Origin of the sequence: Klebsiella sp. K5-306 (assembly GCF_051835185.1) — a bacterium.
Taxonomy (GTDB): Bacteria; Pseudomonadota; Gammaproteobacteria; order Enterobacterales; family Enterobacteriaceae; genus Klebsiella; species Klebsiella oxytoca.
The window spans coordinates 1-57671 of record NZ_JAIFJY010000014.1; the positions used below are offsets into that span (position 1 = coordinate 1).

Here is a 57671-nt window from a genome sequence, read left to right on the forward strand (position 1 = left end):
TTTCGTCGCTGTTGATGTAGCAGTTCTGGCTGTTGTGCACCCAGGCATCGCCGGTCAGCACGTTGCCCAGCTCATCTTTCGGGCTGACGTCCCACAGGGCTGACCAGGAGCCGACGTCGCTCCAGTCGGCATCCAGCCCCACCACCACCGCATCGGCGGTCTTTTCCATCACCGCATAGTCAACGGATTCGTCGGGACAGGTGCTGAACACCTCATGGGGGATGCTGATAAAGTCGCTGCCGCTGTCGGCGGCGCGGACCGCAGCCGTGCAGACTTCGAGAATATCCGGGCGGAATTTTGCCAGTTCGGAGAGATACTTTTTCGCCCGGAACATGAACATGCCGCTGTTCCAGTAATATTCTCCGGAGGCCAGATAGGCCTGCGCACGCTCCAGGTCCGGCTTCTCGACAAAGCGGGCGACCTGATAAGGCGTGTGCTCCCCTTCCCCCAGCGCATTGCCGCGCTGGATATAGCCGTAGCCGGTTTCGGGGGTGTTCGGAACGATACCGAAGGTGACCAGATGGTCAGCCTGCGCATACTGCTCCGCGACGCGAATGGCGTCGTGGAAGACCTGCTGATTATTGATGATATGGTCCGCTGCCAGGACAAGCATCAGCGGGTCATCGCCATTCTGCGTGGCCTGCAGCGCCGCAAGGGCGATGGCCGGAGCCGTGTTGCGGCCCACCGGCTCAAGGATGATATTTTTCGACAGTTTACCAAGCTGTCTCAGCTGTTCGGCCACCAGGAAGCGGTGCTCTTCATTGCAGATAACCATAGGCTCATGGGTATCCAGGCCGGAGAGGCGCGAGATGGTTTCCTGCAACATGGAGTTCTGCCCGTACAGTCGGAGAAACTGTTTTGGATAGAGTTCGCGGGACATCGGCCACAGGCGGCTACCGGTGCCACCCGCCATAATCACAGGAAGTAACATGATAAAATCCTTAAATAAATAATCATTTTGTTTACTATCAATCAACGGCACACGTTTGGCTTCAGGCTGGATTTTGCGCACGCTACCGCCCTTGGCTTTCGCTACCAAATTGCGTCGGGCCTTATTGTTGTACCCACTCTCTTACGGCGTTAATGCAGTAGCTGCGTTAGCGCCAGGTGAGTCGTTCCCCAGACAGGCTAAGCACTTCGGCGCTTAACGATCTGCCTGAGAGCTTAATCATTCTAAAAACAGAGATATGTTGGCGAACATATCTCTGTTTTCATCCGTAATCGCACCATCACACGCGCAAAAAACGCAGAGTACTTTCGCCGTTTCCGTAAGGGCTATCCATCAGGACTTTCTCATTTAGTAAGGATAGAACACTGCCGCTGTCGGCAGACGCATTGGCGGAAAGAGATGCTTTGCAGGCGTAGAGAGAAGCGAGAGAAATACGCTGAATGGCGATGTTAACGGCAGCGCTGCGGGAGAAAGCCAGAACACTCTGGATACCAGTGGAGGCTGAGCAGAACGGATTGACTCTCTTTTTTAGCATTACGCTCACGATATGTTCCAGAAGATGGGATGGGTGGTTCATATCTCGACAACACATACACCATACAAACGAATTATCTGCGAAGTATACGCGTTGGCCTAAAAGAATAAAAATGAAAAAGCTCAATGAAAAATAAATTCAACAGATGAACTTCAGGCCTGGCTTTTTTCCACCCTCACTCAGATGCTTAAGAAATAAAAATAAAATCAACAACTTAAAAACCAATTCGAATTTTAGCTTGGTTTTTCCGAATGATCATGCATGAAACGTAAGCAAATTCATAAATCACGACAATATGAATTCAACTTATTTCATCTCGAAAAAAAGATCACATTGTGAACAGAGAAATCATTACCAGACATAAAGACCACAGAGTTATTATTTGCCAGCTAAGCTAACTGCATGATAATAATTATTATTTACGCCATTCTCTGGCGGGGAAGGCTCTTATGAAATGCTTCTCTCAAGCTTTTGCTGGCGACAACTTAACCGCTAACGGTAAAGCAGGTGATCCCTACAGCAAGCCAGTGTAAAATCGGCAATTATATATAGCGGGGCAAAGTGAACCCGGAGGATAAATATGAAGTTTTTAGTGACTGGAGCCGCAGGATTCATCGGTTTTCATGCGTGCAAACGCCTTCTGCAGGCGGGTCATGAGGTTGTCGGACTCGACAACATGAACGATTACTATGATGTCAATCTGAAGCAGGCCCGGCTGGATTTGCTGCAATCCCCCCTGTTCAGTTTCCATAAAATCGATCTGGCGGATCGTGAAGGTATTGCCCAACTTTTTGCTCATGAGAAATTTAACCGGGTAATCCACCTTGCTGCCCAGGCCGGCGTTCGCTACTCGCTGGAAAATCCGTTCGCTTATGCTGATTCCAATCTGATTGGTTATCTGAACATTCTTGAAGGCTGCCGACATAATCACGTTGAGCATTTGCTGTATGCTTCATCGAGCTCGGTTTATGGTTTAAACCGCAAGATGCCATTCTCAACCGACGATTCGGTTGACCATCCGGTTTCTCTGTACGCCGCGACGAAGAAAGCAAATGAGCTGATGGCGCACACCTACTCTCACCTTTATGGTATTCCGACCACCGGATTGCGATTCTTTACGGTCTATGGCCCGTGGGGCCGTCCGGACATGGCGCTGTTCAAGTTCACAAAAGCCATGCTGGAAGGAAAGAGTATTGATGTCTACAACTACGGCAAGATGAAGCGCGACTTCACCTACATCGATGATATCGTCGAGGCGATTGTACGGATGCAGGATATTATCCCGCAGCCCAATCCTGAATGGACCGTTGAGACAGGTTCCCCGGCTGACAGCTCTGCGCCCTATCGTGTGTATAACATCGGGAACAGCTCACCGGTTGAGCTGATGGATTACATCACTGCGCTGGAAGAAGCGCTGGGTATGGTCGCGGAAAAGAATATGATGCCTATTCAGCCAGGCGATGTGCTTGAGACCAGCGCGGATACAAAGCCGCTGTATGATATGGTGGGGTTCAGACCGCAAACAACGGTCAGTCAGGGGGTGAAGAACTTCGTTGACTGGTATAAGGCATATTATAAGGTGTAATGCCCCCGGGCAATGCGCATGCCATTAAGCCGCAGCGGCACCCCGCTGCGGCTTTTCTGTTTGGTAGACCATGTTGAGCAATCTTACGATTCTGTCGGTAACAGAGCATGCTGGGTAAAGTGGCGCGGAACAGCCCATACCGTACATTAACGAGACCTGAATCTGGTAAAAAAAAATATCACCAGAAGCCGAATACAGCCCTTCCCTTACGCTATCTGAAGAGCATTAGCTTAGACAGATTATCATCCCCAGAGGGTCTGGCTGGCATTTAAGTCTGTTACAGATCGTTTATTCATAGCAGAAGCGATAAAAAAGATTTATTCACTTTCCTGTAAAAAAGCCACAACCTCCATATAGGAATTTTCTTAATTCCAGGATATGTTAAGCATCTCAGGGCGGACTTTGTCAAAAGTATTAGTTCGCAAGCAAATGGATTTATCACATTCCTTTCATTCTGGTACGAATTATGGCAAACATAATTTTCTTAGCAGTTGCTGCCATCCTGTTGATTGTTTCTGTATATTTTCTGATTTCTTATATTAAGGACCAGAAAAAAACCAAGCTGACTTTTAACAAGCGAAAGTGGTGAAAAGAAAACTTAATATAATTATAATACTGGCATAGGAAATAATAATATAAAATACTGCTAGCCGTGGAGATACGTTCCGTCTCTACAGCTGGCGCTGGAAGCTATTTTATAAAAGTTACTAGAATCGGAAACAACATCCCAGACATCAGGATTTTATGCCCACGGCTAACTCATGCCTACTATACCTCCCCCCCTGAACGATCCCGAAGCGTCGGTTTAAACTGGAATCTAAATCTCATCGCATTCCAGGGCAGGATGCTGTACATCGGCAGGAACTTATAAACAACAAAAGCCTGCAAGCAGGCTCTGTTTTACCTTCCGGCGCTTATCTCCAGCGTCTACATCTCAGTGACGGTAGCTCTTCACAAGGTGAATTTAACATATCCGACCTCAATGATTGCGACAAGATGAACAATTGAAGAATTTAAGCGGGGTCACGTTTTTTAAGGGGATATGGTTTGGGTGAAGGAACGGTGAGACTGGCAAGAGAAATGCGTAATCATTTAGAGGGGGAGGAAAGCGGTGGCCGGCAGCTGCTGCTCCCGGCCAGAAGACAGATTAGTCACTGCCAAATAAATCGCGGGTATATACCTTATCAGCAACATCCGACAGCTCTTCAGCCATACGGTTAGAGACAATCACATCAGCTTCTTGTTTGAACGCCTCAAAATCGCGAACTACGCGGGAATTGAAGAATTCATCTTCCTGCATAACCGGTTCATAGATAATAACCGGAATACCTTTAGCCTTAATACGCTTCATGATGCCCTGAATTGAGGAAGCGCGGAAGTTATCAGAACCACTCTTCATGATCAGGCGATAGATCCCAACGACCTTAGGCTTACGCGCCAGGATGGAGTCAGCAACGAAATCTTTACGCGTGCGGTTAGCGTCAACGATGGCGCCAATAATGTTATTCGGTACAGATTCGTAGTTCGCAAGCAGCTGCTTGGTATCTTTCGGCAGGCAGTAACCACCGTAGCCAAAGGACGGGTTGTTATAGTGGTTACCAATACGCGGGTCGAGGCACACACCTTCGATAATCTGCTTACTGTTCAGGCCCTGGCTCTCAGCGTAGCTATCCAGTTCATTGAAATAAGCCACGCGCAGCGCCAGATAGGTATTGGCAAATAATTTGATTGCTTCAGCTTCGGTAGAATCAGTAAACAGCGTCGGGATATCCTGCTTGATCGCCCCTTCTTTCAGGAGGTTAGCAAAACGTTCCGCGCGTTCCGAACGCTCGCCAATAACGATACGCGACGGGTGCAGGTTGTCATAGAGCGCACGGCCTTCACGAAGGAACTCTGGAGAGAAAATAACATTATCAATGCCCAGGCGCTCTTTAATATCACGAGTGAAACCAACGGGGATGGTTGATTTAATGATCATGACCGCATCAGGGTTAATCTCGGTAACATCGCGAATAACGGCTTCAACGGTCGACGTATTGAAGTAGTTTGTTTTCGGATCATAGTCAGTCGGCGTGGCGATAATGACATAATCTGCATTGCGATAAGCATCATGCTTGTCAGTTGTTGCGCGAAAATTCAACGGTTTTTCCGCCAGGTATTCCTGAATCTCCTTATCGACAATCGGAGAAATCTTTTGGTTAATCATATCAACTTTGGATTGAATGATATCCAGCGCCACCACTTCGTGGTTTTGCGCAATCAGGATGCCATTCGATAAACCGACATAACCGGTACCGGAAATAGTAATTTTCATTCGATCACACTTTAATCAGTTAACTGGACGGCGGCAAATTAGCCACCCTGGTAATCAACACTTGTGGCGGTTTTACTCTCAGAAAGATGGGAAGTCAAGAAAGAGCCATAAGGTTATGCATAATTCCACACATCAATCCTATGGCTCTAAACAGAATAATTTCTATTTAAGTAAAGCTAATATTTCTTCTGTTTTAGCCTTCATTAATTCATCATCAGCTTTTGACTCGACGTTGAGGCGCACTACCGGCTCGGTGTTCGAGCTGCGCAGGTTAAAACGCCACTCCGGATATTCAATACTGATGCCGTCTGTGGTGTCCACGTTGACGGCATCCGGTTCATAGCGCTCACGGATGCGCGCTATTGCCGCCGCCGCATTCTCCAGCTTGCGGTTTATTTCCCCCGACGCCGGGAACGCCGCCTGCCGGTCCGCCACCAGCGCCTTCAGCGGGCTGTTCTTCAGACACAGCAGCTCCGCCACCAGCAGCCACGGGATCATCCCGCTGTCGCAGTAGGCGAAATCGCGGAAATAGTGGTGTGCGCTCATCTCCCCGCCGTAAATCGCATCTTCCTGACGCATCCGCTCTTTAATGAACGCGTGCCCGGTCTTCGACATCACCGGCGTGCCGCCGCTGCGGGTCACCATATCCACCGTATTCCACGTCAGCCGCGGGTCGTGAATAATCCGGGCACCCGGCTGCTTCTGCAGGAACGCTTCCGCCAGCAGGCCAACAATATAATAGCCTTCGATAAATTCTGCATCGTTATCAAACATAAAGCAGCGGTCGAAGTCACCGTCAAAGGCGATACCCATGTCCGCGCCGTGCTCGCGCACCGCATCCGCGGTGTCCTGCCGGCACTCCGGCAGCAGCGGGTTCGGGATACCGTTCGGGAAGTGGCCGTCCGGCTGGTGATGCACCTTGATAAAGGTCACCGGCACGCCTGCCGCCACAAAACGTTTCTCCACTTCATCAATCACGTGACCGGCTGCGCCGTTGCCGGAGTTCACCACCAGCTTCAGCGGACGGGTGAAGCTGGCCAGGTTCACGTAGCCCATAAGGTGATCCACGTACTCCTGCAGCACCGATATCTGTCGCAGGGTGCCGCGACGGGACGCATCCACCGGCGCAAACTGGTTCTCTTCCGCCAGGCGCTGGATATCGCGCAGCCCGGTGTCGCCGCTGATGGGCTTCGCGTTTTCACGCACCAGCTTCATGCCGTTGTAGTTCATCGGGTTATGGCTGGCCGTCACCTCTATCCCGCCGTCCACGCCCAGGTGGAAGGTGGCGAAGTAAATCTCTTCGGTCCCGCTCAGACCAATATCCAGCACGTCCGTTCCCGCATCCATCAGGCCTCTGGCCAGCGCCAGCTTCAGCGACTCGCTGGTCAGACGCACATCGCCACCCACCACGATCGTTTTCGGCTTCAGAAATTCACCGTAGGCGCGTCCGATACGGTAGGCGATATCTTCGTTTAATTCTTCGCCCAGTTCGCCGCGGATATCGTAAGCTTTAAAACAATTTAATTTTGCCATCTATTTAATCCTTAAATACAAATTAGCAACGACCATACTGGTCTTTAATACGGATAATATCGTCTTCGCCCAGGTAGGAGCCGGACTGGATCTCCAGCACTTCCAGCGGGATACGTCCCGGGTTCTCGAGGCAGTGCTCGGCACCAATGGGAATAAAGGTCGACTGATTTTCAGTCAGCAGGAACTGCTTGCCGTTGACCGTTATCTGCCCCGTCCCGGCGAGGATCACCCAGTGCTCGGCGCGGTGGTGGTGCATCTGCATGGAGAACGCCCCGCCCGGCTTGACGGTGATACGGTTAACGTTGAACCGCGGCGTCTGGACCACCACATCGCTGCGGCCCCACGGACGGTAGATTTCGCGGTGTCGTTTGTATTCGCTGCGCTGGTTGGCCTTCAGGTACTCCACGACCTTTTTCACGTCCTGGGCGCGGTTTTTATTCATCACCAGCACCGCATCCTTGGTGCTGACGATCACCAGGTCCTCAACGCCGATAGCCGCCACCAGCTTTTCGTCGCTGTTGATGTAGCAGTTCTGGCTGTTGTGCACCCAGGCATCGCCGGTCAGCACGTTGCCCAGCTCATCTTTCGGGCTGACGTCCCACAGGGCTGACCAGGAGCCGACGTCGCTCCAGTCGGCATCCAGCCCCACCACCACCGCATCGGCGGTCTTTTCCATCACCGCATAGTCAACGGATTCGTCGGGACAGGTGCTGAACACCTCATGCGGGATGCTGATAAAGTCGCTGCCGCTGTCGGCGGCGCGGACCGCAGCCGTGCAGACTTCGAGAATATCCGGGCGGAATTTTGCCAGTTCGGAGAGATACTTTTTCGCCCGGAACATGAACATGCCGCTGTTCCAGTAATATTCTCCGGAGGCCAGATAGGCCTGCGCACGCTCCAGGTCCGGCTTCTCGACAAAGCGGGCGACCTGATAAGGCGTGTGCTCCCCTTCCCCCAGCGCATTGCCGCGCTGGATATAGCCGTAGCCGGTTTCGGGGGTGTTCGGAACGATACCGAAGGTGACCAGATGGTCAGCCTGCGCATACTGCTCCGCGACGCGAATGGCGTCGTGGAAGACCTGCTGATTATTGATGATATGGTCCGCTGCCAGGACAAGCATCAGCGGGTCATCGCCATTCTGCGTGGCCTGCAGCGCCGCGAGGGCGATGGCCGGTGCCGTGTTGCGGCCCACCGGCTCGAGGATGATATTTTTTGACAGTTTACCGAGCTGCCTCAGCTGTTCAGCCACCAGAAAGCGGTGCTCTTCATTGCAGATAACCATAGGCTCATGGGTATCCAGACCGGAGAGACGCGAGATGGTTTCCTGCAACATGGAGTTCTGCCCGTACAGTCGGAGAAACTGTTTTGGATAGAGTTCACGGGACATCGGCCACAGGCGGCTACCGGTGCCACCCGCCATAATCACAGGAAGTAACATGATAAAATCCTTAATAAAATGAAATATTAAATATGACGTTATGGAAGTAATGACTTCTTCTTTTGCAAATTTTGACAAAATTGCAAAAGAAGAAAGATTAAAAACATTTCGGATGGAATATAAATCTTATATTTTCTAATAAAAACTGAAATTAGATTCCGTGTTACCCCATTAAAAAACAACCTGGCTCTTGCCAGGCTGTTTTATCACGAATTAATCAAGCCATTCAGTATGGAATACGCCTTCTTTATCAGTACGCTTATATGTATGCGCGCCGAAATAATCACGCTGAGCCTGAATCAGGTTAGCAGGCAGAACAGCGGAACGATAGCTATCGTAGTAAGCAATAGCCGCAGAGAAGGTTGGAACCGGAATACCATTCTGCACTGCGTAAGCAACCACATCACGCAGCGCTTGTTGATAATCATCGGCGATCTGCTTGAAGTAAGGCGCCAGCAGCAGGTTGGCAATACCCGCATTCTGCTCATAGGCATCAGTGATCTTTTGCAGGAACTGAGCACGGATGATGCAGCCTGCACGGAAGATTTTAGCAATCTCGCCGTAGTTCAGATCCCAGTGGTATTCATCAGACGCAGCACGGAGCTGGGAGAAACCTTGAGCGTAAGAGACGATTTTGCCCAGATAGAGAGCGCGACGAACTTTCTCAATGAACTCAGCTTTATCACCAGCAGTCTTCGCTTGCGGCCCGGTAAGAACTTTAGAAGCAGCAACACGCTGGTCTTTCAGGGAGGAGATATAGCGAGCAAAGACTGACTCAGTGATAAGCGATAGCGGTTCGCCCAGATCCAGAGAACTCTGACTGGTCCATTTACCGGTACCTTTGTTTGCTGCTTCATCAAGGATCACGTCAACCAGGTATTTACCCTCTTCATCCTTTTTGGTGAAGATGTCTTTGGTGATGTCAATCAGATAGCTGCTCAGCTCACCTTCATTCCACTCAGTGAAAGTTTGCGCAAGCTCTTCATTAGAAAGCGCCAGGCCACCTTTCAGTAAAGCGTAGGCTTCAGCGATCAGCTGCATATCACCGTATTCAATACCGTTGTGAACCATTTTGACATAATGACCAGCACCATCCGCACCGATATAGGTTACGCACGGCTCACCGTCTTCTGCAACTGCAGCAATCTGCTTGAGAATTGGAGCAACCAGCTCATAAGCTTCTTTCTGACCACCAGGCATGATAGAAGGACCTTTAAGCGCGCCCTCTTCACCGCCGGACACACCGGTGCCAATGAAGTTAAAGCCTTCTGCAGAAAGTTCGCGATTGCGACGAATAGTATCCTGGAAGAAGGTGTTACCACCATCAATGATGATGTCACCCTTATCCAGGTAAGGCTTCAGAGAGTCGATGGCACTGTCAGTGCCTGCACCCGCCTTCACCATTAACAGGATACGGCGCGGAGTCTCGAGTGATTCAACAAACTCTTGCACAGTATAATGAGGGACCAGTTTCTTGCCTGGATTCTCGGCAATCACTTCTTCGGTCTTTTCACGGGAGCGGTTGAAAACGGAGACGGTATAACCACGGCTCTCGATGTTGAGCGCAAGGTTACGCCCCATCACTGCCATACCGACAACCCCGATCTGTTGCTTGGACATTACATACTCCTGTCAGGTGTGGTCACTGCGACTGTTCGCAGCTTAAATGTGATGAATATGTTAGCGCAAAATGATTGAAGAGCATAGGTTGAAATTGTGTTACTCATTAATAGGGATAACATAATGAACAATTGTAAGGTTTCAACAATTATATATCGTAACGTTTGACTTTATACAATGAATCCAATTCTTTTTAAGAAGTATTTAGCGACTTTATAAATAAAAACGTTATACTTAGCTATAAATACTAACGAATCAGTGTTTCCTTTAAGAACTTTGGCAAGTGACTCATTAGTGGATTGGCTTAAAGTGATATTAGATTGCTTTAATATTGAAAAAATATGTACAATATTCTGTCTAATTCTTACATTAAGATATTTTTCACATAACCCGGTTGAATTATTTTTTAGTTCCACCAAAGTATTTATACTCTCAAGATAACCTATGATATTTTTCTCTGAACGAGAAGTTTGCATTATAGAGCCTGCTCGCACTCGTCGCTTGAAATACTTCTTATTAGTTATAACTGTTAAGGAAGCCTTAAGAAATAAACGGGGAGTAAATTCCTCATCCTCGTGAATAATTCTTTTAAAGAATAAATTATTATCGCTTTGAAGGCTTTTTTTGAAAATGTAAAGCCAAGCATTAGGAAAAAAAGTTCCATTTTGAGATAGTTTTACAAAAGCATTACAACCAGTATCATATACGCCTTCGATTGTACGTTTATACACAGGCAGTTTATCTTTTTGAATGTTTGCATCTGATGTACTTTCATCAGAAAATGATTCAGCAGAAAATGCAAATACATCGATGCATGGATTTTCTTTATAGATTTTAATGAAATCGCTTATTAGATCCGGCATTAATAAATCATCTGAATCGAAATAATAGATAAACTCGCCGGATGCCAACATTGTGCCTTCATTACGTGCTTGTCCCAACCCCTGATTAATTGTATGAATAATTTTTACAAAAGGGATTTGGCCATAATTAGCGTCAATGATATCGCCAGAACCATCAGTAGAGCCGTCATCAACGATAATAACTTCAAAGGGTTTAACCTTTTGATTTATAACAGAGTCAATTGCTTGTAAAACATAATCCTTTACATTGTATACGGGGATGATGACCGAAACAGTGGGAATATTGATGCTGTTCATACTTTAACTAACTCGCAATTAGGAACGGTATGCGTCCAAGCATCGTAATATGTAGAGTTTTTCCCATAGGAATTATCGAGAAGTTTAGTTGGCATATCAAGAAGGCAACATAAAATATGGCCATGCATCCTTGAAGTAACGACAATCTTATGAGAAAGGAAGTATTCATTGACACGTTTTACAAGCTGATCAGTATAATTCCCCCAGAGCTGGGACGTAGGGATAATGTATCTTCCAGCGATATTATTTATGCGTTCAGCTTTGACAAGAGCTCTCATTATAAAACGATCCTTATTCGAGCAAATATCTTCCCAATCCTCATACATAGAAGATTCAGGAGCATCACTAAGGCCTGATAGATCGGTTTTCTCAATATCTTTGCGTAACATCCATAGCGTATCGCGAGCAACTTGAGTCTTATTTTGCCTAGGGAAAATTTGCCATAATGAGTGAGCCATGTCTGGACACATAATAACATTATCGCAAAACTTCTCTTTAAGCAATTTTTCGCTGTTAAGATCACGACAAAAGATAGTCAAATTTTTATGTTTACGTATTATTTTTGCTGAATCGTTCAAAGCTTGCTGATCTTTAAAATGTACCGTCTGAGGCAGGTAAACGATTTTATTATTTGGAAACGCCTTGACTACTTCTTCACGTAAAATTTGATGTTTTGGATATAAATCCCCAAAATTTCCACCTCCATGCAGAAGTATAATAACATCTTCTGGTAGGCTCCTTAAAGACTGGACGTATTTTAAACTACCTTTATCAGTACGTCTAGCCAATACTTGATATTTCTTTTCTCGAAAAAACTGTTCAGTACCTTTATAAATTAACAAATCTCCGACATTGAGATGTAATGGGATATCTAAATAAATAACACGACTCCCTGATGGAACAACTTTCTCTATAACGTCTAATTTCTTCTTCAAAGCAATCATAGGATGCATATTATTTACGCTCTAATAAATTTTCTAATTTTAGGGTTTTTAACAATATAACACTTCATTTCGGAAACAAATTGATTATTGCTGAAAATCAATGTCATACTAAATGTCACTATACCAACGATAATTTGTATAACTAATGTTATTAGCGGAGAACCGGATAAACTAAATAATCCTGCCAACCATGCAGTTAGCATAGTAGGCAACGTCATTTTTAAGGGAAGAAGTATACTCATGATGTATTCACGATAACTACTTCCTAAAACCGGCTTAATAAGTATAAAATAACTTAAGCAGGTGTTTATCACTTGCACCAATAAAAAACCTAACGCGGCACCAGTTCCCCCTCCAAATTTTGCGCCTAACCAAATCATAGGAATAAAAAGAAAGAATTTAAATACGTTAAATTTAAAACTAACATCAACTCGAGCTTTTGCCATCAGCAAAGCACCAATAGGATTTCCAATAGAGCGTAAAAGCCCAACGACACATAAAACTTGTAAAATGGGTGTAATGAATATCCATTTTTCACCGAATAGAGTAAGGACAAAATTATTGGAAACAACTAACAATCCCAACAATGCCGGAAAGTTAATCAAACCGACAAATGACAAAAGTTTATAAAAATTAGTTTTTAATTTTTCATTATCATTTTGTATTTTTGAAAATGCTGGAAAAAGAACTCTTGTCAGTATTGGATTAAGGCGAGACGGTGGAACTACAGCTACATTGCTAGCAAGATTATATCCCCCTGCAATTATAGCTCCCAGAGAACGCGATAGAACGATAGTAGCAATATTTGAATTAAGTTGATTAATCAACGCATCTGCTGTTAAAAAAGCACCAAATTTTAGATTAGATGATATCCCTTGTAATTTAAAGCTGAAGGATGGCTTGTATATTTTTCTACCAACAATAGAAAACATAAGAGTACGAGATAATGACATACAGAGGTATCCCCATATCGCCGTTATCGCGAATGGGTATACATAAGCTGAAGTTAAAGTCACAGTAAAACCAATGATCAAAGACAAAGTTTCTATGATCCCCACTTTCGTAAAATCAAGCTCCTTTTGCATAAGCGCTCTAAACTGCTGTCCATGCGGAATGATTAAAAATGCAAAAGCAAGTGTTTGAATCAATTCTTTGACATCAGGTTGATTAAATAGCAAAGAGATCTGTCTACTAAATAAGAAAACGACAGCAAATACAAAAATACCTAATGAGACGTTTATCCAATATAAGGTTGTTAACTCTGAATTCGATATTTCTTTTTTCTGTATTATTGAATTAGATATTCCGAAATCAGAAATTGTATCTGCAACCATAATAATCAGCAATGATATAGTGAGTATACCAAATTGGTGTGGCGCAAGAATATGGGCTAACAAAGTTATTTGGAGAAATGATATAGCGATACTTGCAATTGTCGTAATAGCAGACCATTTTGCGCCTCTAACAGTCTTCTCTTTTAAGCTCATAAATATTTAACTCAATGATAGGAATCGTTTTAAGAAGTGAAAGAAATTTACCCCAAGTACTGAAAGAAAAATGAGAAAGTATGTAGTCTGAAGTAATTTTAAAAAAAATATTTAGCAAGTTTATTATTTTTATAATCTTGAATTCATTCAATTTTAACCCAGCCTACTTGTGGACTTTTATAGATATATTGAGTTATCCCTTCATCAGTGGAAATTTCAGTGGTCATGCCCCGCTGATAAACATCATTTGAAGGCTGCGACCATGAAACCAATTTTTCAATGTAACAATTTCTTGTGGTAAATAAAGGTCTACCTATATAACTAAAACTGCCAATCGAAACGTTTTCAAAATAAACGCGTGAATTACTCTTTAAATTGACCTCTCTAATATTACCACCTCTGATACTTAAAGGAGTGATATCAACACCAGATACCAGACCTTTGAAAGTACAGTCTGAGAAAATGACTGGGTTAGATAGATTTAAATGATCATAGTTTGCAGTAGGCGAATCGCTGATCTCGGCTGATTTGGCAAATGTGCAGTTTGCAAAAAAAATATTGGTCATCTTTTCCCCTAATAATACAGAGGAAATATTGCAACCATTCAATAAAATATTTTCAGCATCTTTCGCTAAAGATAAATTTTTAATGTTGCCACCAATAATTCTTATATTTGATTTAGCCAAAAAAGATTTTTTAACTTTAAAATTACTAAAACTAGAATCTCTAACTCCTTTACCAGAGAAAAATTGATATACAGCAAAATTTTCAAATGCTGAATTACGACCGAAATTAGATACAACATGACTGGTGTTAAATTGACCATCTCTCATCGAGGATTGATCAAGATTTATTACTACAGAACTAAAAACCTGACTCGTGGCAACTTTATCGGAAACATTGTCATATATCATCTGATTAATTGTTGAGTTTCCAATTTGAATAGAGACATTTACATACTTTAAACCTGAGATTAAGGGCTTCGTGCCATCATCGTCTGTCTGAATTAAGGTTCTCTCGGCGTGGATAGTATTAATAACTGAACGTATGCACTTAATTTCTAAACATTTATGGTAGGCCCTTTCGCTCTGTATCCTTCCAATAAATAAACAATTCGAAGTATCACCACCCGGCTCTATCCGTAGTTGAAAATTCTTAACATTTCCACAACGTTCAGCCGAAATACTTTGGATTGTTGAGTCCCAAGTCGCAGAAATATGAATTCCAGTACCGTTAAAATTAATTGCTCTAATGCTATCTATAGTCAAAAAGTTACCCTTAATGAATACACCATTAAGGGTAGCATCACGGTTTTCGGAGATAATTAATAATACTCCAACTATAGAGGTATATATCGCTCGGCCATTTTTGACATTACTGCCTGGTACACCAATATATACAACATAACCGTTTTCGTCTTTAAATGAATTAGGATTTACTATTAATCGTCCTGTCCAGTCAACAATAATCTGTTTAATATTTGTAAAATCTAGTGCACGAGTAATCCTCCATGGCCCACCTCTCAAATCAACAGCTTTATTATTTTGTTCCGCAAATTTAATTACCCTCAAAATAATTTCTGTGTGATCTATATCAGCATTATTTGACACTGCGCCAAAATCAATCGGCGATACAGAAACACGGTTAGCTAGATAAGTTTTACTATTTGTTAAATCTTTTTCATTTGAGAGAGTTGCGCCGTTATCTATTTTAGCCCTCGATGTGCCAGGCATCAAAAAAGATAAAGTACCTAGCGGGGCTATAAAGTTAAAAAGTTGTCGTCTTGATATGCCCATTTTCCCCTCTCGATATTAATCGATAAAATCATTTTCTTTACCAGCTTAACTACTCTTCTTAAAAGCATAATACAACCCTAAATACAACCAAGGATAAATCATATAAAGCTGAGCACCGAAAATAAAAGGCACACAAAAAAGCAGAAGGAAATATATTCCTATTTTGTCCAACTTAAAATATTTTTTTATTGCAAAAATAAATATCAATAAACCGATTACACCATTTTCTACTAATAAATTAAAAAAGCCTCCCAATCCAGTTAGATCCCATCCTGTCACGACAGGAAAAGAGCCACGATAATTCACATTATTACGGACTAAGGAATATGCACCTAATCCCACACCTAAAAATGGATTATCCTGTAAAATTCTTGGACCAATATCCGTGGCAGCAATCCTACCCATTACTAATGATGAATCATTTTCTCTGCCCTTAATTTCTTCATCAATGTTCTGTATATCTTGATAATAATTGTTAGCAATCTTATAAGTGGCACCAACCCCAATTAAAACTACTATTAAAATCGTCATAAAAAAACGAAATATATTCTTGGGATTCAAAAAGCCACTTAAAAATCTATTATTTTGGAAAAGTATAAAAAATAAAAAAACAAAGAAAGCAACAAAGCCAGCTTTAGACTGCGTTAATAACAGTGCAATAAGAAAGAAAGTTGTAATTATTTTTCTTTTATAAAATGTTAGTTCGAGAAAAATCAAAGTTGCTATGTAAAGCCCATATGGGCCACCTTCGACGTAAAACCCTCTCAATCTAAAAGTACTACCATACGATACCAGTGAAGTTTTCAAGACAATATCAATGGCATAAAGAAGGAGTATAATGATCGTGAGAAATACATTATAAGTGAGAAACTTTTTAACAATATAATCAAAGTCTAATCTTTTATTTTTTATCAAATTGAACGGTATTAACGCTACTATTAAGCATAATATAAGTTCTACGTAACGCACCAGAGAAATACTATACTTGCTTTTCAAGGTAGAAAAGTACTCATAATGAATTGAACTAATCATACCTTTGAATATTGATAGCAAAAGAAGAATAGTAAATGCAAGTAAAAACCATAGCATTTTTTTCTCAACACGCCTTATAAAGAATGGAAAAAAAATTATTGCCAGAAGCTCCCAAAACTTCACAGGGCCGATCGTAATGTCTGTTAATTGACAAGAAAGTGCGATAATGAATATAAGTAATTTTACGGATGTATAGTTTCTAGTGTTAATGGTTTCGTATTCAATAGCTTTTATTGCCTCATTCATAATACTATCTCTATATAAAGCATAAATTATTTATTTCTGGAATCTTCAAATAACTTGTATTTTTCAGAGATATAAGCTGAGATTTCGTTTTGGAATCTTGGCACAGAAAATTTTTCAGCATTCAATCTACATTCCATATATGAGATTCTATCTTGATTAAGTTCAAATTTGTTTACAGCATCAATAATAGATGAGATTTCTTGTCTCTCAAAAAGTATCCCTGTTACATTACTTTTGACCGTTTCAAGTGCCCCACCTTTACCAAAGGCAATAACTGGAGTTCCACAGGCTTGAGCCTCTACAGGGGTAATGCCAAAATCTTCTTCAGCAGCGAAAACAAAAGCTTTCGCTTGCCTCATATGTTCTTGCATTACTGAATTAGGCTGATATCCTAAAATTTCAATATTTTTTGTAGCTTTAGACTTGATTTTATCCATTTCAGAACCATCACCAATAACAACTAGCTTTTTATCAGGCATATGGCTAAAGGCTTCGACAATAAGATCCATTCGCTTATAGGGAACCATTCTGGAGGCTGTAAAATAATAATCATCTTTGCATTCACATAATGAAAAGCGCTCCACATCAACAGGTGGATATATCACATCAGCTTCCCGTCCATAAACTTTTTTTATTCTTCGCGCAATAAATTTGGAGTTTGCAATAAAATGATCAACTCCATTGGAAGTACGATGATCCCATATCCTAATTTTGTGCAATAGCCATTTTGCTAATAATCCTTTAACTCCAGAATCCATTCCAGCCTCTTTCAAATACTGATGTTGTAAATCCCAAGCATATCGTATAGGAGAATGAACATAGCTAATATGGAGTTGATCAGGCCCCGTCAAAACTCCTTTGGATACAGCATGACTGCTGGACAAAACTATGTCATGTTTGGAAACATCAAGTTGTTCAATTGCTAATGGCATTAACGGTAGATATTTTTGATATTTTTTCTTAGCAAAAGGCATATTCTGTATAAATGTTGTGGTTGCCCTTTTACCATTAAATAATTGTCGATCGCTTTCTGATAAATAATCAACTACTGAATATAAGCTAGCGTTAGGATATAATTCTATAAACTCTTTTATTACTTTCTCTGAGCCCGCATAAGTCACAAGCCAATCCGCGACAATTCCAACATTTAAATCCTTGCTCATGAATAACCTCAATACATTGATAATGAAGGGTCGCTTCATATCATTTTAACCAGAAATATACATCATAAGTATAATAAAACATACATCAATTACGACATGTGAGTCTAATATTGCCATTATATGTTTTACAACTAGTAAAGAATACTATGATTAAGTATATGTTTTTTAAATCATTTAATACGTCGGAGATGATTATCAACTTTTCGTGCAACTTCTTCCCACGTAAACTTTCTTGCCTGCATTAATCCTTTATTTACAAGTTGCTGCCGACAATTATTATCTAAAATAATCTGATTTATAGCATCCGCAATTTCATTTATATTTTCTGGGTCAACCAATAACGCAGCATCACCTGCCACCTCACCCAAAGAAGTTGTCCTTGACGTTACCACTGGGATACCACTTGCCATGGCTTCTATCACTGGTAATCCAAACCCTTCATAAAAAGAAACAAATACTAAAGCTGCTGCTCCTCTGTATAAAAGCGGTAGTTCATCATCCTTTAAATACCCAGTGAAATGGACGGATTCCGTCAAGCCATGATGTTCTATAAAATCTGAAATAGTTTCATTTGGAGATCCAGTAAACACCAGTTTATATTCATTATATAACCCGGACTTCTTGAACGCTAAAATAGTATTATATTCATTTTTATGTGTTTTCCGATTACTCACGCACAGCAAGTATTTAAACCCGAAATTTTTCTTCTCACCTTCCGGTGTAAAGCATTCAGCAACACCGTTACCAACGTTGATTATTTTTGATGGATCTTGCCCTGACCACTGTACTATTCTTGATTTAGAGAATTCTGAAACAGTAAAAATGAATTTCGATTTTGAACAACCGCGCTTAATGATGAAATTATAAAAAGCTTTTTTAAAAAAACTTGAGTTATCTTGGCGATCTAAATGGTTTAAATCATGTATAGTAAATACGTATGGTTCTAATGAAAAAAGAGGTGGTAAAAATCCTGGGAAGAAAACAACACTGTTTTTTTTCTTTATTAACCTAAGCGCTGTTTTTATAGGATCAAAAGGTGAATAAGGCTTGCCAGAAAAACCAGGCGTCTCATAACGATTAATTCTATTGATTTCCTTTGCAAAAGTCCCTATTCCACCAGTCCCTTCCCATCTCATATCCATTAATATTCTACGCATTTATCCTCCATCTTTAAAAATATACTTATTGTTCTTTTAATACCTTACTATAAAGGCTTAAATATTCATCAGTTATTTTGCTTTTATCAAATGGATTTGACACTTCATGAATGGTACCTTTAAATAATAAATTAATACTTTCTGCATTAAAATCTCTGATATCTTTAACCCATGGGAATTTTTCGGATATCTCTTTAATTCCGCCTGTTAAATTGGCGAACACTGGAATCCCACTAACAGCGGCTTCTGCAACAACACGACCGAAAGGTTCGTTCCATTTTGTAGGAAGGAGAAGCACATCCACTTCAGAAAAAAGTTCATCAATAGGTATAAATCCTTTTAACACAATGCCACAATTAATTGCATCCTTCCTCAAAACATCAGAATTACTAGTGGATGCAAAATCGCCTGCTGCAACAAAGTTAAAATTATTTTTATACTTGACTGCATACTCAATAAAGACATCAAATCCTTTTTCGGTTGTTAATCTGCCCAAAAAGCCAATAGTTAGCTTATTGCAAGCTTTTTTTCTAATATTTACTTTTTCTATTGGATTATATATATGTGTATGCGTTGCTTTACCCGCAAAACCATTTTCCTTATGTAAATCACTAATGTATTTACTGATGCCAACCATTGCATCTATTTTTTGGCTCTTCTTCTTTTTATACCATGAGTATGACTTAACGAAGCTATTATTTATGTCCATATTCGCTCCATTTTTAAAAAGTGTAGAGTTAGGATGGAATAAGTAATAATCACGCGTTGTATGGATCAATGGAGATTTAATATCTTCAGCTATATCCCAGATACCAACTGAAAAGCCAGCAAGGTTATTTGTATGTATAATATCTGGGTTGTCATTTGAGATTTCTTTTTGAACCATTTCAACGATAGGATTTTTTAAATAATCTCTTACATGCCAAATCGCTTTTTTTATCTTAGTATGATTTGTTTTATCAAACGGCCAATAAATGTTACGGAGAGGGAAGGATACCACCTCTACTCCGTTATGATTGAAACGTTCTATTTCCTTTTTATTATTTAAAGTTATTACCTTAACTGTAATGCCTCTGGCGACTAAACCTTCTGCAAGTAACTGCACAGAAACTTCCGCCCCACCAAACTTATAAGGATAATATAACGAGTTGACGATAATTATTTTCATGGTAGCACTCCTTAAAACATTAATATGCGCCATCTTTTTTTATAACCACACCAATTGTTTTAAAGAGAATTGCAATATCGTTCCACATTGACCAATTCTTTACATACCAAGCATCCAGATAGACCCTTGTTTCATAATCAACGTCACTTCTACCACTAACTTGCCACAATCCTGTCATGCCCGGTTTGCTTAATAAATAATAATCGACCTCTTCATTATATCTTTCCAATTCAGCTGTAATTATAGGACGAGGCCCAACTAAACTCATTTCTCCTTTGAGAACATTAAATAATTGAGGTAATTCATCTAAACTTGTTTTTCGCAAAAAATGACCTATTTTTGTAATACGAGGATCATTCTTCAATTTAAATGTTTCATCCCATTCTGCTTTTGCATCAGGATTATTAGCCAACAATTCTTCTAAAACCTCTTTAGAGTTTGTGACCATAGAGCGAAACTTCAGACATTTAAATGGCTTACCATCTTTACCAATTCTTTCATGTCCATAAATTGCCGCCCCTCCGTCTTGCTTAACTTTTTTACTAATATACAGCAGAAGTGGTGATATTATTATTATAATTAGCGTTGCACCAATAACATCAAAAAGCCGTTTGATTATTCGTGAAGACCATTTAGCTAAGTTTTGCTGTACTCGGAAAATCATTACTTCGTGGCTAAAAATGAATGACATATCAGTGCTATCTAATGGCATTCCTCGTAAGGTTGGTATTACTGAAACATATCGATACCCTTTAATCATGAAGTTGCGTAACCACGCATTTCTGATATCACTTTGTGCTGATTCAACAGCAACTATAAACTGCGTTTTTTTATCAATTGTACTTAGCCAATTTTGATCATTAATAATAACTGGCACACCATCAATATTACTCTCCAGTGTGTCATGCGCTTCTGTAGAGATAAACCCTACAATTTCAAGCCCAAGATTACCTTCACTATTTATTGCTTTGTACGCTTCTTTTGCATTAGAACCACTACCTATAATCCATGTTGGCCTTCGCCATAATCCAAAGAAATTTAAAATATGCTTAGTAATCATACGTGAAACTGGTACTAGTATAATTATTAACAACCAAGTCAGTATCCACAAATAACGTGATATTGACCAAGTTGTAAATGCTACAACTGCAATTTCAATCACAGCAAATATTACTAAAGTTCTTAATATTTCCTTAAGCTCAAACCAAAATGTTTTTCGATAAAAATAATGTCGTAACCTAATTGAATACCAACCAACGCAACAGATAGCGAGTAGCCAATGTAAAACTGTCCACTCTTCAATTTGTGCAGAGCTATATAAATCAACGCTCTGATTTGTTGTCAAAATAGCTAATGCTATATAAAGCGATATTGTAAAACTTAACAAATCTGAAAAGGCAAGAGCGGCGCTGACGATAAAGTTTCTCGCAAGAAGTGTCATACCTTCCTCTCTGTTCGAAGAATCATACTTTAAACCTATAATGTTTAAGCCAATAAATATTTTATTGGCTTAATTTTCTATGATTTAGTCTTTTTTGTCAGAATATGAATAGCCATAATGGTTATATCCATATCCATAATAACTACTGGCTTTCTTCACAACACCATTCAAAATACATCCTTTGACATGTATTCCACTTTGCTCAAATCGTTTCATACTAACTTCTATTTCTTTTGCTGTATTTAATTCGAAACGAGCGACTAAAAGTGTTGTCCCGACATAACCTCCAATAATTGCAGCATCAGTAACCGCTAAAATTGGTGGTGTATCAACAATAACCAAATCATAATTTTTCGCGGCCCAACTCAGCAACTCCTGAAAACGATGATGCATTAATAATTCTGCGGGGTTTGGCGGCACTATTCCTCTAGATATATAGTCGAATCCAATGGCTGGTATTTTTTTGACTACCTGGGTGATTTGTGACATACCAGATAAATACTCAGACAAACCATTTTCATTATTCGTCGAAAATAATTTATGGGTATAACCTGTCCTCATATCTGCATCAATAAATAATACAGTTTTATCAGCCTGAGAAATAATCTTCGCAAGATTAGAACTTACGAAAGTTTTACCTGCGTTGGGACTTGCACCTGATATCATCAGAATATTATTCTGTGCTTCAAGCATTGCAAAATGCAAACTTGTTCTTAATCCTCTAATAGCCTCAATTGCTAAATCAGCAGGATTTTCAATAGCAAGAAGTCCCTGAATTTTTTCCTGCTTTTTCCCGCGCCAATCTTTTTTCTGGCTTATGTTTTTCGTGAATGTTTCAGAGACAGGTATACTAGCATATACATTTATGCCTAACTCCTCGAGCTGTTCTGGTGATTCAATCCCACGCCGTAAAAACACCCTAAACATCACAATAATCGCAGAAATAAATATCCCTACAATGATACCGATTAGGACCACCAAAGCTTTCTTCGGCTTAATTGGATCTGGTTGGCTTACTGCACTATCTATAATCCGTACATTACCTATTGCGCTCGATTTCGAGATACTTAGTTCTTGCTGTCGGTTGAGTAGTTGCATATATACAGCTCGACCTGAATCTACATCTCTACTTAAACGTAAAACCTCCTGCTGAGTTTCAGGCATTGAGGTAACTCTTTTATTAAGTTTTACCTTTTCATCCTGTAAAACTTTTCGTTTTTCCATCAATGCTTTATAAGTTGGATGCTCTTTAGTATATAACTGCGATACCTCAGATTCCCTGAATGTTAATTCGTTTAACTGGTTATCAACATTTACAATCTGATCAAGTACAGATTTTGCTTCTAAGGATAGATCAACTGAATCATTTTGTCTTCTATAAGCATTTAACTTATCCTCTGCTATGTCTAAATCATTACGTACTTGAGGTAGTTGCTGATTAAGAAAATCTAAACTCTTTGCATCTTGGGCTGCTTGCCTGGATATATTCTGCGCTAAGTAATTATTACTAATGCTATCAATGATAGCAGTAATTTTATCTGGATTCTCGCCAACAAATGATACTGTTAGCATGCCAGTATTTTTGCCCTCTTCAAGTACCTCCAATGATTCTTGTAGATCTGTGATCGCTTGCAAGCGACTTACATAAGATACAATAAACTTGGTACCCGGTTGGGCCTTGAAATCATCAATTTTAAGAGATAATCCTTTTCCTTCAACCAGTTCACCTTTTTTACCTTTTATTTCATAGCCATCACCAATAACCGTGTAATTATCTTTATCATTAATTACGACTTCTATCTTAGGTATTTTTTTGCTATCAGAAAACAAATATAATCTTGAAATTGAGAGGGAACCTTCACTTTCTCCGGTTAATCTTGCCCAGCCACGACCAAAAACAGGAAAGTAATCCTGTTTGATCCTGGCCTGCAAGTTTAAATCGTCTACGGTTTTTCCCAATATCATCCTTGACTGGAGAAGAGTGATTTCTGGTTGTGATTGTGGTTGAGTATTAGGCAGAACTTGACTAAGACTGTTTAGAATGGCATTGCCTTGCCTTTGCTCTACCTGTATTAATGCATCAGCTTGATAAACTGGAGTGGCAAATAGGGCATAGATAAGTGCAACAAGAGTAAATAAAGATGTAATTGCAATAATCAACTTTCGATGATCAATCAACTCACCTATAAGCCGACCAATATCAATTTCATCATTATCTTTTTCTGTTTTTTTATACGAAGTTAGTGACATGACTTATTCCTAATAATTATACAACTAGTTTCTTAGCCCATAATTGCCCAGCTTGTTCAATCAATTGATATACCAAAGCGAATGCTTCTTCGCTTTTACGGTATGGGTCTGGTATTTCCTTCTGATCAATCCAATGACCGAATAACATAGTCTTACCTCTTGCCTCTGGAGCAATCTTACCTATTTGTTCAATATGCGATTTTTCCATAACGAGGATAAGATCATATTTCCTTGCTAATGAAGATGTAAATTGCTGACCTTTATGGCCTTCAAGGGATAAATCATGCATTCTAGCTATTTCAATAGCACTCGCATCAGCCTCATGACCTACTAACGCGCCAGTGCCTGCTGAATCAATTTTTTTCGAAGGTAAATACTTCCTTAATAATCGTTCCCCTATCGGAGAACGACAAATATTCCCAGTGCAAACAACAAGAATTGAATTGAACATAATTTTATGGCCATGTCTTAATATAGCGGACGGTTTCTGTCATATCATGTACACCAGTGATCGTTGGGACCAACTGGGATATAACTCTGTTCCAACGAACCAGAGGTGCAGTTGTTACATAAACAATATCATAGGGTTCTAATTGAAACTCGGTACCTAAAACCATAGCTGAAGCATCTTGTGCATTTAGCTGATATATATTCGCGATTTTACCTTTCTTATCACCTTGTAATTGGCGAATCACAAAAATTCCAGTAGCATCACTCATTGATTGTGAAATACCTTCAGAGTTCCCTATGGCTTCTGCGAGTGTCATTCCGCTTCGGTCCATTTTAAGCGTGCTTTGTTTTCCTACCTCACCCATCACAAATACTTTGAGTTCGTCATTTCGTGGGATAAACAAAATATCGCCTGGGAATAATAAATGGTTTTGAGTTAAATCTCCTTTTTGCATTAATGCATAGAGTGAGATTTTTTTATCTTTCCCATTATGGGTAAGTACAACGTTACGCCAATCTGCATCAGGGGCAAGTCCACCAGCAGCATTGATAGCATCCATTACCGTTAATGGAATGTTTGTAATTGCTTGTTTCCCAGAATTTGTAACCTCACCTGTTACATATACTTTCTGAGACCGGAAGGCTGCTATACTTACATCAACTTGTGGGCTTTCGATATATGTTGTAAGTCTATTCGCTATATCCTGTCGCACTTGGCTCAATGTTTTTCCAGCTACTAATACTTTTCCAATATAAGGATAGAAAATCGTCCCATCAGAATTTACCCAGTTCCCCGTATCACTCGCGCTACGATATTGGCCTGCAGGAGTAGTTAATTCAGGGTGATCCCAGACCGTTACCATCAAGACGTCGCCAACACCAATTCGGTACTCATAACTTTTCAATAAATTATCTAACTGCGGATTTGGTCGCGCCATTACAGTTTCGGGACGAAGTTGATCCACTAAACCCGGTGTTAATGGATAAACATTCACCAGTTTATCCAAATCGTAGTCGCTATCCGGTAACTCAACGACGTTCTTACGCAGACTATTTAACCCCTGTCCCGGCATAATGGTACAGCCTGATAAAAAGCCTATTGCTAATGCCAATGCCGAAAATCGAACAATTTTTTTCTTCATAATGTCACATCATCAGTAAACCAAAAGTTTCTAATCCCCAAACAACAGTCTATTTCCAGAAGCTGTGTTAAGGCTATAAATTAAAGGGAATTTCAATCCCGGCGCTTGCGCCTACATCATCGCTATCATTATGGTTCGCATCGGTATACCAGAGAGAAGTGTTCAGTCGTACCGATTTGTACACGTCGCCACTCCAGCCCAGCTGCACACCTTTTAATGTATCCGAACGAGGAAACGCCTTGTTGATTGACTGATTTTCTGGGTTAACCTTCGCATACGCTAAACGCGCGCTCCAGCGCTGATTATCCTCTGTCACCAGTTCAACTTTACCCGCAAAGAGTTGGCCATCCCCTCCCATAGCATCACCGAGTGAGTAACCTTGCTGGTAGTAGCCATCTTTATAGATATGGTGCGTATAGCTATAGTTGGTGCGGCTCATGTTCGATCGGGTATCGTGAGCTTCCAGATACCAGTTGATGGCATCTTTACCCCAACCGTGGTGGCCTTCGACTCCACCAAGGAACATATTCGCTGAAGGTAAAAAGCCGGATTCATCTTCGCCAATCATTTGACCGTATAAGCTGACCGGCAGGCCCAGCGTAGGTTCCAGTTTCAACTTAAAGTCAAAACCAGCAAGCTGGTTGCCCGGTTCATTGGGATCGTTTGCTTCGGTATTATCTTTACCCGTCAGGCCGTCCCAAAAATTACTAAACGACTCGGGTCTGCCCTCCCCTCCCCACTGCATAATGCGCGATGCGCCAAGCTCAAGTGACTGGAAGGGGGAAAAAGTCAGACGACCACCGATAATCTTGGTATGCGGTACGGCGGTATATTGATTCATCTGGCTGGCGGAGATCTGATACTGCCATGGGCCGATCCAGCGCAGCCACCAGGTTTCTGGCGCGGCCTGTTCAGCACGCTGCATCAAAAAGCCGGTCATCGGACGGGCAGCATCACCGCGAATCAGGCTGCCTTCGTAACCTGGCCCCCACCACTGCGGCATCTGTCCAAAGGAAAGCCACTGGTTCCAGAACTTAACCGCCCCGTAGGCGCCGTTAGCATTAAAACGTGAACCATTGCTGATGCGTTCGTCGCCCTCAACGTTTCCCTGCAGGTGAACATCCCACCACTCGCCGCTGTTATTGAAGGCTAACGATAAAGAGCTGTCAGCAGGCTGATTCTGACCAAATCCCTGCGGGGTGCCGGGCTTATCCGTTGAGGTATAGCCGCTGACCCGAAAATCAGCTTTCAAAGAGTCGAGGCGCTGGTTGATTCGTGCCAGAACCACCTGTTCGGATGAATAAGAGGGTTTTGCTTTCTTTAGTGCCCGATTAATCTCTTCCTGACTTAACGGCCAGGTCGACAGGCTGAGATGAATAACGCCGCGGTCGGAGAGCCACGCCAGATCGTTGCGCAGTTCGTTGTCGTTCATTACCAAGCCGGAGGCATAGGCAAGTGAGCTGGCAGAAGTAAGCAGCCCTAGTGCGAGTGCGATTCGCGCGATTTTTATCATTGTACAAGATCCATTTTAAGCCCCGTTTCCGCAAGCTGGCGCGACAAGGGGAACACTGATAGATGCAGCGCCCTCTGACGCCAACCTTTGGTATGTTCGGTCTGCAGATTTTGACCGGAGAAAACGAAAGCATGTGTTATGGATCACATACCAACAGACGTTTTCATCATACGGCTCTATCTGCAGTACTCAATGTATGCGAAATTGTTATTGAAGGCCATTCCATCGCGCATCATACCCGCAGTTTCCTCTTGCCAGCCCTGCAGAACCTTCTCTGAGGTGGCGACAAACACGCAATTATATACAGGTTATGAAGATAATCACCTGGATGAAGGCCACTTTAGGAATTTCGGTCGCATGAAATGAGATGTGATATGCAGAAAATGCCAGCCCGCAGGTACGCTACCGCCCTTGGCTTAACAGCTACCAATGCACTGTACTTCTTTCCATATAATTTCAACCGCCGGATTCAGGTGAATCGGCGATTAATCCATCAAAGCAATCAATTTCGCGGCCATAAGTTTACGAGATTCTGCCCTCAATTGGGAGTCTAATCTCGAATTATTAGCGACGTCGCGAACGGCATGAACCATAACGACGATAACGTTATTGTTTGACACTAAACGTCTAAAACGGCGATCGGCACCAGACAGCAACTTAATCTCAACGTTATGATTTCATTAACTTTTTATCACAAAAACAGTGTTGGTTTAGTTTCGAATTAATTATGGTTAGTCAACTACAAAATTTAATAGTAAAAAGAATTATGCCAGTGTGTTGTTATCATTAATAAATTCGATATTTAGCCAGAGAACTTATTTAGGAAACATCCTGGCTGATTATCATTGTGCTAATTATTGCGCAGAATGCCGTATCACCAATTTATTTCATGAATATGAAATAGTGCTTATGAAGGCTTTTCACCCCATCATTTCACACTGATTATATTGTGAACACATCAAGCGCCTGTCTGAATTCATGACCTTTCCCGATCGCCTCTGCGTCAGTAAAAGCGCTTGTGCAGATCGGCCCGGGTAAAAGGTTTCTCCAGCGGACCAAGCTTCACTGCGATCTCACCCAGAAGAGATTGCGTTGGCGCCTTAGCGCCGGTATTCAACAGCAGAGCCGGGATGATGACCACGCTTGCCAGCCCTCCCCATGATAACTGCGCTGTATGAGTGCCGCGGGTGCGCGACTGCAGCAGCAGAAACAATGCGCTGCCTGCGGTTCCCAGCAGTAAGCCGGCAATCACTTCAGACGTTGAATGAGCGTGGATCACCAGGCGGGAATAGCCGACCAAACCGGCTAATGCATAACCAAATACGACAGAAGCAATACGAAGAGCTGGTGTAGCACGCGCGCACAGCAGCCATAAGAAAATTGGCCAGAAAGCTGAAGATAATGCGGTATGCCCGCTAAAGCCGGTGAAGTCCAGCTCGCGAATCCCAATACCCCAACCCATAAATGCCAGTTTTGATGCGCAGACAATGGCGCCAGTGATGCCGAACAGCAGCGCCCAGTGCCAGGCGACCTGCTTTGAATCTTTGCGCAGAAAAAGAACGATAAACAACACGGCCGCACTGGGTAACAGTACGGTGCTATCGCCAAAAAAAGTGACAACCTGCCAGTTCATTTACCTTTCATCCTTTGACGATCTCTCCAGTCCGTAACGTCATTTCCGCGACATTTATGTGGGCATACACAATCAGTCACTTCACATTTATATGCATGCATGACCGTTGTTTAATGCGCAAACATGATCTCAGTCAAGTTTTATTTTTGTCTGACAACTTGACTCAGGGCTATTTACATAAGAAAAATCTTAGTAAGTAATTATCAGCAAAGATGAAATTTTGCTAGTCACACCATTTCACCATGCGGCATGTTATTCGACTACCAGAAGTCTCCGAACCTTTACCGCACTTTTCAACGATACAATATAACAAAGCAAAATCTAACCCTTTGTTTTTCTACACAAGCCTTAAAGCGTGACGTATTGTATTAAAAAGAGTAAACGTTCCCGAATCCCAGAGTTCATCATCAGATCATGCGAACCGCTTACCCTCGTACGCTTAGGTTGCTGATGGCAAAATTACGCTAACAGCTTCTTAATGCTCTCGCGGAATTTTGCGCCTTCTTTATGGTTACGCAGACCATAATTAACAAAGGCCTGCATATAGCCCATTTTTTTCCCGCAGTCGTAGCTCTCGCCAGTCATCAACATCGCATCAACCGACTGCTTTTTCGCCAGTTCAGCAATGGCGTCGGTTAACTGAATACGGCCCCATGCGCCGGGTTCAGTACGCTCCAGCTCCGGCCAAATATCAGCAGAAAGCACATAGCGCCCTACTGCCATCAGGTCTGAATCCAGCGTTTGCGGTTCATCAGGTTTTTCGATGAACTCGACGATGCGCGCCACCTGACCCGCCGTTTCCAGCGCGTCTTTGGTCTGAATGACCGAGTACTCGGAAAGATCGCCTTCCATACGTTTTGCCAGAACCTGACTACGACCCGTTTCATTGAAACGCGCGACCATAGCGGCAAGGTTATAGCGCAGCGGATCGGCGCTGGCATCATCAAGGATGATATCCGGCAGCACCACCACAAACGGGTTATCGCCAATCAGCGGGCGCGCGCAAAGAATGGAGTGACCTAAACCCAGCTGCTGACCCTGGCGCACGTTCATAATCGTTACGCCTGGCGGGCAAATAGCCTGTACCTCGGCCAGAAGCTGACGTTTGACGCGCTGCTCCAGCAGCGCTTCCAGTTCATAGGAGGTGTCGAAATGGTTTTCTACCGCATTCTTGGATGAATGGGTAACCAGCACAATTTCCTTGATGCCAGCAGCTACAATTTCATCAACAATGTACTGCACCATAGGCTTGTCGACGATCGGCAGCATCTCTTTCGGAATGGCCTTGGTGGCGGGCAACATGTGCATCCCTAGTCCTGCTACCGGTATAACTGCTTTCAAACTCACCATTTTCATATCCACCCGTATGGTTATTAATCTTTAGTTCCTGTCAGATTGTATGTATCACTGGCATTTATCCATGATGATACACGCTTGATACCTGCCATACTGTCCGTCAAATTCTGAAATTACACGCTGAATTTAAGAATACACGTAAAATCTACAGACCAATAGGTCGATTTAAGAAAATTCTCAAACGCAACTTTACAGACATTATTACTCATACTTACAAAGACTTATGTCAGCTATCTATTAGCTATTAACCATAAGACGGCGTAATGACATTCATCGCTGGTCCATCATTTCCCATTTGATACCTTGTTATCTTTCAACAAGAGTTGACACAGAACAAGTGACTGCAAAAAATCATAAAATTAGCCAAAATAATCGCTTATATTGAATATAAAATTATTTCGCACACAAAAACGGCTAAATTTCAGCGAAACAGGCCATATCCTTGACTTCAACCTCAGTGGCGGCCATCCCCATATAGATCCAGCCTATGCTGCAGGCGATTAATAGTCTTCACTATGGCTTTTTTTGTTCTGCATCACATATAACCCTCACAATATCGTCCAGCAAAAATTGATCTGCCGCAAGCCACGACATTAAGTAGTATAAAAATCTAAATTCCAGGAAAGCGCTGTTATATACATCAAATCTATTGATAGAGTTTTCCATTGCCCGTGTGCTCAATCCAGGTTTTCTGCGCCGATATTCTGCGCGGCCGCTTCGCTTACATCCATAAAACCTGGCTTTTCATCCGGCAGATGCTGGCGGTTGTTATTGATGAAAATTCGCACCAGAGCAAATAAGTAGAACCCTATAAGCTTATGGTTAAATAAGGTTATATTCTGAACAACTGATTATATTAATAGCAGGACTCATCGGCGCGCGGATTTTGACCGCGGGCAAATCGCCGCAGAAAATATTGCATTTTAACTATAGCTTATCCATGATCTGTACATGGCACTCTTAGGTTGTAAAGGTTTTAACTAAATATGGAATGGATTGCCGACCCCTCGATCTGGGCCGGGCTCATAACGCTTGTCGTTATTGAGCTGGTACTTGGTATTGATAATCTGGTCTTTATCGCCATTCTCGCGGAAAAACTTCCTCCCGCTCAGCGAGACCGCGCGCGCGTCACCGGCCTGCTGCTGGCAATGGTAATGCGTCTGCTGCTGCTGGCGTCAATCTCCTGGCTGGTGACGCTCACCAAACCGCTGATTACCTGGCACGATCTGAGCTTTAGCGCTCGCGATCTGATCATGCTGTTTGGCGGTTTATTCCTGCTTTTCAAAGCCACCGTTGAGCTTAATGAACGGCTGGAGGGGAAGGACAGCAATAATCCCACTCAGCGCAAAGGCGCGAAATTCTGGGGAGTGGTCGCGCAAATCGTGGTGCTGGACGCCATCTTCTCCCTCGACTCGGTTATTACCGCGGTCGGCATGGTTGACCATCTGGCGGTGATGATGGCGGCGGTAATTATTGCCATTAGCCTGATGCTGATGGCCAGTAAAGCCCTGACCCGCTTCGTTAACAGTCATCCAACCATCGTCATTCTCTGTCTGAGCTTCCTGTTGATGATTGGTTTTAGCCTGATTGCCGAAGGCTTCGGCTTTCCTATTCCGAAAGGCTACCTGTACGCAGCGATTGGCTTCTCGGTCATGATCGAGTCCTTTAATCAGCTGGCGATTTTTAACCGCCATCGTTTTCTTTCGGCCAACCTGACGCTGCGTCAGAGAACCACTGAAGCGGTGATGAGCCTGTTGAGCGGCCGCAAGGACAATAGCGAGCTGGATAGCGATACTGCCTCGCTGGTTGCCGACCGTGACGATAACCCGCTGTTTAATCCTCAGGAACGGCGGATGATTGAGCGGGTTCTCAATCTCAATCAGCGCACCGTCAGCAGCATAATGACCTCGCGCCATGATATTGAACATATTGACCTCAGCGCTCCGGAAGAAGAGATTCGCGCCTTACTCGACAAAAATCAGCATACCCGCCTGGTGGTAACCGGCGGCAATGATGACGAAGATATGCTCGGCGTCGTGCACGTGATCGATCTTCTGCAACAATCGCTGCGTAATGAACCGCTCGATCTGCAGGCCCTGATCCGTCAGCCGCTGGTGTTCCCGGAAACGCTGCCGCTGCTTCCTGCGCTGGAGCAGTTCCGTAAAGCCCGAACCCATTTTGCCTTTGTGGTCGATGAGTTCGGTTCCGTAGAGGGGATAGTAACGCTCAGCGACGTGATGGAGACCATCGCCGGTAATCTGCCTAATGAGGTGGAAGAGATAGACGCTCGCCATGATATTCACAAAAACAGTGACGATAGCTGGACGGTTAATGGACATATGCCGCTGGAAGATTTGGTCCAGTACGTGCCCCTGCCGCTGGATGACAAGCGGGAATACCATACCGTCGCCGGTCTGCTGATGGAGTATCTGCAGCATGTTCCGCAGGAAGGTGAAGAGGTGAATATTGACGGTTACGTTCTGCGCACGCTGCAGGTAGAGAGCCATCGCGTGCAAAAAGTGTTGATTGTGCCGCCGGCGCAGGAAGAAGATGAACTGGACTATGAAGTGTAGCGCCTTCATATGTGAAGTTTAAAAAGCCGGGCGAAAGGTAACGTAACAAAACGGTGGCTGATAGTGCCCTGAAATTAATGCCGGGTAGCGGCTGACGCTTAACCCGGCCGACAAAGGGCCATCAGCTTTCGCAGGCTGGCGCACCGGAGTGTAGCCCGGCAATTTCATAATGCAGATGATGCTTTAATAAGGCGCCCCAGTTTATGCCGGGCGGCTGCTGGCGCCTTACCCGCCCGATAAAGAGTGATACCTTTCCCGAACTTGACGCGAATCCTCAATACCCCGTGACCGCTGCCAGACTCAGAGTTTGTCGAGCAGCTTTTTCACATCCTTACCATCCTGGGTATCTTTATTGCGTTCGACCCATTCATTAAGCCGCTTTTTAGCTTCATCCTGCAGCTGCTTACGCAGTATCTGATCCACCTGCAGGCTGTAGCTCAGCGTCTGCCAGTTGCCATAAATACGCAGAGGGATCGCGGTCTGTTTGAGACGGTCAATGAGCTTGCTCTCACCCTTCCAGCCGCCCAGAACCCGAACGTTGAAGCGCATATCGCACTCTTCTTTCAGCAGGTTAAGCTCGCCCTGACCGGTCAATGCCATGAGTTCAGACTGCCCTTGCAGACCCTTTAAGGTAACCAGTCCGTTATTCAGCTGCAGCTCGGTACTGACGTCGTCGAGTCGGGTCGCGTTATCGTAATTTTCCTGGGCTTGAACGTTAGTACTGCGCTCGACGGCCTGCTGCACCAGCTGCTGGAAGTTAAGTCCTTCCGTGCGCGTATCCTTCATCTGAATTTGCGCCTGCCCCTGCCAGCTGCGGCGGAATTCATCAGCATCAATCTTGTCGCCGGAAAATTCGCCGGTCAGCGAAAGCTTGCCGGTGAGGTTAATCGAGTAATCAAACGCTTGCAGAATCGTGCCTATCTCAACGTTGTCGAGCTGAGGCTTAAACGAGGCATGCGGCGTCTCGCCGCGCGCGTCCAGCGAGCCGGGAAGCGAAAGCTGTCCGCCGTCCAGGTTCCCCTGCATTTGGTTAATGGTCAACAGCCCCTGCTGGTTGCTGATATCGCTTTTAACCTGAGTAAAATTCATGCCCCGCCACTGCAGCTGGTCCGCCGCCAGGGTCATCCGCGCGTTAAAACCGCGCAGTGAGCTGTAATCCCGCTGAAAATCGTTATCGGCAATCACCGGGCGGAGCTGCCGGGTCTGGCTTTGGCCTTGCTGGTTGACGCCATTATTGCTGGCTGCAGCGCCACGCGAAAGCAGGTTATCAAGATTCAGCGTGCCCGCATGAAGGTTAAGCGTCCAGTCAGGCCGATCGCCCAGCACAACGCTGCCGCTGCCGGTAATCGTGCTGCCGTTTGCCGTTACGTTCAGGTTATCGAAGCTGAGCTTTTTGGCATCTTCCAGCCAGCTCGCCTGCAGGCTGGCCTGGCCGCTCATCCCTTCCGGCGGGAGTTCTGCCCCGCGAAGCTGCCAGTTGAGCTGTGAAAAATCAGCCTTCAAAGAGTGAGGATAGTCGCCGCCCTGCACCCGGGCGGAGAAGGAGAGCGCCAAATCCCGCTGGTCGCGGTTCACCCGACCAGAAAAATCGACCGTCGCGCGATGGCTGTCATCCTGCTCCATCTGCAGACGGATATCGCGCACCGTAACCTGTTCGCCATCTTCATGCTGGAAGAAGAGCACGCTGTCGGCAATCTGCAGTTTTTCGACATCATACGACCAGCCGCGATCCTCCGGCACCTGAGGCAGCGTGTTGTCGTGCGGGACAACCGGCGCGCTCTGGCTACGTACGGCTTCGGTTTTTGAGGTCAGTTGGATCACCGCGCCTTTCAGCATCACCTGCTTGACCTGCAGCTGATGAGAAAGCAGCGGCAGCAGCCCGACGTCGAGGCGCATATTATCCGCGCGGATAACCGGCTCCTCCGCGCCCGGCGCGGTCAGCTTCATACGGCCTGAAAGAATGCTGAGCTGCGGCCAGACGTGCCAGCGCAGCGGACCATCGAGTTCGAGCTGATAGCCGCTGCGATCCGCTACCTCTTTCACCATATAGGCGCGAAAATCGTTGGGGTTGACCAGCAATACCAGCGCGGTAAGACCGGCGACAACAACCGCCAGTAAGATCATCAGCGTGGTCAGAATTCGTCTCATGGCATCCTCAGCAAACCGCTAAAATTATCAATCCTTGTCGATTCGACTCGCTACCGCGCCCTGCTGATCGCGATATTTCGCGTCTTCGCGGCGGTTATAAGGACGTAGAGCCGGCCCGGATAAAGGCTCAAAGCTTAACGCCCCGATAAGCATCCCTGGACGCAGCGCCAGCGGCAGCTTACCTGAATTATAGAACTCAAGAACGATACAGCCGGACCAGCCCGGATCGATACGGTGTGCGGTCACGTGCACCATCAAGCCCAGACGCGCCAGCGAAGAGCGCCCGTCAAGCCAGCCGACCAGATCCGGTGGCAGAGTGACTGATTCATAGGTTACCGCCAGCGCCAGTTCGCCCGGATGCAAAAAGAACGCTTCGCCATCCGGCAGAACAATCTCTTCACTCATCACCCGGTCCAGGGCCGCGCTGACTTCCGCCTTGGGGCCGCTCAGGTCAATAAATCCCGCCGTGTGGCCGCGGAAAGTGCGAAACTTATTTCCCAGCCGAACATCGACCGTCGCGCCGTTAATACGCTCAATGGGCGGGCGCGGATTAATGGCCAGCCGGCCCTCATCCAACCAGGCTTCTATATCTCGATCGCACAGACGCATGAACGTTCTCCTTTAAGGCATTGCGCCCCTACGCCTTCCGGGGGTAAGGGCAAATTGGCTTCTCTTTGCACGTTACACAATTCGTTGGTGTTATTCAAAGAACTGACTGATTTTGGCCTTCAGTATATCGATGGCGATACGGTTCTTACCGCCGCGAGGCACAATAATATCGGCATACTGTTTGGAAGGATCGATAAATTGCAGGAACATCGGGCGCACCGTTTTCTGGTACTGCGCCATCACCGAATCCATTGACCGCCCGCGCTCGTTAACGTCGCGCTTGATGCGGCGCATCAGGCAGATATCCAGCGGGGTATCGACGAATATGGAGAAACTGAGTTCGTTGCGCAGGCGGGCATCGGTCAGCAGCAGAATCCCTTCCAGAATGATGACTTTCTTCGGTTCAATGTGAATGGTTTCCGGCATACGGGTATGCTCAACGTAGCTATACACCGGCAGCTCTATCGGCTGGCCGTTTCTTAACATCTGTAAATGCTGAAACAGCAGACTATGATCCATGGAGCTCGGATGGTCATAGTTGGTTTTTACCCGCTCTTCCATCGACAGATGACCTTGATCCTTGTAATAGCTGTCTTCCGGAATAACGCCGATATGTTCATCGCCGACCTGTTCACGTAATTCACGATAAAGCGTACTGGCGATAAGGCTTTTGCCCGAAGCCGATGCGCCGGCGATGCCTATAATGACGCACTGATGAGACGTATCAGTCATAAATTTTTGCGACCTGATTAACCTGGGAATGTAGGAAGGGTGGCGGTTGACCGCCAAACGCCGCAATTATAGGGATTTCAGCGCGTCGATACCAGTGCTAAGCGCCGCTCGGGTCTATTCCGGCTCCGGCGACCAGCCTTCCGTATACCATATATGGAGTAAAGCGTAAGAGCGCCAGGGGTGCCAGCGGCTGGCATAGCGCGCAATACGGGTCGGCGTCATACCAGGGAAACGCTGTTTAATCAGATAATCATCCGGCAGAAAGATATCCGGCGCCTGCCAGCCGCGCAGCGCGAAATAGTTGGCCGTCCAGCGGCCTATGCCGGGCAGCGTCTGCAGCTGCTTCATGCCGGCGTCGATATTATCCGGCGCCACCAGCGGAAGATCGCCGCTGATGGCCGCCCGCGCCAGGTGTACCAGCGCCTCCGCGCGCCGCAGGGGCATGCCCAGCGCCTTTAGCGCCAGCGGGTCGGCCTGCGCCAGCCGCTGCGCGCCGGGAAACAGGTAAAAACCCGGCGCGTCGGCCAGCGGTTCTCCGAAGGCGGCCACCACTTTCCCGGTGAGCTTTGCCGCCATCGCCACGCTGACCAGTTGACCCAGCACCGCGCGTACCGCTTGCTCAAACGGGTCGAGAGAGCCCGGCAAACGCAGCCCCGGCCTCGGCCGCGCGAGCGCCCCCAGCGTCAGGGCAACCTGCTGCGGGTCACAGGATAAGTCCAACAATCTCCCCACCCGCATCAGGCACTCGTCCGCCACCGGCTGCAGTCCGGCGGAAAGCGTCACCCGCATGCCCTGCGCGGCCTCATCCGGCATCACCGTAATCAGCCCGGCGCAGCCATTAAAGGCAAAGCTGCGGCGATAGCCATCGTCGCCGAAGGTTTCAATCCCCTGCACCGCACGAGCGCCAAGAAAGCTGAACATCCAATGCCAGTCGTAGGGGGGATTCCAGGGTAGCAGCGTCATCATTTCTCCTTTTTAGCGTTTCAATCATAGCGGCTCCGCGCCGGACGCGCCTTGCTTTTAAATTCCAGTTGTCGCAGTGCCGTCGATCCGCTAAAGTCGCCCCCCTTCTTCACCGGCATGGGGATTTTGCAGGCTATGTATATTGGTTTTGACTACGGTACCGCTAACTGTTCGGTCGCGGTGATGCGCGAAAATACACCGCAGCTGCTGACGCTGGAAAACGGCAGTTCACTGCTGCCGTCCATGCTTTGCGCGCCGACCCGCGAAGCGGTCAGCGAGTGGCTCTACCGCCATCATGACGTCCCGCCCAACGGTGATGAAAACCAGGCGCTGCTGCGCCGCGCGATAAGCTTCAATCGTGAGGAAGATATCGATGTACTCAGCAACAGCGTGCAGTTTGGCCTCGCTTCGCTGCATCAGTACGTTGACGATCCGGAAGAAGTTTACTTCGTGAAGTCGCCGAAATCGTTCCTCGGCGCCAGCGGGCTCAAGCCGCAGCAGGTTGCGCTGTTTGAAGATTTAGTCTGCGCCATGATGCTGCACATCAAACTCCAGGCGCAAACGCAGCTGCCGGACGCCATCGACCAGGCGGTTATCGGACGGCCGATTAACTTCCAGGGGCTGGGCGGCGATGACGCCAACGCCCAGGCGCAGGGAATTCTTGAGCGAGCGGCAAAGCGCGCGGGCTTTCGCGACGTCGTATTTCAGTTTGAGCCGGTCGCCGCCGGTCTGGATTTCGAAGCGACGCTGAGCGAAGAAAAACGCGTGCTGGTCGTCGATATCGGCGGCGGGACCACCGACTGTTCACTGCTGTTGATGGGGCCGCAGTGGCGGGAAAAAGCCGATCGCCAGCAAAGCCTGCTCGGCCATAGCGGCTGCCGCGTCGGCGGTAACGACCTGGATATCGCCCTGGCCTTTAAATGCCTGATGCCGCTGCTGGGGATGGGCGGCGATACGGAAAAAGGTATCGCGCTGCCGATTCTGCCGTGGTGGAATGCGGTGGCGATTAACGACGTTCCGGCGCAGACCGATTTTTACAGCGCCGCCAATGGTCGTCTGCTTAACGATTTGCTGCGCAGCGCCCGCGATAGCGAGAAGGTCGCGCTGCTGCTGAAGGTGTGGCGTCAGCGTCTTAGCTACCGTCTGGTGCGTAGCGCGGAAGAGAGTAAAATCGCCCTTTCCGCGCAGCCGACCGTGACAACCGATCTGCCGTTTATCAGCGATGAGCTGGCCACGGCTATCAGCCAGCAGGGGCTGGAAGCCGCGCTGGATCAGCCGTTAACCCGCATTATGGAGCAGGTTCAGCTGGCGCTGGATAACAGCAATGAGCAGCCGGATGTGATTTACCTGACCGGCGGCAGCGCTCGCTCGCCGTTGATTAAAAAAGCGCTGGCAGCCCATCTGCCGGGTATTCCGGTTGCCGGCGGCGATGATTTTGGCTCGGTCACCGCCGGTCTGGCCCGCTGGGCGCAGGTGGTATTTCGTTAACCATCCGTTCCCGGACTACGGGACGCAGTGAGTTTGTCGCCCGGCTTAGCGCAGCGCGAGCCGGGTTCACTCCCCCCGATTGCCGCCCCCTCTCAGCGCCCTTCGCGCCGCGAAACGTAATCCCGCCTCTTTTCACCGGTATAAATCTGCCGCGGGCGATAAATATTCAGCGGCGCTTCGTGCATTTCGTTCCAGTGCGCCACCCAGCCGAGCGTTCTGCCAACGGCGGTGATCACCACAAACATGGATGAAGGCAGCCCCATCGCTTTGAGGATCACCGCTGTATAGAAATCAACGCTCGGCGACAGGCCATTTTCCACGAAGTACGGGTCGGTCAGCGCTACCTCTTCGAGGGCCATCGCTACCTGCAATGGCATATCGCACATCCCCAGTTCCTCCAGCACCCGGTGACAGGTTTCGCGCAAAATAGCGGCTCGCGGGTCGAGGTTACGGTAGCGAGAGTTACCGAATCCGAGACGACGTAACGCCTGCGGGTCGCGTTTCGCTTTGCTCAGGAACGCAGGGATTTGATCAACGGTTTTAATCTCCTCCAGCATCCGCATACTGGCTTCATTAGCCCCGCCGTGGGTCGGCCCCCACAGCGAAGCGAGCCCTGCGGCGATACAGGCAAACAGGTTCGCCCCGGAAGAGCCCGCCGCCCGAACGGTGGTGGTTGATGCGCACTGGCCGTGATCGGCGTGCAGCACCAGGATCTGGTTCATCGCCTGTTCAATCACCGGATTCAGCTGGTACGGTTCCGCCGGGATGGCAAACAGCATATGCAGGAAATTGCCCACATAAGAGAGATCGTTGCGTGGATACTGCGCCGGTTGCTCAATAGAGAACTTGTAGCTCATCGCCGCCAGCGTCGGCATTTTCGACAGCAGACGGGTGGCGGCCAGAGCCCGGTGCTCCGGGTTTTCAACGTCCAGCACATCGTGATAAAACGCCGCCAGCGTGCCGACCAGGGCGCACATTAAGGCCATCGGATGCGAGTCGCGGCGGAAGCTGCCGCACATCCGCGCAATCTGCTCGTGCACCAGGCTATGGCGGGTAATCGTATTTTTGAACACCTGATAGCTGGCTTCATCAGGCGCATCGCCCTGCAGCAGAATCCAGGCCACTTCAAGAAAGTCACACTGGCGAGCCAGCTGATCGACCGGATAGCCGCGGTGCAGCAGAACGCTGTTCTCGGTATCGATCCAGGAGATAGCCGACGTGCAGCCGGCGGTATTAGCAAAGCCGGGGTCGAAACTGCACAGGCCTGAAGACGCCAGCGGACGGATATCCATGCCGAGGTGGCCCAGCGTTCCCGCCACCGTACCCAAAGGAATAGACTGCTGTTCATCCAAAGAAAGCGTTAGCGATTTCGTCGTCATCCTGTAAGGTCCCCTTCCACAACGAGTCAATGATTAACCTGGTCATTTCTCCAGGCGGAATAACCAACATAACCACAGTCGACCGCTGATTCTTTGATATAAATAACCAAAACATTGATAAACGACGGCTATTATTCATACTTAAGGAACGTCAGGGCGATTTTTCAACCGCATAAAATACGCATCTCTTGAAATTAGCTGCATCTAAATTCTGACATTCCGCCTGTGAATAATATTTTTACTTCATCAATGAGCAATATATAACCATATTTGTCTAATTTTTTGCGCCTGCAGGATTCGCGTCTCTAGACTTTGCGACCCTGATTGCCGGAATGCGTTATTTATCACGGGTGCCCCGGCGGGCGTTGACGCCCCCGTGCGATCGCTGCCCCCTCGGCCCTGGCGACAGGTAGGGTTTATTACCATCATTTCTCCCGACATTCGTTAAAGCTTAATATAAGCACCTGCTTTTATATGCGCTGATTAAATAATCTATTGCTAATGGTATATAACTCCATGCACCTTCACGGCAGCATCATAAATCCCTATGCGCTGTTTGAATTTTCCACTTGCTTATTATGACCCGCCCTCATACGTTAACATTGATTGCGAATCTTCTTACGGCAGGTCTGGCCAGTTACCCGGCTTGCAGATAACGCTGGAATAATATCTGCGGCACCAGCAGAATGCTGCGTTGTCCAGCCCTGTAATTTTATTTCCCGGATTCCGGAGAGTTGTCTGTGCCAGCCGCAGAGCCCCGGCGCGTTTATACCGTACGGATTGATTAGTCCATGCCGCAAGGGGGCGTAATTGAATCGTTTGTGCGCTTTTTTTGATGTTCTTCGCAGGCACCGTGGACCGCATTTCTGGGCATGGTGCAGCATCCTTATGGCCCTGCAGATGTGTACGCCGGCGCGCGCGGAAGTCCGTCAGCTGGGTATCGATATTCCCGTTGACTGGTACGCCGACGCCAGCGGCCAGATGTCCCTCGACGCCTTTCTTGCGCTACCGCAAGAGGCGCTAAAAACGGCGTCGCTGATCCCGTCGTTTGGGTATTCAAAAAAAACTTTCTGGCTGCGCACGTCACTCCCGGCGGCTTATTTTTCCGGCGAGCAGCGCTGGCTGCAGCTTGGCCCACCGTTTATCGATCGTTTAACCGTCTATTATCGCCCCTACGGCAGCGATAGCCCGTGGAAACAAAAAGAGTTTGGCGACCATGCCCCAGCCCGCGATAGCGACCTCGACTACCGCGAAAGCGTGCTGATTTTAGCGCCCCCGCCCACGAAGGCAGGCTACGAGATGGTCTTCCGTCTGCAGAGCAGCAGCACCCTGATCCTGCTGGCGACGCTCTCATCGCCGCAGGAATTCGTCCGTTCGGCCACCCTCGATACCGCTTTCTGGAGTTTCTATTTCGGTCTGGCGGTCATTGCCAGCGGCATCGCCCTGTGGCTTGCCGTTGCGCTGCGCCGACGTCTGCTGTGGGGGATCTGCCTGTTTTCGCTGAACTATCCGCTCGTCGCGGCCCTGCATGGCTACCCGGAATGGTTATTCGGCGACGCCCTTCTGCCGGTTCAGGATTACATGATTAGCTGCCTGTCGCTGGTAAGCTATGCCACCGCGCTGTGGCTGCATAGCGAGGTCTTCGATCTGAAGAAGAACATGCCGCGGCTGCATCAACTGCTGCTGGCGGCGATCGGCTTAAACATTGCGCTGCAAATCAGCATTCCGCTGGGATTTTACGGCCGGGCAATGCAAATTGAAGCGGGGATATTTTTTATCGCCTCCCCGGTGCTGTTGATCACCTCATGGATGCTGTGGCGGCGTAAAGCGGTTGATATGAATACGCTGCTGCTCGGGCTGCTGCCGCCGGTTTACGTGGTGTCAGCCGGGCTGGCCCTGCTCTCGGTACACGGCGTGATTCCGTTTCATACCAGGGTTTATTCCACCTGGCAGTATGCGCTGATCATCCATATCGTCACGGTCCTGATCATCGCTGTACTGCGGGTGCGGGCGGAAAACCGTACCCTGATGCGCAAGCAGCAGCTGGCGAGAGAGTTACAAATTGAACGCGAGGCCAGTTTCCACCAGCGCCAGTTTATGGGGATGGTGGCGCATGAGTTCAGAACGCCGCTGGCCATCCTCGAGGCGGCGCTGGAAAATCTGCGCCTGTGCCCCACTGTGTCCACGCAGAGCGCGCGCCTCGATCGTATGCAGCGAGCGACCACCCGCCTGGTGCAGCTCACCGATAATTGCCTCGCCGATGCCCGGCTTTCCTCCAGAGACCTGCACGCCGACCGGCAGAATGCGGAGCTGCTGCCGGTTATCTATATCGCCGCCACGGTAGTGGATCTGTCGCTGAATCATTATTTACATGTCATCTGCGAAGGGCAAACTGTCGGGCCGCAATCGCCTTCGCCGGTGCTGTTTATTGATAGCGGGCTTCTGTGTATTGCGATCGCTAATCTGCTCGATAATTCAGTCAAATATTCGGCATCAGGTGAAATAAGAATCGAGATTTATCGCCTGCAAAAAGGGTTTGAAATACGCATTGGCGATCGCGGCCCCGGCATCGCGCCTGAACAGGTTGAGCATATTTTTGAGCGCTATCGACGCGGCGAAACCCATACGACCACGCCAGCCGGCACCGGCCTGGGTCTGTACGTCGCCCGACAAATCATACAGGCCCACGGGGGGGAGCTGTGCCTGGCGAAGAATACCGCTGACGGGTGCGAATTTGCGCTCACACTGCCGCTGGATGGACAGCAGAAGGACAAATCATGACATTACGCGTCGCTATCGTTGAAGATAGCGCTGATTTACTCGACGAACTGCTGGCCTTTTTACGCCATCGCGGCTTCGATGCATGGGGCGTGCGCAGCGCTGAAGCCTTCTGGCGGCAGCTGCATCGCGATCCGGTTGATATCGTGCTCATCGACATCGGTTTACCGGGAGAAGACGGATTTAGCGTGCTGGATTATCTGCATGAAATTGGCCATTTCGGACTGGTCGTCATCACCGCCAGAGGCCATGAGCAGGATCGCCTGCAGGCGCTGAACGCCGGCGCCGACCTGTATCTCATCAAGCCGGTCAACTTTTCCGACCTCGCGGAAAGCATTCACGCGCTTGGCGCCCGTCTCCGCCAGCAATCCGCGCCCCAGCCCACCGCGCCGACGATATCAGCGGAACGGTCAGCCTCTTCCACCTGGATATTACAAAGCGAACAGTTGATTGCGCCATCGGGGCTGATCCTGCCGCTAACGCAGCAGGAGTACCGTCTGCTGGAACTGTTAATGCGCAACCGCAATGAAGTGTGCAGCAAAGTTGACCTGCACGCCTCTCTGTTCACCGATGAAGGCGAACCGGAACTGCACCGGATCGATGTCGTCGTCAGCCGCTTGCGCCACAAGGCCCGCCTTCAGGGCATGGCCCTGCCGATTCGCGCTATTTTTGGCAAAGGTCTGGCGTTTCTTTCCTGATATTTGCCGACCCGGCCTCAGCAGGCATTGCATCTTTGCGGCGGCGTCATGGCGGATAGTTTTTCATTCCTCCGCCTCTTGATCACTTTTTTTCAGTTTTTGAGAGGAATGAGAGAAATGAGACTGACAGCATATTAAGAATTTTCTTACATTGACATGGCATCGGGAGCGTACCGATTCAAAGCGTCCTCAGGCTAACCGGCTGTGGTCAAATTCAGCACAGCCTGAACGCTGGCCGCCCGCTGTACGCTGTCCGTTCGCCTGTGCCGGCACGGTTTAAAGAAGAGAATAAAAATATTCTCGTGCCTGGGATGTACATTTTTAACACCTGAAAATTTAATTAAAGGATATCCATCATGGCCATGCAAACATGGTTAGCCTTATTACTGTGCATATTTTGCCTCTGCGTTTCGGTATATAGTCTTATTTCTTATATCCGCGACAGGAGAAAACAGAAATTTCCGTTTTCAGCTAAGCACTCTTCGCGCAGAAAATAACTCAGGCGACACCAATAATAAATTATCTGCACAGTAACAATCACCGCATACGCCCGGAGGATTGATCGCAACATGGCGTTATGTTGATTTACAGGGAACTAGCGCCATGAAAAAAATAAACATCGCAATCAATACCAGCAACACTTTTCTGCGGCAATCGCTGGCTTCCATGGTCAATGAGCTGACCCGCCGCGACGGTCATCTGCACGTCAGCTTTTCGTATAAGAAAAATGATTTCTTTGATAAGGATATTATTATCGCCGAGGTTCTCCCCGGTGAAATCTACCTGTGTAATACCAGTCTAAAAAATCGCAAATCAGATAGCTCAGTTATTATACTGCACAGCTACGACCAGCTCCCGGAGCAGGAACTGATTGTTAACTGCCTGAAAGGGGTTATTTTCGTGTCGATAAAATTAGTTAATATTGACAGGATGTTGGCCATCCTTGCCCAGGAGCTAAGAAAGTGCGAAGGTCTGGTTCTGGCCCGGCGGGCCGACTCGGCGATAGTCTGCAGCAACTGCCCGCACAAAATGCTGTCAAAATCGCAGGTTGCCGTCGCCTCCGGAATTATTCATGGCTTTGATATCAGTAAAATCTCCGCCCTGCACAAAGTCACGCCCAAAACCATCACCTGGCACAAAAGTAAAATCATGGAAAAATATCGCCTCAATAACCATTATGACTTTTTCCAGTTTATTAATTTGTTAAAAGAGCGCTGGTAAACCCGCGAATATGCCGGAACTGAGTAACACTATGCGCGATAAAATTAGGAATTTGACGGCTTGTAAGGGTCGGGAATCCGAAAAAATATCAGTGAGATGAAAAATATCTACTCTGGTGTTACGCGCAGCAGTAACATGATCCGGTTCCTTGATATGAAAATACCGTAGCGTGTTTTTAGCCAAAAGAATAACGTCTTTATCGAGGAATCTGTTACTTCGTCACATTGCCCCTTGCGTGCCTGTTAGGGGCCTCTTTTTTATGACGAAGCGCGCCCCCGTCAGAGAGGGCGCACGACGATCAGGCCTCGACCTGCTGAGCCGCGGCTTCTTCTTCCGCGACCTCTTCCTGCAACAGACCTTCATTTTTTGACAGCATCGCCGTCGCGATCCCATTCCCCAGCACGTTAATCGCGGAACGCCCCATATCGAGAAAATGGTCAATACCCATCAGCAGCAAAATACCCGCCACCGGGATATTGAAGCTTGGGATGGTCGCGGCCAGCACCACCAGCGCCGAGCGCGGCACCCCGGCAATTCCCTTTGATGCCAGCATCAGGGTCAGCATCATCACGGTGATCTCGCTAAAGCTCAGATGAATATTGTAGGCCTGAGCGATAAACATCGCGGCAAACGAGCAGTACACCATCGAGCCGACGAGGTTAAAGGAGTAGCCGATGGGCAGCACGAACGACGCGATATTACGCGAGCAGCCGAACTCCACGAGGCGCTCAAGGGTCTTCGGATAGGCAGCTTCTGAGCTGCTGGTGGTAAACGCCACCAGTACCGGATCTTTCAGCATATTAAGCAGGCGAAAAACCTCTTTTTTCAGCACCATATATCCCACCGCCAGCAGCACCATGCTGGTCAGCAGCACTGCAACGTAGTAACCGCCGATGAACGAAGCATAGTTAAGCAGGATCCCCAGCCCCTGCGAGGCGATAACCGAAGAGATGGCGGCAAAAATCGCCAGCGGTGCCACGTACATCACGTACCCGGTGACCTTCAGCATAATATGGGAAACCACGTTCAGGGCCGCCACCAGCGGAGCGTTGAATTTTTCCCCCAGCGACGCTCCGGCAATGCCGAAGAACATTGAGAACACCACGATTTGCAGAATTTCGTTGTTGGCCATCGCTTCGGTAATGCTGGTCGGAATAGTATGCGTCAGAAAGCCTTTCAGGCTCATCCCGCTCACCGCCAGGCCGGTATCGACCGACTCTTTCGGAATTGCCAGATTCAACCCGGCGCCGGGGTGCTCAAGGGTAACAATCACCAGCCCAACCAGAATGGAGAGAATCGAAGAGGTAACAAACCACACCATGGCTTTACCGCCGACCCGCCCAATGGTAGCCGTTTCGCCAAGCCGCATAATGCCGACGGTGAGCGTACTGAAGACTAATGGCGCAATCACCATTTTAATCAGGCGCAGGAACACGTCGGTCAGCAGCGTAATATTTTCAGACCATGCGGTTATGGTCGTTTGCGCGGCGTATGCGTGAATGGCCGCGCCGGAGAGGATCCCCAACAGCATAAAGATAACGATGAACAGCGTGAGTTTGTTTGCACTTGCCACAAAAATTAACCCCTGATTTATTTAACGTGTTGTTATCAATGTGCATATATTTTATTTATTGGAGCACACCAAACATTCATCACATAAATTGAATAAAAGCAGACGGGGTTACAACTCTTTTTTTAGTTTTTATAGTAAAAGTTGATGTGCTCGTTGACGTGCATCAAGCAAGTTCATTCCGCCACGGCCGACGGCGGGCAAAAATACGCTCAGGGATGCTGTCCGCTTACATCGCCAGCCCGCCGCCGCCGCTGAACGGCTGCTCGCCGGCGATTTTCATTATTTCCGCCCCCAGCGTGACAAACGGCGCCCGCCGGCTGGCATAAATCAGCCCGCCCGATGTCGGCCGCACCGCTTTGACCATATCGGTCAGCGGGTCGATGATTTCCGCGACGACATCGTCGGCGCTGACCCATTCGCCCGGCTGTTTTAGCGGCACCAGGATGCCGGTCGCCGGCGCGGTGACAATCTCCCCGGCAGCAAACGGCAGCATCACCGTTTCCTGCTGCGGCACCGCAGGCTTGTCGCCCGCCAGCACGCCGCGGTACTGCAGATAACGGTAAATACGTTCGGCGTCGTCGCAGGCGGTAGCGTGATTCACCTCGTGCTGGCCGCGCAGCTCCACGGTCACCGCCATACAGCCGGGCTGCTGCGGGCCCCACGCCGGGTTTAGCGCGCTCAAACGCTGCCACGGCAGGCCGCAGGCCTCATCAAACGAGTTGCCCCCGCTCTCCTGGGACAGCAGCACGGCGCCAATACCGAGAAAAGCCGCCAGTACGTTCGCCTCGCGTTGCCAGGCCGGATCGGCGTAAAGGTGCAAAATCGCCTGGTCATCGCAATGGAGATCGAGCACCAGATCGGCATCGCACGCGAGGCTCAGCAGATGTTGACGCAGGGCCTGAACCTCACTTGCCACGGGAAGCGCCGCCAGCGCCTTCTGCATGGCATCGCGCACCTGCTGGAGATATTCGGCGCGCGTAGCGGGCGATTCCGCGGGTAGCCAGGGCTGCGCCAGCGCCGCCAGATCGGGAAAGTCGCGGTTGAAATTGCGCCCGCTCCCCAGATCGAAACGGCCAATGCCGCTGTTAAGCAGCAGCTGAGCCAGCCCCGGCGGATTGGCTACCGGCACCATAATAATTTCACCGCGCAGCTCGCCCCGTCGTTCCGCCTGGCTGAGTAATCTTTTAAGATAATGCAGAACCAGCATGCCCGGAATTTCATCGGCGTGCAGCCCCGCCTGCAGATAGACTTTCTCGCCGGCGCCGGGCGCGCCGAAATGAAAATGGCTTAATTGCCGCTGCCCACCGAGCGCATGTTGAGGTAATGTATCGTGTTTAATTTTCATTGGACGTCCCATCTGTGGAAAAGAAAACCCGGCTTGACCGTATCGATCATAAGATCCTTGAAATCCTGCGCCGGGATGGCCGCATTTCTTATCAGAAGCTCTCGGAGCAGGTAAATCTCACCGCGCGTCCATGTCTGGAACGCGTGCGCGGCCTCGAGCGTGACGGCATCATTCGCGGCTACAGCGCCATTATCGAACTGCCCGAGCCGGAGCATGCGTTTGTGGTGCAGGCGCAAATCGCCCTGGCCGACCACGGCCGCTCGCAGCCGGTGTTTGAACAGGAGATGCGCCAGACGCCCGAAGTGCTGGACTGCTGGCTGGTAAGCGGCAGCTTCGACTTTCTGGTACGCATCGGCTGTCGCAGCATGGCGCACTATTGCCAGCTGGCGGATAGCTGGCTGACCAGTAAAAAGTTTCACGTTGATAAAATCGTTACCCTGACCGAACTCCAGGCGATTAAGCGCTCCTGATTAGCCGCGGCGGATAAACGCCAGCCAGCGCCGTTCGGCGCGGGAAAAGGCGAAAATCAGCAGAAAGGTGCACAGGAGATAGAGCGCCGCGGCCATCAGAAACGGAATAAAGGGCGACCAGGTCATGGCGTAGAACGCGCGGGCCACGCCGGTAATATCCAGCAGGGTTACCGTGCTGGCCAGCGAGGTGGCGTGGAGCAAAAAGACCATTTCATTATTCAGCGCCGGGATCCCGCGTCTGAGCGTCGCGGGCAGCACCAGACGACGAATAATCTGCCATTTCCCCATCCCGTAGGCTTCTCCGGCAACCCACTCCTGACGGGGAAAGGTCAGCATCATCCCCGCCAGCAGCTCCGCGACGTAAGCGGAGGTGTTCAGCACCAGCGCCAGCGTGGCGCAGAAGGTCGCATCGCGAAACAGCAGCCAGAACGGCTGATCGTTCATCCAACCCGTCTGCACGATATCGAACTGCGACAGGCCGTAGTAAATCAGCATCAGTTGCAGATAGAGCGGCGTGCTGCGGAAAAAATACGTAAAACCACGGATGGGCAGCGCCAGCGCGCGCGGGCCGTACACCTGCCCCACCGCCATCGCAATCGCCAGCGCCATCCCGGGAACGATGGAGAGCAAAAACAGCTCCGCCGTTATCGCCAGCCCGCTGGCGGCGCCGTTGCCATCGCTCCAGATAAAGCTCGGGATCGCATCGAGAAAGGTTTGCAGATTCATAGCGCGGCCCCCGCCGTGGAAGAACGCAGCGCATAACGCTTCGCCAGGCGGCTAAACAACCAGCTGGAGAGCGCGGTAATGACCATATAAATCAGGGAAACCAGGAAATAGAAGAGGAACGGTTTTTGCGTGGCGCGCCCGGCCTGCTCGGCCAGCCATACCATGTCCTCCAGGCCCAGGATCGACACCAGCGCCGACGCTTTCATCAGCCCCAGCCAGTTATTATTGATCCCGGGAATCGCGAAGCTTAGCATCTGCGGCAGCATCACCCGGCGAAATACCGTCCACGGGCGCATTCCGTAGGCCTGCGCGGCTTCGGTTTGCCCGCGATCGACGGTCAGAAATGCGCCGCGAAAGGTCTCGGTGTAATAGGCGCCGAACACAAAGCCAATCGCCAGCACGCCGGAAAAAAAGGTATTGAAGCGCACCGGCCCCAGCCCCACCGCTGCCAGCAGCAGGTTAACCAGCATCTCGCCGCCGAAAAACAGCAGTAGCATAATCACCAGCTCGGGAATACCGCGTACCAGGGTGGTGTAGGCGGTGGAAAACAGGCGCAGCCACGGCGGGCCAAAGAGTTTAACCAGCGAGTTGATCAGGCCCAGCAGCAGCGCGACCAGCAATGAGCAGAGCATCACGCACAGCGAAAGCGCCGCGCCGCGTAACAGTAAGGGTAAATAGTCTGCGACCATGTTCAGCCTTCCACGGGTGCCGTAAAGGGGCGCAAGCCAGCGCCTGCGCCCTCGCCTTCACGGCTTATTTGCCATAAATATCAATGCTAAAGTATTTTTTCTGGATAGCGTCGTAGGTGCCATCGGCGCGAATAGCCTTGATAGCGCCGTTCAGGGCATCCCGCAGCGCCGGATTATCTTTATTGACCGCAATCCCCACATCGGAAGAGATGCCGCCGTCCTGAATGACCGGACCGGCAAAAGCGAATTTCTGCCCGCGCGGGGTATCAATAAAGCCGGTCGCCGCCTGGATATTATCCTGCAAAGCGGCGTCAATACGTCCGGAGAGCAGGTCGAGGTAGACGTTATCCTGATTCGCGTAGCTGACGATCTTCACGCCGTGGTTGGCCCAGTTAGCCTTCGCAAACGCTTCATGGGTGGAACCGGTCTGGACGCCGACGGTCTTGCCTTTCAGGCTGGCGACCTCAGGCAGCAGCGGGCTACCTTTGCGCGCCACCAGCTGCGCTGCGCTGCGGTAGTAGCGGTCGGTGAAGTCCACTTCCTTTTTACGCGCATCGGTCATATTGAGCGAAGCGATAATGGCATCGAATTTATGCGCATTGAGAGCGGCAATCATGCTTTCGAACGGCTGCTTAACGAAAACGCATTTGGCTTTTAGCTGGGTGCACAGCGCGTTGGCGATATCAATATCAAAACCGGTAATTTCACCGCTGGGGGCCAGTACGTCAAACGGCGGATAGCCGCCATCGACGCCAAAGCTAATGGTATCAAACTGCTGGGCGGCCAGCGGCGCGCTGAGCGCCATGCAGGCCAGTAGTGCGGCAAGGCGTAGTTTCATTTCGATCTCCCCGGTGTCGGCGCAAAAATTAAAAACGCAGTGAGAGGCAGGTCAGGCCGCCATCCATTTTCTTAAATTCGCTGGTGTCGAGCTGCACGACAGGCATTCCCAGCTTGCTGATTTCGCTCAGGGTACAGGGGTAGCCCTGCGGCGTAATTAAGGTATCGTTGATCCACAGCGTATTTCCGGCGTAGGCCTCTTCCTCCGGGATCACGATACGGTTGAAGCCGCTAAACGCCGGATGGTTAACGTAGCCTTCCGTCAGCAGCAGCGTATTGCGGCCCACATAGTTGACGATCGATTTCAGATGCAGACCGGCGCTCACGTCAATCGCCGTCACCGTGTAACCTTGCGGCTCAACGGCGGCGGCAAATTCGCGGATCCCCTGCTCATCGGTACGCGCCGTCAGGCCGATAAAAAATCGTTTGCCCACCAGCAGCACGTCGCCGCCGTCCATATGTCCGCTTTCGCTCATCTGCACCAGTGGACGAAACCCCGCCAGCACCGGCGCAATGGTATCGACTTCGCCCTGACGGCTCGGCGCGCCCGGATGAGTAATCACTGCCAGTTCCGGCATGACCACCGCGGTATCTTCAACAAAGTGCGCATCGGGATATTCCGCCGCGGCAGGAAGCACGGTGACCTTCAGGCCGAGCTGCAGAAGGGTCTCTACATAGGCGAGAAACTGGCGCGTGGTGGCAGCGATATCCGGCGCGCCCAGTTGGGCGGTAGTTTGTCCTGCGCCGCAGGTGGCGGCCGGTAGACGGGCGATAGCTTGGGTAAAATGCATAAAGAACCCTCTGATAGTGGTCGCATTGCTTAAAGCAAAATCTTGAGTGAATTTGATTATTAAACAGATGCGCCTGCCAATCAGGCTGAATCACGCCCCGGGGCCGCTTATTCACGCTGTATATCAGCCTGGCTGCGACGCATTCCGCTGTGACCCTTAAGAAACAGCGAATGACCGGCGATAATTCACCGGGTTCCTCGCCCGGCTAAGCAAAATCGTTAAGCGAATTTTTCGCCTAACTATTCATCGTAACCGGCTCAAGGAAAAGCGTTTTTTCCAGACGTTTCTGGACAGTCTTTTCATAATTCCTCCATTTTTAAGCGGCGTTCGCTGACTAAACTAGTATCATTCCGTGAAACGTTTCAGGATGAGATAGCAAATTAATGAAAGGTAGCAATAAAAGCCGTTGGGCAGCCGTGCTGGTGGTAGCGATCGTCGCGGGCGCCGCGTACTGGTTCTGGCAGGGTCGCGAAGCGGCAAATAGCGGCGCGCCGACGGCGACAGGCGCGCGTCAGCAGGGCCCCGGAGGCGGACGGCCCGGTCGTTTTGGCGCCGCCCTCGCGCCGGTACAGGCGGCAACCGCAACCAGCGAAGCGGTGCCGCGCTACCTTTCCGGCCTCGGCACCGTGACGGCGGCGAATACCGTCACCGTGCGCAGCCGCGTCGACGGCCAGCTTCTGGCGATCCACTTTACCGAAGGCCAGCAGGTCAAAGCGGGCGATCTGCTCGCGGAAATCGATCCCAGCCAGTTTAAAGTCGCCCTCGCCCAGGCCGAGGGGCAACTGGCCAAAGATCGGGCGACCCTCGCCAACGCCCGCCGCGATCTGGCGCGCTACCAGCAGCTGGTGAAAACCAATCTGGTGTCGCGCCAGGAGCTGGATACCCAGCAGTCGCTGGTCAGCGAAACCCAGGGCACGATTAAGGCGGACGAAGCCGCTGTCGCCAGCGCCCAGCTCCAGCTGAACTGGAGCCGCATCACCGCGCCGATTGACGGCCGGGTCGGCTTAAAACAGGTGGATATCGGCAACCAGATCTCCAGCGGCGACACCACCGGCATTGTGGTACTGACGCAAACCCACCCTATTGATGTGGTCTTTACGCTGCCGGAAAACCAAATCGCCACCGTCATACAGGCGCAAAAGGCGGGGAAAAAGCTGGCGGTCGAAGCCTGGGACCGCACCAATAAACAGAAAATCAGCGAAGGCTCGCTGCTGAGCCTCGATAACCAGATTGACGCCACCACCGGCACCATCAAGCTGAAAGCGCGCTTTACAAACCTTGATGACGCCCTGTTCCCCAATCAATTCGTCAACGCCCGTATGCTGGTCGATACCGAGCAAAACGCGGTAGTGATCCCAACCGCCGCGCTGCAAATGGGTAACGAAGGTCATTTCGTCTGGGTACTGAACGACGAGAATAAGGTCAGCAAGCACACCGTCACGCCGGGTATTCAGGACAGTCTTAAAGTGGTGATCAACGCCGGTCTCTCCGCCGGCGATCGCGTGGTTACTGACGGGATCGATCGTCTGACGGAAGGCGCAAAAGTTGAGGTCGTCGAAGCCCACGATGCGGCAACCGCCGCCGAGCCGGAAAAAGCCACCAGCCGCGAATACGGTAAAAAAGGAGCGCGCTCCTGATGCAAGTGTTACCGCCGAGCAGTACGGGCGGCCCTTCCCGTCTGTTTATCATGCGCCCGGTCGCCACGACGCTGTTAATGGTGGCCATCATGCTGGCCGGGATTATCGGCTATCGATTCTTACCGGTTTCGGCGCTGCCGGAAGTGGACTACCCGACGATTCAGGTGGTAACCCTCTATCCCGGCGCCAGCCCGGACGTGATGACCTCATCCGTGACGGCCCCGCTGGAGCGCCAGTTTGGCCAGATGTCCGGCCTCAAGCAGATGTCTTCCCAGAGCTCCGGCGGCGCGTCAGTGGTCACGCTCCAGTTCCAGCTCACGCTGCCGCTGGACGTCGCGGAACAGGAAGTACAGGCGGCCATCAACGCTGCCACCAACCTGCTGCCTTCTGACCTGCCTAACCCGCCGGTCTACAGCAAAGTTAACCCCGCCGATCCGCCGATTATGACCCTCGCGGTCACCTCTTCCGCCGTGCCGATGACCCAGGTCGAGGATATGGTCGAGACCCGCGTGGCGCAGAAGATCTCCCAGGTTTCCGGCGTCGGGCTGGTCACCCTCGCGGGCGGCCAGCGCCCGGCGGTACGCGTCAAGCTCAACGCCCAGGCCATCGCCGCGCTCGGGCTGACCAGCGAAACGGTGCGCACCGCGATAACCAGCGCCAACGTCAACTCGGCGAAAGGGAGCCTTGACGGCCCGGCGCGGGCGGTGACCCTCTCCGCCAACGATCAGATGCAGTCGGCAGAAGATTATCGCCGCCTGATTATCGCCTGGCAGAACGGCGCGCCGATTCGCCTCGGCGACGTCGCCACCGTGGAACAGGGCGCGGAAAACAGCTGGCTCGGGGCATGGGCGAACAATCAGCGGGCGATCGTCATGAACGTCCAGCGCCAGCCGGGGGCCAATATTATCTCTACCGCCGACAGCATCCGCCAGATGCTGCCGCAGCTGACCGAAAGCCTGCCGAAATCAGTCAAAGTACAGGTGCTTTCCGACCGCACTACCAACATCCGGGCGTCGGTTAGCGACACTCAGTTCGAGCTGATGCTGGCTATCGCCCTGGTGGTGATGATTATTTACGTCTTTCTGCGCAACGTCCCGGCGACGATTATTCCCGGCATCGCCGTGCCGCTATCGCTTGTCGGCACCTTTGCGGTAATGGTGTTTCTCGATTTCTCGATTAACAACCTGACGCTGATGGCCCTGACCATCGCCACCGGCTTTGTGGTCGATGACGCCATCGTGGTGATCGAAAACATCTCGCGCTATATCGAGAAAGGCGAAAAGCCGCTGGCCGCCGCCCTGAAAGGGGCCGGAGAGATTGGCTTTACCATTATCTCGTTGACCTTCTCGCTGATTGCGGTGCTGATCCCGCTACTGTTTATGGGCGATATCGTTGGCCGCCTGTTCCGCGAGTTTGCCATTACCCTGGCGGTGGCGATCCTGATCTCCGCGGTGGTGTCGCTGACCCTGACGCCGATGATGTGCGCCCGCATGCTGAGCCACGAGTCGCTGCGCAAGCAGAACCGCTTCTCGCGCGCCAGCGAGCGTTTCTTTGAACGGGTGATCGCCGTCTATGGCCGCTGGCTGAGCCGGGTATTGAATCATCCCTGGCTGACACTGAGCGTGGCCCTCGGTACCCTGGTGCTGTCGATTATGCTATGGGTGTTTATTCCGAAGGGCTTTTTCCCGATTCAGGACAACGGCATCATTCAGGGTACGCTGCAGGCGCCGCAGTCGGCGTCGTTCGCCAACATGGCCGAGCGCCAGCAGCAGGTGTCGGCGGCGATACTCAAAGATCCGGCGGTAGAAAGCCTGACCTCCTACGTCGGGGTTGACGGCACCAACCCGGCGCTCAACAGCGCCCGCCTGCAAATCAACCTTAAGCCGCTGGACGAGCGCGACGATCGCGTGCAGACGGTGATCGGCCGCCTGCAGAACGCGGTGAGCGGGATTCCCGGCATTGAGCTTTACCTTCAGCCCACGCAGGATCTGACCATTGACACCACCGTCAGCCGCACTCAGTACCAGTTCACCCTGCAGGCGAACTCGCTGGATGCGCTCAGCAACTGGGTGCCACAGCTGCTGACCCGGCTGCAGGCGCTGCCGCAGCTCTCCGACGTCAGCAGCGACTGGCAGGACAAGGGCCTGGCGGCGTATATCAACGTTGACCGCGATAGCGCCAGCCGCCTCGGCATCAGCATGGCGGACGTCGATAATGCGCTGTATAACGCCTTCGGCCAGCGTTTAATCTCCACCATCTATACCCAGGCGAATCAGTACCGCGTGGTGCTGGAGCATGATACCCAGGCCACGCCGGGGCTGGCGGCGCTGGATAATATTCGCCTGACCAGCAGCGACGGCGGGATTGTGCCGCTGAAATCCATCGCCAGCGTCGAGGAGCGTTTTGCCCCGCTATCTATAAACCATCTCGATCAGTTCCCGGTCACCACCATCTCGTTTAACGTGCCGGATAACTATTCGCTGGGCGATGCGGTCGATGCCATCCTTGGCGCCGAACAGGCGCTGGAATTCCCGAGCGATATCCGCACCCAGTTCCAGGGCAGCTCTCTGGCTTTCCAGTCGGCGCTGGGCAGCACCGTCTGGCTGGTGGTCGCTGCGGTAGTGGCGATGTATATCGTCCTCGGGGTACTGTATGAAAGCTTTATTCACCCGATAACGATTCTCTCCACCCTGCCGACGGCAGGCGTGGGCGCGCTGCTGGCGCTGTGGCTGGCGGGGAGCGAACTGGACGTTATCGCGATTATCGGCATCATTTTGCTGATCGGCATCGTCAAGAAAAACGCCATCATGATGATCGACTTCGCGCTGGCCGCCGAACGCGAGCAGGGCATGCCGCCGCGCGAGGCTATCTACCAGGCCTGTCTGCTGCGCTTTCGTCCCATCCTGATGACCACCCTCGCCGCCCTGCTCGGCGCGCTGCCGCTGATGCTCAGCACCGGCGTCGGCGCGGAGCTGCGCCGTCCGCTGGGGATTGGCATGGTCGGCGGTCTGATGCTCAGCCAGGTGCTGACCCTGTTCACTACCCCGGTGATCTATCTGCTGTTCGACCGACTGTCGCTGTATATGAAGAGCCGATTCCCGCGGCGTGAAGAGGAGGCGTAGGTGAAGTTTTTCGCGCTCTTCATTTACCGTCCGGTGGCGACGATTCTGATTTCGCTCGCCATTACTCTCTGCGGCATCCTCGGTTTTCGCCTGCTGCCGGTAGCGCCGCTGCCGCAGGTGGACTTCCCGGTTATCATGGTCAGCGCCTCGCTGCCCGGCGCGTCGCCGGAGACCATGGCCTCTTCGGTGGCGACGCCGCTGGAGCGCTCTTTGGGGCGGATTGCCGGGGTCAATGAGATGACCTCCTCCAGCTCGCTCGGCAGTACGCGCATCATTCTTGAGTTCAACTTTGACCGCGATATCAACGGCGCGGCCCGCGACGTGCAGGCGGCGATTAACGCCGCGCAAAGCCTGCTGCCGAGCGGTATGCCGAGCCGTCCGACCTATCGCAAAGCCAACCCGTCAGACGCGCCGATCATGATCCTCACCCTCACCTCGGATACCTGGTCCCAGGGTGAGCTGTACGACTTCGCCTCAACCCAACTGGCGCAGACCATTGCCCAGATTGACGGCGTCGGCGACGTCGACGTCGGCGGCAGTTCGCTGCCCGCTGTGCGCGTCGACCTCAACCCGCAGGCGCTGTTTAACCAGGGCGTGTCGCTCGACGCGGTGCGCACCGCCATCAGCAACGCCAACGTGCGTAAACCGCAGGGGGCGCTGGAAGATGCCACCCACCGCTGGCAGGTGGCGACCAACGACGAGCTGAAAACCGCGGCCGAATACCAGCCGCTGATCGTGCACTACAACAACGGCGCGGCGGTGCGCCTCGGCGACGTCGCCAACGTCACCGATTCGGTGCAGGACGTGCGCAACGCCGGGATGACTAACGCCAAACCGGCAATTTTGCTGATGATCCGTAAGCTGCCGGAGGCCAATATCATTGAGACGGTGGACAGCATTCGCGCCCGTCTGCCGGAGCTACAGCGCACCATCCCGGCCTCTGTCGATCTGCAAATCGCCCAGGACCGTTCGCCGACCATCCGCGCCTCGCTGGAAGAAGTTGAGCAAACGCTGGTGATCTCGGTGGCGCTGGTGATCCTCGTGGTCTTCCTCTTCCTCCGCTCGGGGCGCGCGACGCTGATCCCGGCGGTGGCGGTTCCGGTTTCGCTGATCGGCACCTTCGCCGCCATGTACCTGTGCGGCTTCAGCCTTAACAACCTGTCGCTGATGGCGCTGACCATCGCTACCGGCTTCGTGGTTGATGACGCCATCGTGGTGCTGGAAAACATTTCCCGCCATCTCGAAGCGGGCATGAAGCCGCTGCAGGCGGCGCTGCAGGGGAGCCGGGAAGTCGGATTTACCGTTCTGTCGATGAGCCTGTCGCTGGTGGCGGTATTCCTGCCGCTGCTGCTGATGGGCGGCCTGCCGGGAAGGCTGCTGCGCGAATTCGCCGTTACTCTGTCGGTGGCGATCGGCATCTCGCTGGCGGTCTCCCTGACCCTGACGCCGATGATGTGCGGCTGGCTGCTGAAAAGCGGCAAGCCGCACGAGCCGACGCGCAAGCGCGGTGTTGGCCGCCTGCTGGTGGCGATTCAGGGCGGATACGGTAAGTCGCTGAAGTGGGTACTGAAGCATAGCCGCTTAACCGGCCTGGTGCTGCTTGGCACCATCGCGCTGAGCGTCTGGCTCTATATTTCGATTCCTAAAACCTTCTTCCCGGAGCAGGACACCGGGGTGCTGATGGGCGGGATCCAGGCCGATCAGAGCATCTCGTTCCAGGCGATGCGCGGCAAGCTGGAGGACTTTATGAAGATCATTCGTGAAGATCCGGCGGTGGACAACGTCACCGGTTTTACCGGCGGCTCGCGGGTCAACAGCGGGATGATGTTTATCACCCTGAAGTCGCGCGATGAGCGCCATGAAACGGCGCAGCAGATTATCGATCGGCTGCGGAAGAAGCTGGCCAAAGAGCCGGGGGCCAACCTGTTCCTGATGGCGGTACAGGATATCCGCGTCGGCGGCCGTCAGGCCAACGCCAGC

44 protein-coding genes (1 of these 44 running past the window's edge) are annotated in these 57671 nt (G+C 49.3%); 12 read left to right on the plus strand and 32 right to left on the minus strand.

The window, feature by feature from the left end:
• Both K2184_RS20125 and K2184_RS20130 read right to left on the minus strand, forming a co-directional pair.
• Nucleotides 1-931 (minus strand): mannose-1-phosphate guanylyltransferase/mannose-6-phosphate isomerase (locus tag K2184_RS20125; RefSeq protein WP_439237772.1); only part of this gene is annotated, 931 nt, incomplete at its 3' end.
• Nucleotides 932-1229: 298 nt separating this feature from the next.
• Nucleotides 1230-1493, minus strand: a complete 264-nt coding sequence (locus K2184_RS20130; protein WP_156529680.1) for a hypothetical protein — start codon at nucleotides 1491-1493, stop codon at nucleotides 1230-1232.
• 571 nt (nucleotides 1494-2064) lie between these two features.
• Between K2184_RS20130 and K2184_RS20135 the strand changes: the two genes are divergently transcribed.
• Together K2184_RS20135 and K2184_RS20140 are read left to right on the plus strand one after the other, a co-directional pair.
• Nucleotides 2065-3069 (plus strand): NAD-dependent epimerase, encoded by a 1005-nt coding sequence (locus K2184_RS20135; RefSeq protein WP_004103673.1) that lies wholly within the window; start codon nucleotides 2065-2067, stop codon nucleotides 3067-3069.
• A 466-nt stretch (nucleotides 3070-3535) separates the two neighbouring features.
• A complete protein-coding gene (locus tag K2184_RS20140; RefSeq protein WP_004138729.1) occupies nucleotides 3536-3658 on the plus strand; it encodes a small membrane protein in 123 nt (40 codons plus the stop codon).
• Nucleotides 3659-4216: 558 nt separating this feature from the next.
• On the opposite strand, the gene ugd is transcribed toward K2184_RS20140, so the two are convergent.
• The 19 genes from ugd to galF all read right to left on the minus strand — a co-directional run bounded on the left by ugd (nucleotide 4217) and on the right by galF (nucleotide 29912).
• Nucleotides 4217-5383: a UDP-glucose 6-dehydrogenase gene (gene ugd, locus K2184_RS20145; protein ID WP_004103677.1), complete on the minus strand. Its 1167-nt coding sequence runs from the start codon at nucleotides 5381-5383 to the stop codon at nucleotides 4217-4219.
• Between the two features lie 162 nt (nucleotides 5384-5545).
• On the minus strand, nucleotides 5546-6916 hold the full coding sequence (gene rfbK / locus K2184_RS20150; RefSeq protein WP_023321278.1) for an O9 family phosphomannomutase RfbK: 1371 nt from the start codon (nucleotides 6914-6916) through the stop codon (nucleotides 5546-5548).
• Nucleotides 6917-6938: 22 nt separating this feature from the next.
• On the minus strand, nucleotides 6939-8354 hold the full coding sequence (locus K2184_RS20155) for a mannose-1-phosphate guanylyltransferase/mannose-6-phosphate isomerase (protein WP_023321279.1): 1416 nt from the start codon (nucleotides 8352-8354) through the stop codon (nucleotides 6939-6941).
• A gap of 213 nt (nucleotides 8355-8567) precedes the next feature.
• Entirely contained in the window at nucleotides 8568-9974 is a 1407-nt protein-coding gene (gndA, locus tag K2184_RS20160; protein ID WP_023321280.1) for an NADP-dependent phosphogluconate dehydrogenase, read from the minus strand.
• A 170-nt stretch (nucleotides 9975-10144) separates the two neighbouring features.
• On the minus strand, nucleotides 10145-11134 hold the full coding sequence (locus tag K2184_RS20165) for a glycosyltransferase family 2 protein (RefSeq protein WP_196557165.1): 990 nt from the start codon (nucleotides 11132-11134) through the stop codon (nucleotides 10145-10147).
• Nucleotides 11131-12078, minus strand: a complete 948-nt coding sequence (locus K2184_RS20170; RefSeq protein WP_049594096.1) for a polysaccharide pyruvyl transferase family protein — start codon at nucleotides 12076-12078, stop codon at nucleotides 11131-11133. Before K2184_RS20170 ends, K2184_RS20165 begins: the two co-directional genes overlap by 4 nt.
• Nucleotides 12079-12092: 14 nt before the next feature.
• Entirely contained in the window at nucleotides 12093-13565 is a 1473-nt protein-coding gene (locus tag K2184_RS20175; RefSeq protein WP_023321283.1) for an MOP flippase family protein, read from the minus strand.
• A gap of 143 nt (nucleotides 13566-13708) precedes the next feature.
• Nucleotides 13709-15361, minus strand: coding sequence for a hypothetical protein (locus K2184_RS20180; protein ID WP_125286525.1), 1653 nt, complete (start codon nucleotides 15359-15361; stop codon nucleotides 13709-13711).
• 45 nt (nucleotides 15362-15406) lie between these two features.
• The gene (locus K2184_RS20185; RefSeq protein ID WP_023321285.1) at nucleotides 15407-16639 is read right to left on the minus strand and encodes an O-antigen ligase family protein; all 1233 of its coding nucleotides are present in this window, start codon (nucleotides 16637-16639) and stop codon (nucleotides 15407-15409) included.
• Between the two features lie 26 nt (nucleotides 16640-16665).
• The gene (locus K2184_RS20190) at nucleotides 16666-17802 is read right to left on the minus strand and encodes a glycosyltransferase family 4 protein (protein WP_023321286.1); all 1137 of its coding nucleotides are present in this window, start codon (nucleotides 17800-17802) and stop codon (nucleotides 16666-16668) included.
• A 170-nt stretch (nucleotides 17803-17972) separates the two neighbouring features.
• Entirely contained in the window at nucleotides 17973-18959 is a 987-nt protein-coding gene (locus tag K2184_RS20195; RefSeq protein ID WP_023321287.1) for a glycosyltransferase family 4 protein, read from the minus strand.
• 25 nt (nucleotides 18960-18984) lie between these two features.
• Entirely contained in the window at nucleotides 18985-20127 is a 1143-nt protein-coding gene (locus tag K2184_RS20200) for a glycosyltransferase family 4 protein (protein ID WP_023321288.1), read from the minus strand.
• 19 nt (nucleotides 20128-20146) lie between these two features.
• The gene (gene wbaP, locus K2184_RS20205) at nucleotides 20147-21568 is read right to left on the minus strand and encodes an undecaprenyl-phosphate galactose phosphotransferase WbaP (RefSeq protein WP_023321289.1); all 1422 of its coding nucleotides are present in this window, start codon (nucleotides 21566-21568) and stop codon (nucleotides 20147-20149) included.
• Between the two features lie 84 nt (nucleotides 21569-21652).
• Entirely contained in the window at nucleotides 21653-23818 is a 2166-nt protein-coding gene (locus K2184_RS20210; RefSeq protein WP_439237773.1) for a polysaccharide biosynthesis tyrosine autokinase, read from the minus strand.
• 16 nt (nucleotides 23819-23834) lie between these two features.
• Nucleotides 23835-24269 carry an arsenate reductase/protein-tyrosine-phosphatase family protein gene (locus K2184_RS20215; RefSeq protein ID WP_004200407.1) on the minus strand — a complete coding sequence of 145 codons (435 nt, stop codon included), beginning with the start codon at nucleotides 24267-24269 and terminating at the stop codon, nucleotides 23835-23837.
• A gap of 4 nt (nucleotides 24270-24273) precedes the next feature.
• Nucleotides 24274-25410 carry a polysaccharide export protein gene (locus tag K2184_RS20220; protein ID WP_032726404.1) on the minus strand — a complete coding sequence of 379 codons (1137 nt, stop codon included), beginning with the start codon at nucleotides 25408-25410 and terminating at the stop codon, nucleotides 24274-24276.
• A 73-nt stretch (nucleotides 25411-25483) separates the two neighbouring features.
• The gene (locus tag K2184_RS20225; protein WP_023321292.1) at nucleotides 25484-26923 is read right to left on the minus strand and encodes a capsule assembly Wzi family protein; all 1440 of its coding nucleotides are present in this window, start codon (nucleotides 26921-26923) and stop codon (nucleotides 25484-25486) included.
• Between the two features lie 1003 nt (nucleotides 26924-27926).
• Nucleotides 27927-28556, minus strand: a complete 630-nt coding sequence (locus K2184_RS20230; RefSeq protein WP_004113982.1) for a phosphatase PAP2 family protein — start codon at nucleotides 28554-28556, stop codon at nucleotides 27927-27929.
• 459 nt (nucleotides 28557-29015) lie between these two features.
• Nucleotides 29016-29912: a UTP--glucose-1-phosphate uridylyltransferase GalF gene (gene galF, locus K2184_RS20235; protein WP_016809217.1), complete on the minus strand. Its 897-nt coding sequence runs from the start codon at nucleotides 29910-29912 to the stop codon at nucleotides 29016-29018.
• 986 nt (nucleotides 29913-30898) lie between these two features.
• On the opposite strand from galF, the gene K2184_RS20240 reads away from it, so the two are divergent.
• Entirely contained in the window at nucleotides 30899-32485 is a 1587-nt protein-coding gene (locus tag K2184_RS20240; protein ID WP_004103710.1) for a TerC family protein, read from the plus strand.
• A 300-nt stretch (nucleotides 32486-32785) separates the two neighbouring features.
• Here K2184_RS20240 and asmA read toward each other — a convergent pair whose 3' ends face one another.
• From asmA to alkA, 4 genes are all read right to left on the minus strand, one after another.
• Entirely contained in the window at nucleotides 32786-34633 is a 1848-nt protein-coding gene (asmA, locus tag K2184_RS20245) for an outer membrane assembly protein AsmA (RefSeq protein ID WP_004103712.1), read from the minus strand.
• Nucleotides 34634-34660: 27 nt separating this feature from the next.
• On the minus strand, nucleotides 34661-35242 hold the full coding sequence (gene dcd / locus K2184_RS20250) for a dCTP deaminase (protein WP_004103714.1): 582 nt from the start codon (nucleotides 35240-35242) through the stop codon (nucleotides 34661-34663).
• 90 nt (nucleotides 35243-35332) lie between these two features.
• The gene (udk, locus tag K2184_RS20255) at nucleotides 35333-35974 is read right to left on the minus strand and encodes a uridine kinase (RefSeq protein WP_004103715.1); all 642 of its coding nucleotides are present in this window, start codon (nucleotides 35972-35974) and stop codon (nucleotides 35333-35335) included.
• A gap of 114 nt (nucleotides 35975-36088) precedes the next feature.
• On the minus strand, nucleotides 36089-36937 hold the full coding sequence (gene alkA / locus K2184_RS20260) for a DNA-3-methyladenine glycosylase 2 (RefSeq protein WP_196557172.1): 849 nt from the start codon (nucleotides 36935-36937) through the stop codon (nucleotides 36089-36091).
• Nucleotides 36938-37072: 135 nt separating this feature from the next.
• Between alkA and yegD the strand changes: the two genes are divergently transcribed.
• Nucleotides 37073-38425, plus strand: coding sequence for a molecular chaperone (gene yegD / locus K2184_RS20265; protein ID WP_024274463.1), 1353 nt, complete (start codon nucleotides 37073-37075; stop codon nucleotides 38423-38425).
• Between the two features lie 92 nt (nucleotides 38426-38517).
• Here yegD and K2184_RS20270 read toward each other — a convergent pair whose 3' ends face one another.
• Entirely contained in the window at nucleotides 38518-39804 is a 1287-nt protein-coding gene (locus K2184_RS20270) for a citrate synthase (protein ID WP_196557163.1), read from the minus strand.
• Nucleotides 39805-40614: 810 nt separating this feature from the next.
• Between K2184_RS20270 and K2184_RS20275 the strand changes: the two genes are divergently transcribed.
• The 4 genes from K2184_RS20275 to K2184_RS20290 all read left to right on the plus strand — a co-directional run bounded on the left by K2184_RS20275 (nucleotide 40615) and on the right by K2184_RS20290 (nucleotide 44501).
• Nucleotides 40615-42585 carry a sensor histidine kinase gene (locus K2184_RS20275; protein WP_032705123.1) on the plus strand — a complete coding sequence of 657 codons (1971 nt, stop codon included), beginning with the start codon at nucleotides 40615-40617 and terminating at the stop codon, nucleotides 42583-42585.
• A complete protein-coding gene (locus K2184_RS20280) occupies nucleotides 42582-43280 on the plus strand; it encodes a response regulator transcription factor (protein WP_004103720.1) in 699 nt (232 codons plus the stop codon). The genes K2184_RS20275 and K2184_RS20280 overlap by 4 nt, the downstream gene beginning before the upstream one ends.
• A 356-nt stretch (nucleotides 43281-43636) precedes the next feature.
• Nucleotides 43637-43777 carry a small membrane protein gene (locus tag K2184_RS20285; protein WP_004200439.1) on the plus strand — a complete coding sequence of 47 codons (141 nt, stop codon included), beginning with the start codon at nucleotides 43637-43639 and terminating at the stop codon, nucleotides 43775-43777.
• A gap of 106 nt (nucleotides 43778-43883) precedes the next feature.
• Entirely contained in the window at nucleotides 43884-44501 is a 618-nt protein-coding gene (locus K2184_RS20290; RefSeq protein WP_004103721.1) for a helix-turn-helix transcriptional regulator, read from the plus strand.
• Nucleotides 44502-44799: 298 nt separating this feature from the next.
• Here K2184_RS20290 and K2184_RS20295 read toward each other — a convergent pair whose 3' ends face one another.
• Nucleotides 44800-46074: a dicarboxylate/amino acid:cation symporter gene (locus tag K2184_RS20295; RefSeq protein ID WP_004113990.1), complete on the minus strand. Its 1275-nt coding sequence runs from the start codon at nucleotides 46072-46074 to the stop codon at nucleotides 44800-44802.
• 226 nt (nucleotides 46075-46300) lie between these two features.
• Nucleotides 46301-47419, minus strand: coding sequence for a succinylglutamate desuccinylase/aspartoacylase family protein (locus K2184_RS20300; protein ID WP_224258429.1), 1119 nt, complete (start codon nucleotides 47417-47419; stop codon nucleotides 46301-46303).
• Nucleotides 47420-47433: 14 nt separating this feature from the next.
• On the opposite strand from K2184_RS20300, the gene K2184_RS20305 reads away from it, so the two are divergent.
• Nucleotides 47434-47889: an Lrp/AsnC family transcriptional regulator gene (locus tag K2184_RS20305; protein WP_004103726.1), complete on the plus strand. Its 456-nt coding sequence runs from the start codon at nucleotides 47434-47436 to the stop codon at nucleotides 47887-47889.
• Here K2184_RS20305 and K2184_RS20310 read toward each other — a convergent pair whose 3' ends face one another.
• From K2184_RS20310 to K2184_RS20325, 4 genes are all read right to left on the minus strand, one after another.
• On the minus strand, nucleotides 47890-48615 hold the full coding sequence (locus tag K2184_RS20310; protein ID WP_023321298.1) for an ABC transporter permease: 726 nt from the start codon (nucleotides 48613-48615) through the stop codon (nucleotides 47890-47892). It abuts the gene before it with no gap.
• Nucleotides 48612-49304 carry an ABC transporter permease gene (locus K2184_RS20315; RefSeq protein ID WP_004103729.1) on the minus strand — a complete coding sequence of 231 codons (693 nt, stop codon included), beginning with the start codon at nucleotides 49302-49304 and terminating at the stop codon, nucleotides 48612-48614. The genes K2184_RS20310 and K2184_RS20315 overlap by 4 nt, the downstream gene beginning before the upstream one ends.
• A gap of 64 nt (nucleotides 49305-49368) precedes the next feature.
• Nucleotides 49369-50142, minus strand: coding sequence for an ABC transporter substrate-binding protein (locus tag K2184_RS20320; protein ID WP_016809226.1), 774 nt, complete (start codon nucleotides 50140-50142; stop codon nucleotides 49369-49371).
• A gap of 28 nt (nucleotides 50143-50170) precedes the next feature.
• Nucleotides 50171-50932, minus strand: a complete 762-nt coding sequence (locus tag K2184_RS20325) for a dimethylarginine dimethylaminohydrolase family protein (RefSeq protein ID WP_196557162.1) — start codon at nucleotides 50930-50932, stop codon at nucleotides 50171-50173.
• 383 nt (nucleotides 50933-51315) lie between these two features.
• On the opposite strand from K2184_RS20325, the gene K2184_RS20330 reads away from it, so the two are divergent.
• The 3 genes in view from K2184_RS20330 to mdtC are tightly spaced (each overlapping or abutting the next) and all read left to right on the plus strand, a layout consistent with a single transcriptional unit that may run on beyond the window.
• Nucleotides 51316-52569, plus strand: a complete 1254-nt coding sequence (locus K2184_RS20330) for an MdtA/MuxA family multidrug efflux RND transporter periplasmic adaptor subunit (RefSeq protein ID WP_032745151.1) — start codon at nucleotides 51316-51318, stop codon at nucleotides 52567-52569.
• Nucleotides 52569-55691, plus strand: coding sequence for an MdtB/MuxB family multidrug efflux RND transporter permease subunit (locus K2184_RS20335; protein ID WP_004103737.1), 3123 nt, complete (start codon nucleotides 52569-52571; stop codon nucleotides 55689-55691). The genes K2184_RS20330 and K2184_RS20335 overlap by 1 nt, the downstream gene beginning before the upstream one ends.
• Nucleotides 55692-57671 carry the 5' portion of a multidrug efflux RND transporter permease subunit MdtC gene (gene mdtC, locus K2184_RS20340; protein ID WP_163525704.1) on the plus strand. The gene runs 1098 nt beyond the window's last position, so only the first 1980 of its 3078 coding nucleotides appear in the window; its start codon is at nucleotides 55692-55694; the stop codon falls past the right edge of the window. It begins immediately after the preceding gene.

Bases quoted from the DNA above. Each gene is read 5' to 3' on its own strand.
- K2184_RS20155 (WP_023321279.1), bottom strand. From the start codon at position 8,354: ATGTTACTTCCTGTGATTATGGCGGGTGGCACCGGTAGCCGCCTGTGG.
- K2184_RS20215 (WP_004200407.1), bottom strand. From the start codon at position 24,269: ATGTTCAATTCAATTCTTGTTGTTTGCACTGGGAATATTTGTCGTTCT.
- K2184_RS20180 (WP_125286525.1), bottom strand. From the start codon at position 15,361: ATGGGCATATCAAGACGACAACTTTTTAACTTTATAGCCCCGCTAGGT.
- K2184_RS20195 (WP_023321287.1), bottom strand. From the start codon at position 18,959: ATGCGTAGAATATTAATGGATATGAGATGGGAAGGGACTGGTGGAATA.
- alkA (WP_196557172.1), bottom strand. From the start codon at position 36,937: ATGACGCTGCTACCCTGGAATCCCCCCTACGACTGGCATTGGATGTTC.
- K2184_RS20200 (WP_023321288.1), bottom strand. From the start codon at position 20,127: ATGAAAATAATTATCGTCAACTCGTTATATTATCCTTATAAGTTTGGT.
- rfbK (WP_023321278.1), bottom strand. From the start codon at position 6,916: ATGGCAAAATTAAATTGTTTTAAAGCTTACGATATCCGCGGCGAACTG.
- K2184_RS20140 (WP_004138729.1), top strand. From the start codon at position 3,536: ATGGCAAACATAATTTTCTTAGCAGTTGCTGCCATCCTGTTGATTGTT.
- K2184_RS20335 (WP_004103737.1), top strand. From the start codon at position 52,569: ATGCAAGTGTTACCGCCGAGCAGTACGGGCGGCCCTTCCCGTCTGTTT.
- K2184_RS20230 (WP_004113982.1), bottom strand. From the start codon at position 28,556: ATGAACTGGCAGGTTGTCACTTTTTTTGGCGATAGCACCGTACTGTTA.
- K2184_RS20320 (WP_016809226.1), bottom strand. From the start codon at position 50,142: ATGAAACTACGCCTTGCCGCACTACTGGCCTGCATGGCGCTCAGCGCG.
- K2184_RS20280 (WP_004103720.1), top strand. From the start codon at position 42,582: ATGACATTACGCGTCGCTATCGTTGAAGATAGCGCTGATTTACTCGAC.
- wbaP (WP_023321289.1), bottom strand. From the start codon at position 21,568: ATGACACTTCTTGCGAGAAACTTTATCGTCAGCGCCGCTCTTGCCTTT.
- yegD (WP_024274463.1), top strand. From the start codon at position 37,073: ATGTATATTGGTTTTGACTACGGTACCGCTAACTGTTCGGTCGCGGTG.
- K2184_RS20270 (WP_196557163.1), bottom strand. From the start codon at position 39,804: ATGACGACGAAATCGCTAACGCTTTCTTTGGATGAACAGCAGTCTATT.
- K2184_RS20310 (WP_023321298.1), bottom strand. From the start codon at position 48,615: ATGAATCTGCAAACCTTTCTCGATGCGATCCCGAGCTTTATCTGGAGC.
- dcd (WP_004103714.1), bottom strand. From the start codon at position 35,242: ATGCGTCTGTGCGATCGAGATATAGAAGCCTGGTTGGATGAGGGCCGG.
- K2184_RS20210 (WP_439237773.1), bottom strand. From the start codon at position 23,818: ATGTCACTAACTTCGTATAAAAAAACAGAAAAAGATAATGATGAAATT.
- K2184_RS20300 (WP_224258429.1), bottom strand. From the start codon at position 47,419: ATGAAAATTAAACACGATACATTACCTCAACATGCGCTCGGTGGGCAG.
- K2184_RS20165 (WP_196557165.1), bottom strand. From the start codon at position 11,134: ATGAACAGCATCAATATTCCCACTGTTTCGGTCATCATCCCCGTATAC.
- gndA (WP_023321280.1), bottom strand. From the start codon at position 9,974: ATGTCCAAGCAACAGATCGGGGTTGTCGGTATGGCAGTGATGGGGCGT.
- galF (WP_016809217.1), bottom strand. From the start codon at position 29,912: ATGAAAATGGTGAGTTTGAAAGCAGTTATACCGGTAGCAGGACTAGGG.
- K2184_RS20240 (WP_004103710.1), top strand. From the start codon at position 30,899: ATGGAATGGATTGCCGACCCCTCGATCTGGGCCGGGCTCATAACGCTT.
- ugd (WP_004103677.1), bottom strand. From the start codon at position 5,383: ATGAAAATTACTATTTCCGGTACCGGTTATGTCGGTTTATCGAATGGC.
- K2184_RS20170 (WP_049594096.1), bottom strand. From the start codon at position 12,078: ATGATTGCTTTGAAGAAGAAATTAGACGTTATAGAGAAAGTTGTTCCA.
- K2184_RS20190 (WP_023321286.1), bottom strand. From the start codon at position 17,802: ATGAGCAAGGATTTAAATGTTGGAATTGTCGCGGATTGGCTTGTGACT.
- asmA (WP_004103712.1), bottom strand. From the start codon at position 34,633: ATGAGACGAATTCTGACCACGCTGATGATCTTACTGGCGGTTGTTGTC.
- K2184_RS20135 (WP_004103673.1), top strand. From the start codon at position 2,065: ATGAAGTTTTTAGTGACTGGAGCCGCAGGATTCATCGGTTTTCATGCG.
- udk (WP_004103715.1), bottom strand. From the start codon at position 35,974: ATGACTGATACGTCTCATCAGTGCGTCATTATAGGCATCGCCGGCGCA.
- K2184_RS20175 (WP_023321283.1), bottom strand. From the start codon at position 13,565: ATGAGCTTAAAAGAGAAGACTGTTAGAGGCGCAAAATGGTCTGCTATT.
- K2184_RS20285 (WP_004200439.1), top strand. From the start codon at position 43,637: ATGGCCATGCAAACATGGTTAGCCTTATTACTGTGCATATTTTGCCTC.
- K2184_RS20185 (WP_023321285.1), bottom strand. From the start codon at position 16,639: ATGAATGAGGCAATAAAAGCTATTGAATACGAAACCATTAACACTAGA.
- K2184_RS20220 (WP_032726404.1), bottom strand. From the start codon at position 25,410: ATGAAGAAAAAAATTGTTCGATTTTCGGCATTGGCATTAGCAATAGGC.
- K2184_RS20325 (WP_196557162.1), bottom strand. From the start codon at position 50,932: ATGCATTTTACCCAAGCTATCGCCCGTCTACCGGCCGCCACCTGCGGC.
- K2184_RS20225 (WP_023321292.1), bottom strand. From the start codon at position 26,923: ATGATAAAAATCGCGCGAATCGCACTCGCACTAGGGCTGCTTACTTCT.
- K2184_RS20330 (WP_032745151.1), top strand. From the start codon at position 51,316: ATGAAAGGTAGCAATAAAAGCCGTTGGGCAGCCGTGCTGGTGGTAGCG.
- K2184_RS20290 (WP_004103721.1), top strand. From the start codon at position 43,884: ATGAAAAAAATAAACATCGCAATCAATACCAGCAACACTTTTCTGCGG.
- K2184_RS20315 (WP_004103729.1), bottom strand. From the start codon at position 49,304: ATGGTCGCAGACTATTTACCCTTACTGTTACGCGGCGCGGCGCTTTCG.